The sequence below is a fragment of the Nocardia sp. NPDC052316 genome (assembly GCF_044547795.1).
Lineage (GTDB): Bacteria > Actinomycetota > Actinomycetes > Mycobacteriales > Mycobacteriaceae > Nocardia.
Window position 1 is genome coordinate 402,536 of sequence record NZ_JBIUBB010000007.1, and the last position, 57,671, is coordinate 460,206.

Sequence of the window (57,671 nt, forward strand, 5' to 3'; positions counted from 1 at the left end):
GCAGCGTCGTGCCGAGGACGAAGCCGCCGAAACCGAGGGTCCCCGCCGCCGTACCCAGTGCCGTCGCCGGCGACGTACCGAAGGCGAGTCCGGTGGCGACGCTGAGTCCGAGCACGGTCCACACTTTGTGCCGGAAGAAGGGCACGACGGCGAACATGGCGAGGACCACGGCGTAAACGCCGGTCAGCCGGGCTTGGTCGACGGTCGCCGCACTGGTGGCCCGCCTGGCGACCACGACATCGGCGAGCCACACCGCCGCCAGCGTCGCGACGGCGGCGGGCAGCGCCCACCGCCGGGACACCGCACCCGGTGAAATGGCGAACTCGGGTTGCACCTCGACCGCGACGATGGCGGCGATACCGCCGACCACGATCCCGACCGTCGACCACGACAAGCCCGCGGTGATCGCCATGACGACGATCACCGTGGCGAGTCCCAGTTGCAGCGCGACCCGGCTGTAGACCCGGAACTTGGCAGGCCCCGACAGCCGGTGCCACCAGGCGGTCAAGCCGCTCAACCGCGGTCGTCCCAGCGGAAGCTCTTGCGGGTCAGCGCGAACGCCAGGACGGTCCATAGCGCCAGTGTGGCAAACGGGCGGCCGAGTTCGGGGAAGGTGCCCGCGAAGTCGAGCGCCACGTCGGTGGTGGCGGCGGTAGCGTGCCGCCCGGACGCGCCGAGCGAGACGAGGTCGGAAATGGCCGCGAAGGGCGTCCAGTCGGCGAGTTCGCCCAACCGATCGGGTAGCACCTTCCGGATGGACGCGAGCCCGATCATCGCGACCGTCATCACGGGTAGTGAGGTGATCTGGGCGGCCTCGGCGTTCTTGGTCACCGCACTGGTCGCCAGCGCGAGCAGGGAGAACAGGACGACTCCGCCGAGGACGGCAATGGCAATCGCCAACGGGTTGACCGGAGCGGGCGCACCCGTGCCGTACACGACCGCCGCGACGATGAGCACGGTGGCAACCGTCACCAGCGCGCCGGGCACCGCGGGCGCCGTCTGGATCTGCCAGTCGGCCGCCTCACCTGTGCGCAGTCGTTTCAGCACGCCTTCGCTGCGGCGCGTGGTGACCATCGACAGCACCGAGTAGTACTGCACGAACAGCAGCGCGACCAACGCGATCAGCTCGAACGTCATCGCCGCGGTCGCCGTCGTGGGTGCGGTGTCTTTGGTGGCGATGAAGTACGAGGCAAGCGAGATGCCGATCGGAAAGAACAGCGCCATGTAGACCAGCGTCTTGTTCCGGCGGAACTGCAGGTACTCGGCCTTCGCGAGCGCGGCCAGCGGGCGGCGGCGAAAGGTGGTTGGGGGTTTCACGAGGGTGGTCATCGGGTGGCTCCGATCAGTTCGGGAGTGGTCGTCGGCGCGGCGGCCGGCTCGTTGGCGACATCGAGGAAGACCGACTCCAGCGAGGCGGCGCGGGCTTCGAGCCCGCCGAGTTGCAGGCCGTGCTCGCGCGCCCAGCCGAGCAGTTCGAACAAATGCCCTTGCAGGTCATAGGTGTCGACGGTGACGCGCGCCTGCGCGTCGATCCGCGCGTCGCGCAGGTGCGGCAGCGGCAGGCCGGGATGGTCGAACACGATCCGCGCCGGATGACCGTCGACAATCTCGCGCAGCGTGCCGGTGCGCGCGACCGCACCCTTGTGCATGATCGCGATTCGGTCGGCCAGTGCCTCCGCCTCGTCCAGGTAGTGCGTCGTGAGCACCATGGTCACGCCCGACGCCTTCAGGTCGGCGAGCAATCGCCAAGTGCCACGGCGACTTTCCGGGTCGAGACCGGTGGTCGGCTCGTCGAGGAACAGCAACCGAGGCTGACCGAGCAGGGCACACGCCATATCGACCCGGCGCTGCTCACCACCCGACAGCGAACCGACCCGAACATCGGACCGATTGGCCAGATCCACCTGCGCCAGCACGGCGTCGGCGGTCGTCGGGTCGGTGCACGTCCCGCGCCACATCTCCAGCGTCTCGCGAACGGTCAGTTCGGCGGGCAGCCCACCGGACTGCAGCATGATGCCGACCTGCGCGCGGACCTGCGCACGGTCCCGGCGCGGGTCGAGGCCGAACACCTCGACGACACCGGCCGACGGCGCGGCGAGGCCCTCCAGCATGTCGAGCGTCGACGTTTTACCGGCACCATTGGTGCCGAGCAATGCGAATACCTCCCCCTCGGCGACCCGCAGGTCTACCCCTTTGACCGCCTCGAAGGCGTCCTTGCCGTGCCCGTAGGTCCGGCGCAGGCCCTGTGCGGTGATGACATCGTGAATCGGTTGACCGCCGCGGTTCAGCGGGTTGCGATGTGCGCTGTTCATGCCTCTACGATCACGGACCGCAGTCCCGGTCAGTAGTAAGCGCAGTCATCGAATCCCGATGAGTTACCGCATGGATCGGTCATGACAAAAGTCATCCGCGGTGACAAGGCGCACCAGTTGCCATGAGGGCCTTTCCGCTCCGATGGCGGCATATCGATCTCGCTCACGATCGATCCTCGAGCGCAAACTCATTGCGTAAGAACACTATTCGTAAAGGTCTACGATAGATAAGGGCGGCCTCGCTGACCTGCCCCACGACCCGAACGAAAGACCGGTCTCATGTCGGACATGAACAAGCGCAACCTCGTCTACTTCGAAAATCCGTCCATGCGCGGGCTGTACGACGCCATGGAGGAGTGGCAGGCGGCCACCGACCGCCGTCTGTTGTCCATCAGCGTCCAGCAAGATCGCGACAACTACTGCGCCATCGCCCTCACCAACCCGACCGAGGTCGTGATCACCAGCGCCGACGGACACAACCACGCGAACGTCAGCCGGTTCGGGACGCTAGCCGTGGACGGGGTCTGACCGGCCGGCCCGCGACGCTTCGACAACTTCTTCGCCGCTGGTAGCGACCCCTGCGGGGTAGTGCCAGCACTACCAGGAAGACGGGGGACTGCCAGCTGCCGGTGACCTGCCTATCTCTCATAGCGTGACTGGAGTCCGCAACAGAGAGGAAGCACCTTGCGCACCAAGGTAAGTCATCGTTCGTTCGGCACCGTGGCGGTAGCCGGGGCACTGGTCGCCCTCGTGGTGACGTCGTGCGATGCCACGGAGACCGTGCGAGCCGAGCCCGCCGCCGAGGCCGGGCAGCGGGCACAGGTCACCGAGGCCTTGAACCAATTGGTCACCGGCGACCGCCTGCCCGGAGCGCAGATCGTGGTCACCGATCGGAGCGGGGTATGGACGGGGACGGCAGGAGCAGGCGATCTCGCGCACGGCACCCCGTTCCAGGACGACGCCCGAGTCCGGATCGCCAGCAACACCAAAACCTATGTGGCGACGGTCATGCTGCAGTTGGTGGCCGAGGGCAAGGTCGAGTTGGACGCACCGGTGGAGCGCTATCTACCGGGTGTCGTTCGGGGCCCGGGCATCGACGGAAATCGGATCACGGTCCGAAATCTGTTGCAGCACACCAGCGGACTGCCGGAGTACGCGGCCGAGTTCGGTGCTACCCCTAAGCCTGGGCAGATCGCCTCGCCTTCCGAGGATGTGCGTTGGGGGACAAAGAATACCGCCGAGATCGTCCGCAACGTGCTGACCGCGCCTGCCGACTTCGAACCCGGCGCGCAGTGGGCGTACTCCAACACCAACTACGCACTGGCGGGAATGATCATCGAGAAAATCACCGGAGAGTCGGTGGGCGCGGCGATCACTCATCGCATCATCGAGCCACTCGGCCTGCGCGACACCTACTTTCCGGAACCCGACGAGACCGAGATCCGCGGTCCCCATCCCGTCGGCTACCTCCGGTCGAACGGCGAGCTGATCGATTACACCCGCCAGAACGTGTCGTACGCCGGCGCGGCGGGCGCGATGGTTGCGACCGGCGCGGACCTCAACCGGTTCTTCGTCGCACTACTCGACGGCGAACTGCTGCCGCCTGCTCAGCTCGTCGAAATGAAGAAGACTGTGCCGCTGCCGGTTCCGGGCAAGCAGGGCTATGGACTCGGCCTCATGTATCGCCAACTCCCCTGCGGCGCGGACAGCTGGGGCCACGGCGGCGACATCGACGGCTTCGAGACCCGCGGCGGTGTCACCAGCGACGGGCGCGCGGTGACGGTGACCGTCAACCAGGTCCCCGAGACCGCGGAAGCCACTCGCAACGTCAACCGGGCTGTCGACGCCGCGCTGTGTCCGACACCGTGAAATCCGGCCTGAGCTGGGCGTGATCGCTACCGCGCGGCAGTGACCAACGATGGTGATCGCACCTCGGCACGGCCGAGAACAACCACGGCTCGATCACCGCCGCGCGGCAGCGGCACTCGTCATGAGGACAACCGCGCGGCAGCGGCCATCATCAGTTCACGCGACTCCTCCGGCGTCTCCGCCTGCACGGCCAGCCGATCCATGACTTCGCGATAGAAGTGCAGGTCTTCTCGGCGATCCAGGTAGAGCGCGGTCGTCAGTTGTTCCAAGTAGACGATGTCGGGCAGTTCGCGCTCGGCGAAGCGCAGCATCGTGAACGAGCTGCCCGCCGCCGCGTGCGCCCCGGACCGATAGGACAGCACCTGGATCGTCACGCTGCGCCTGGTCGACATCTCCACGAGATGCTCGATCTGCTCGCGCTGCACCTTGGCCCCGCCGACCGGTCGGTGCAGCACGGCCTCGTCCAGCACCGCCCACAGCATCGGCCCGTTCTTCGCATCCAGGATTCGCTGGCGCTTGGTGCGCAACTCCACCCGTCGCGCGGAGTTGACGTCGATGGTCGCGCGCTCACCGCGCTGCGCCGCCTCGGCGTTCTTGTGGCCCACCGCGACGAGGGCGGTGGCGTAATCCTCGGTCTGCAACAGCCCTGGAACGAGTTGGCCCTCAAACGTTCTGATCGTGCGCGCCGCACCTTCCAGCCCGATGTAGGTCTCGAACCATTGCGGCAGCAGATCGTTGTACCGGTGCCACCAGCCCGGCTCGTTGGCCTTGCGGGCCAGATCCACGAACCTCGCGCGCTTCTCGGGATCGGTGACCCCGTACAGCGTCAGCAGATCGACGATGTCGCGTTCCTTGAAGCCGGTCCGCCCGAGCTCGAGCCGACTGATCTTGGCGTACGAGCCACGGATGTGCTCGCCCGCGACTTGCGGCGTGATGCCGCAAGCCTCACGCAACTTGCGCAGCTGGCCGCCGACCGCGATCCGCAGCGCCGTCGGCCCACGTTCGGCGACACTCGGCTCGACACCGATCCAGCCGGGCTGTCCGACCATAAGCTTCTACTCCGATGCTGGGAGACCTTCCACGGGAACCACGCAATTTCACATGGTGAACTTCACCGCGTCTGCTTTGATGGTATCGCTCTGATACGACAGATCAATCTAACTTCCGATCGACCCGCCGAACATCGGGGTGGGTAGCTGGGCCCCATATCGGTGTTTCCGAGGTCGGGAACGCCCGGCTCCGTGCTCTCGTTCAGGCGGCCCGGCAACCAGATCTCCGAAATCGGCCCGCCCGGCATGTTTTCGACATCGCCGCACGACACACCGCTGGTCGTACGCGCCCACTACGGCGCGCCGTGGTGCTCGCCTATGCCACGCCTAGGTGAATTGCGAGGTCGTGATCACGCCTTCGACACCCGCGGGCTGCGTCACCCTGGTCGGCAGCGAGGGCACCGCATTGTTGCTGTAGCGGTGCTTGACGATGGCCGCCGCGGAATCCTCGCCCGGCTCGGGATGCCACGGCCGGGCGGACAGCTTTTCCAGCACACAGATCAGCAGCATCTGCCGGGTGCGGGTGACCGGATGGCAGTTCGTGGCCGGCTGGCCATACCCCTCGCCCCCGCGATCTTCCGGCGAAACGGTCTCGGTGAGCACCCAATACAGCTCCGGCCCGAGCAGGACCGACTCGCCCCTGCTGTCGTTGAACCAGCGGACCGAGTACTCGATCAGCAGATCCGCGATCGGCCCGCTCTGCTGCAACGCGTCTACGAAGCGGGGCAGTCCGCCGCTGCCTTCGGCGTTGCGCTGGATGAGCGTCGCGATCTTGTCGGCGACCTCGCGTAGCTGGGTGATGTCATGGTCCGGCCACTGCGGCAGGGTCATAATTCTCCTAAGACGTACGGCGGCGGTATTTCGAGTCCCGGTTCGACCCATGCCCCGTCAAGCGCCCAGAATTCAGCATTCCCGTGCCGGTTGTCAATGGCGCATCAATAGCTGACGGATATCACAAATATGCGCGTCGTCATCCGTGCCGAATTACAACGAAATACGTTGCAGAGCAGTTGTTTGTCGGCTACCTAGCGCTGTTCGCCCTGCTCACGACGCCGATCCTCGTCGCTCTGCCGAGCGGCTTCCTGGCGTCGAGCTTCGGCGCGCTGCTGCTCGGCGCGCTCGCGCAATTTCCGCAGAAACTCCTCGTCCGCCGCCGGATCCTGCGCGACATAGCGTCCTGGCCGGTCGTACTCGGTGTAGCCGGTGGTCGCGCGTGGACCGGACTCGTGCAATGGGCGACCCACGAACAACCAGAGCAGCGCGCCCACGGTGGGCAGCAGGATGATCACGATCAGCCAGCCCACTTTGGGCAGGTGCCGGATGCCCGCGTCGGGGCAGGTGATGATGTCGATCAGACAGTAGATCCACAGCGCGAGCGTCAGCAGACCGAGAATCGCGTAGGGCATCGGTACCTCCTCGTACGCCGGCCAACGACCTGTCCGTGTGGTGATTCGCGGCGAATCTCCCCCAAACCGGCCCGGGCACGCGCTACCCGAAGCTGGCGAATTCCAATCGGATCGGCGGCCCGATCGAACCCCCGTGGCCGCGACATCGACACCTTATCGGACGGCCGAACCGTTCTCCAGCCGAGTTTCCACCACACCGGCACCCGATGTCAGGTCCCCTTGCGAAGGTGCGCGGTGATCAACTGGCCTGCCTCCGGCTGGACGACTCCGTCCTTGGACGGGAGGCCGAGCGCGGCCGAGAGGTCTCGGCCGTAGAGATCGACGGTGGACTCGGCCAGCGCGCAGAATCTGTCGATGGCGGCGCGGCCGCGGCGGCCGCCGACCAGCGCGATGGTGGCCGCGAGCACGGCCGACGGCCACCACCACACGGCAAGCAGTAGGTACGGAATCGACCACGCCGCAAGGCGAGTGGCGGCGTCGTAGCGTGCCCGCGCGGACCGCAGTTCGCTGCGCGTCTCGCTGGGGACGATGAGCCAGAGCCGGGGCCAGGCGGAGTCGAGGTCAAGGCCGTAGTGGTGCAGCACGCGGTTGTCGGTAGAGCGGATACGGTCGCCGATCCAGGTCGGGTGGCGCGGTTCGGTCAGCGATATCCGGTTCCGCAGGGCGTTCAGGCGCGCGGTGTCCTCGGTGCCGAGGAAACCCGGCGGGCGTTGACCTGCTTGACCGCGGGCAGTGTTGCGCCACGCCAGATCGAGGGCGCGGCCCGCGGCGATCCAGCGCCGCGCCCGCCAGCGGGTGAGCAGTCGGCCGAGTCCGCGCAGCGGCGCCGGCCACAGCTGCGACCACAGCTGGTGGGTCACTCCGGCGAGCATCTGCACCACCAGACCGCAGCCCATGGCCGCCACCAGCACGGTGACGGTGGTCAACAGCACGATCCCGGACGTCTGCGCGCCGGGATGCCGGGCCAGCGCGTCCAGTTCGCGGACGAGTGCGGACACGTCGTACCAGCGGCGGTGACCGAGTGCGGTGCCCGCGACCGCCAGTGTCACGAAGAGCAGTCCGGCGGGTACCGTTGCGAGCAAAGCCTGAGGTTCCGGTCCGTCGCCGGTGCTCGACATGGCGCCTCCAAGAATCGCGTGTAGCCAATCGGCCTCGGCTACCTGCTGTCGCCAATTAGCCTCAACGACATCACGTTTGAAGGTACCGCCGAACCCGAGCCGCCGTCGCGGTTCGCACAGCACCTCTAGACAGTGGGTGAAAGACCTTGCGCGACAACGCGAACAGACCGGACATGGACAACCTACGCACCGCCATGGACCTTGCGCCGGGCGAGCTCGGCGACGAACTGCGCATCATCGCGAACGGACCGCCCGGTCCCGACCTCGATGCGCTGCTGGCGATCTGGGACGGGCAGCCGCTGAATATCACCGGAACCGAGCACGGTCGGGCGCTGAGCGAGTTCAACGCACTCATCTGTGGCGACCCGCAGGTCCACCTGCATATCTGTGCGCCCATGCGCGATACGAGTGGGCATTCGGCGATCACCGAAGCGGAAAAGCTGTTCGCGCAATACGAACAGACCGGTCGGCTGAGGTTGCTGGAGCGAGCGGCGGATGTGTTCGCCACACCGCTGTGTGCGACGGCGCAGCCCGAACTCCGTTGCGCGGCGGAGAACGGTTTAGGCCTCACCGAGTGGGCGCGATTCGAACGGTTCGGCGCGCGCGACGATATCGATCATGCGATCGAATTGTTCCGCCAGGCCCTGGATCACGCACCGGCCGGTCATTCGATGCTGCCCGCGCTTTCGGCGAATCTGGCGGGGGCGCTGTTGTCCCGGTGGCGCTGCGCCGGCGCACCGGCCGACCTCGACGCCGGCATCCAGGCCAGCCGGGCCGCGCTACGGGGCACGCCCGCCGACCACGAGCTCCGCGGAGCTCGGTGCAATGCGTTGGCCGGTGCGTTGCTGGGCAAAGCATTCACGACAGGTGATGTTTCGGTGCTGCACGAATCGGTCGAGTTGCTTCGAGAAGCCCTCGCGCACGGCGAGCGCAACGGGGCGCCGGTTCCGGGAACCAGCTCGTCGCTCGCCGATGCGCTACGGCTACAGCATATTTGGGGAGTCGCCGACGCCGAGGTATTGGACGAGGCGACCGTGTTGGCGAAGCAAGCGGTGGCGGAGCTGCCGCACGGTCTCCGAGCCAGGTCCCATCCCCTGTGGGCGCGGTACCACATCAACCTGGCGTTACTACTCCTGCAACGGTTTCGAGTGCATTCTGATCCGACCGATCTCACAGCGGCTGCCACCGCGGTGCACCGGGCCCGTACCACCTCGCGGGCGAACGCCCATCCGGCGGAGCGACGCCTCGTTCGTGCCGAGGTGGAGCGTGCCCGCTTCCTGCACCGGTGGGGTATTCCAGACAATCAACTGGAGCCGTATCACGCGGTCGATGATCTGCCCCGGCGCGGACACCGGGAGTTGAAGCGGCTCAAACGATTAGCCGAACAAGCCGCCGCAGCGGCCCCGGCGGACCATGTCTTGCATTCGCGTGCTCGAGCGTCGGTCGCGGCGGCCTACTCGCTGAGAGCCGCGCTGACCGGCGCGGCCGCCGACGATGCCGCGCGCCGATGGCAGCAGATCGCGGGCGACTCCACCGTCTCGGTACCCGAACGAGTCGCTGCCGCACGTCGATTGACCGTCACCGGAGCTACCATCTCGGCCGCCACCAGCAGGCTCGTGCACCAAACATTCGACATGGCGGTGGATCTGTTACCCCAGTTCGCCGCGCGCACTCTCCCGATGACCGACCGTGCGCGACTACTCGCCGACTTCACCGGGCTGACCCGTGACGCGGCGGCCTGCGCACTTCGTGTCGGGCCACCCGACCCGAAGCACGCGCTGCGCATACTCGAGCACGGCCGCGGAATTTCGCACCAACACACCACCGAACTCGCCGCGCGTGAACCGCGGCTGGCGCAACGCCTCGACGAACTCAGCACAGTGTTGAATCAACCTCGAACAGTCGGCTTTTCCGCGCCACAACTGTTCATCAGGGCTGCTCCCGGTGCCCCCACCGGCGAACAACGCAGGCACGCCGCACAGGAGTGGCACCGGTTGGTCGCCGAGATCCGCCGCGCGCCAGGATTCGAAGCCTTCTTGAAACCCCCTGATGTGTCCGAATTACTCTCCGCCGCACCACAAACGGGTCCCATCGTCGTCGTGAACATCAGCGGAGTCGGCTCGGACGCATTGATTATCGAGCACGCCGACCTACGCGCGATCGCACTCCCCGACCTATCGGAAGCAGACCTGACCGCCCGCACCGACCAATTTCGCACCGCCGTAACCAATTCCACCGACCCCCGGCTATCCCCCGCCGAACAGGCAGCAGCGCAGCAATCGATCACCGAGATCCTCAGCTGGTTATGGACCGTGCTCTCCCAACCCATCCTGTATGAACTAGGACTACTCTCCGCACCGCCACCCGACCCACAACACCGCCCCCAACTGTGGTGGATCCCCACCGGCCCGCTCACCCATCTCCCGCTCCACAAGGCAGGACACCCCACCACCCCCGGTGCCGACGTCCGCAGTCGAGCCGTCTGCTCCTACGCCACGACCGTCAGCGAGCTCATCCACGCCCACAACTGAAACCTCGCCCATATTTCGGGCCCAGGCCGGTCACCGAGCACCTGCGACCGCTCCGGCCACATGCGAGTTTCAGCTCTCGAGCGCCGCTGCGATCCGAAGGGCGACCTGGCTGGGTGTGCGGTTCGTGGTGTCGACCACCTCGGCCTCGGCGTGTAACCACGTGCGGGCTGCCTCGGCGTAAGGCTCGAGATACTGGAGGCGGAACCAGGAGGGGACGGGAGTCGCACCCTCGATACGCCTGCGCAACGTCTCCTGGTCAGCGTGGAGGACGAAGTGTCGCACCGGGATCGCATGGTGGGCGAGGCCCATACTGATTTCACGCCAGTACTCCTCGACCAGGACGGTCATGGGCATCACCAAAGTACCGCCGGTGTAGTCGAGCACATGACGAGCCGTCTCGACGACGAGTCGCCGCCACGGCGGCCAGTGTTGAAAATTGTCGGTCTCCGGCAGCCCCGGTGTGATGTCCATCAGCGTCTCCCCGACCTTCTCCGCATCCAACACCCGCGAGTTCGGGATAAGTTGCTGCACAAGCGTGCTCGTCGTCGTCTTCCCCGCGCCGTGCGTGCCGTTGAGCCATATGATCACAGGACTCAACCTAGCGCGGTGCATGCCAGAAAACGCCGCAGCGGCTACCTACACTGCCGAATGGGAGCTCCTCACGAATGCCTGGAAATCGCGCGATGGAAAACTAGCCAGTCACCGGACATTCTGCACCGCAGTCGATCTCGCCCGCGCGCAACACCCGGCCCAACGGCAGTACCGGACATTTGGCGTGCCGCGGGACTTGACTGGATTCGGCTAGCATTTCAAGGTGGCGAGGGTGTGGGACGAAGCGGATCTGATTGCCGACGGCTTCGAGCGTGTGCATATCGAATTGGACTGGTATGACGGACCCCGCGCCGGTATCGCCGACCTGAACGGCGAGCCGCACTATTTCGACAGCGACGACTGCACGTTGGGCGGGGCTCTAGAAGAATATCGGGTCTGGCCGGCAAGCACGGACGCGGTAGCTTTGGAGCTGGAGCAGTGGGCGATCTATGTCGGCTGGAACCAGCGCTACTTGGCGGGCGAGGTCGGAGTGGACACCCATCCAGGCCACGGTGGCGTGGATAAACGCTACGACGAGCTGACCGCTCTTCTGGCCCCCTACCGTCAGATCCCCGCGAATGCACGAAAACTTAGGGCTGAGGTCAGATTCGACCAGAGCGATCACTACCGCATCGGGGGCACAAACGTGTGGTTCCGATGGCATCCGGGTACGGACCTCGACTCCGGCGCGTGAGTATCGAAGGCGACCGCCGGGTGACGTTTCACTTCCCCTCACCTCTCTTGCACTATTGAAGATTCGCGAGATCAGCTTGCGGCCGACGACTACGGCCGGAACGCGGTAGGAGATGTGCGTTGGTGTCGGACGTAGGGTGAGGCTCGTGGAGACGGACAGCGAACTGGAGAACCTACGATCAGCGCTCTCGTGCGTTTTCGAGAAGCTCGGTGCCGAAAGCCTTACCGAGCCCGACCGCGTCGAGTTGGTGGCGCGCGCCGAGCTGGTTCAGGACCAGATCGACGCGATCCAGGAAGCCGCCCGCGACGAGGAGCGCGTCCACACGCAACCTACGCAGGTGCCGGAGACGTCAGAGGATCGGTTGTTCTGAGCCGCGTCAAAGGATGACGCTTGAACGTAATTCAACCGATCATGGGGGTATGAATGCGATCTGGGCAGCTTTGATCGGCGTCGGCGGTACTGTCCTCGGATCGACGATCACCTTCTTCGTGCAGCGCAGCGTCGCCGACGAGGCGGCCCGGAGAGGGGAAGTCGAACGCGCCCGTCAAGAACGTCTAGACGCGTATGTCGCCTTCCTCAGTATCGTGCTGCGGTTTCGCGGCACCGAGATCGATCGCTGGCATTGTGAACACGAGGACCCCGACGCAGATAGCACGCGGACCGCCCGCGCCGAAGCCCGCACCGCCCGCGCCGAAGCAATCGCAGCCTTATCTCGCGTCCTACTCCTCGCGGGGGGCGACGAATTACAGCGGAATGCTACCGACTGTGTCGACGCAGTCGGCAGGATCCACACCGCCGACACCGCCGAGGAACGAGACGAGCGAATAACACACGCCAACTTCAGGATTCGATGGCTCAGCGAGGCGGCAGGCCGAGACATCGGCGCGAGCCGTGTCGAGCTCCCGCAGCTCGGATTCTCCTGACGAGAGCTGGCGCAGTCCGGGGTCCGTCCTTATCGCGACACGTCGAGTCCCGGATTCAGGGCGAGCTCCTCGAGCTGCGCTAACGGCAGAAGCTCTGCGGGTGCGTCGCCGAAAGAGATTTGATCTGTGTCCCGGACAGGCGGGTGACGGTGACGGAACGGTCGGTTCGCGGCGTGGACGCCAGCGCCGCGCTTCGCTCCTCGTGAGTCTCGACCACAGTCCCGTCCGGCAACCGCCGCCTCGCGCCGTTGGCGGAGGAAGTTTCGGGTTCCTGCGGCAGGGGTTGCTCGGTGCTGATCACGATGGCCAACCGCGATTGTCGGCCGGGCGTGGTTACTTGAACCGTCTGGCACACGCCGCCGCCCCTCTCGCCTTGCAACAGCATCCCCAGTGGCCGGTCCAGGGTCACACCGTCGAGGGGGATCTGCGCAAGAACCTCGTTCCATCGACGAGCCTGGGCCTGATCGATCACCGCACCGGATTTCGTGTAGGGCAGGCAGACCTCGGGCGGACTCGACGTTCCGGGCGGTACCGGCGCGCTGATGCGTAGTTGAGGATCGGTCACGAGCGCGACGAGTTCATCGGTGGACAAGAGGATGGCTCGGGGACGGCCGCTGCCCTCCTGGGCTTGATCGGTGGCGTTCGCGTGGGTGACCGATCCGTCGGGCAGATAAGCGGTGGCGTCGCGGGTAAGGGTGCGAACCCCCTTGATCTCATACCAGGTGTCATCGGTATCGACGATCGTGCCATCGGGAAGGTGGCGTCGTTCGTCGAGTTCGCCGGCGACGCACGGTGGAATCGGCTTGGTGGCTTGGCGCACGGTCACCTCCAGCGCGCCCGCGCGGTCACCACGCAGCAGCGTGGCCGCCGCCCTGGTCCAACCGCCGAATCCCTTGTTCTGCACGGGATCGCCGAGGATCGGCTGGAACACCAGCGAGCGCGTTACCGGGGCGAAGGCGATCTCGACATCACCGGGCAGCCGATCGTGCAGCGCCTCCGTCATCGCGCCCGCCTTGGGACCGGAGAACCACGGATAAGCCGGATTATCGTATTCGTAGGTAACGGAGTGAACCAGCCCGAACGTTTGTGCCTCCCGCGGCGGTTCTACCACATCACAACCCGGGATCTGCACCGGAAACGCGACCGGCGCAGTGACATAGGAACTTTCGGCCCGATCCGTGGGCTCCGGTTCGTGCACCAGCCAGGCGATGAGGTAGCCGGCGACGACGATCGCGGCGCAGGTCAGACCCACCTTCCCTCTGTTCACAGCCGCGGTGGGCTGGGCCGCGTCCCTGTCATCACCGATCTCCATGTCCGCCATTGTGTCTGCCGGTACCGACAAGCTGCGCACTCGTCGGCGGACGCCATACACGCACGCTCTTCGGCGATATGGTGCGCGCGGCAGAAGAGGATGTGCCCGTCCGCGCCCAGACAGCCGTAGGTGTTTGCCGTCGAAGCCTGTTCAGGGCCGGTCTGCGGTGAGCACAGCGATCAATAGTGCGGCCGGTCCGGCGAGGAAGAGGCGCGCCCGAGATGCATGGTTGAAAGGCATTCGCACGCGGATGTCATTTCGTTCGGGCGTTGGGCTCAACGAAGTTCCATCCGGCGCCGCAAGCCGCATAAGAGGATTGGGGATTGCCCTGGACCCGCCAGGGACCGTAGAAGTCTTCGTAGTCGAAGCTGCCGGACGGAGTGAGATACCGACAGCGAGCTACTGCCCTGAACTGGGTGCCTGAAGCAGACGTGTAGCAGTAGGCCGTCGCCCCGTTGCCCGACTGCGAGGCACGGCAGCCAGCGGGGGCCGCGGACGCGGGCGCGGCCACAGTGACAGACAACCCGACGGTCGTCAGCGTCGCGGCAAGCAGAATTTTTGCGGTCCGATACTTCATCAGATTCCCCTCTGTATCGAGAGGTGTTCCAGTGCTCGAATGAGCCTTTCCGCAGCCCCTCTCAGCCATGATGGCACCGCCGCGCGACGAGAGTCCAGGATTCCGATCTCCCCACCGCGACACCACCACATGGTGGACCGATCACGAGGAGATGGACAAGCAGAATGACGGCCAACCGTCCATGGTTCGTCGCCTTTCCGGGCAACCGGATATCCTGAGCCGCAACGGCTCTGGCCACAGGCGACCTCTGTGTGACCTCTTCGCTCAGCGCGATATACGGCAGATGGGCGCGTTGGAACCCGCTGCAGGGCAACCATTTTGGATTCCCGGCCAACGCGCGCACCGCGGCAGTAACGTGACATGTTCGACCGCTGGGGAGTCCTACTGGCAAGGTGCGCCACGCGGCAGAAGCGGATGTTGCCGCCCCGGTGGCCGACACATTCAGCCGCCAGCTTGACCTTAACAATAGTTAAGGTTGCACGATGCTGTGCATGGACGTTGACATCGAGGTGATCCGGGAACTGTTCGATCGCTATACCGAGCTCTGGATTCGGCATGAGATGCGGGAATGGGGAGAGCTTTTTACCGAGGACTGCGACTTCATCACGCATCGGGGCGTGTGGTGGCGGTCGCGGGAGGAGAATGTGCGCGGGCACGAGGATGTGCCCGAATCCGTTGTGGCACAGAAGAAGAACTACAGCCAGACAGTCATCGATGTCCAGCCTCTTGGTCCTGGAGTGATGCTGGTGCATACCCACTGGGTATGGCCCGATCACGTGTTGCCGGGTGCCGCTGTGGGCGAGGACCGTCGTGGCCTCGTCACCGCGGTTCTCGTACAACGCTCTGGGCGTTGGTTGATCCGGGCGGCGCAGAACACACGACTCAACGGGCTCGATGACTTCGCGCCGTGGCACGCGACGCCGGTTGACGAAGCCTGAGCCGAGCTGACCACCACGACCTCGAGCATCGCGGCGGTACCAAGAGTTGCTCGCCGGGCGCGGTGACGCGGTGGTTCAATCACTCGATGTGTGGTGACGAGATCATCGGTCAGTGGAGTGTGGAGGCCGGGTATCACAGCTCGATGGAGGACGAGCAGTTCGTCTTCTGGGGTGACGGTGTGGGGCTGGTGGAGTACGCGCGGCCGGGGTCGAGCGAGTGCGTACTGTTCCGATGGGCGCGGACGGCGATTCGGACGGTGCGGCTCGAACCGCATCGGTGCGTCCGGCGCGATGGTGGTGCGGTTGTGGACGATGATGTGCCCGAGATGGTCGAGATCGGTTATCGGATCACGCGAGAGAATCGGCCGTTGATCGGTGAGGTGCTGCCGGTGCTGTACCTGCCCGCTGCGTTCGCGATGACACCGGACGGCGGGTACGGGCTGATCACGCGGGAACCGGCGGTGTATTTCACGAACATGCGTCGCGCGAGTTCGTGAATCGTCGAAGCCTGTGCGCATCAGGCTGATATCCGCGTGACTCACTGCTAGAGGCGCTCAGAAATGAGCGGCCGCTCCGGGAGTCGGGGGCGTGGGCAGGAGTTCGGGCGATCGCCGCGGACTCCGATGTCGCCGAGCACAACGCTGAGGGCGACACCGCAGTCCGCGGCGAGCACTCAGGGCAGTACCGCGCAGGCAGGGCCGAGATTGATGCCGGTGCCGACGTTCATCGCATTGCGGGGGGTGTAGATATCGAAGTCGTCACCGTCCGCGAGTTCGAGGACCACGATTTTGTGCGGGCCCCTCCGGTCGGGGGTCCACGTGGTGTGCGCCGCTCCGGACGCGTCCGCGACCACTTCATACGGCTGGAATTGCTTGTAGTCCGCGGTGTGCGGGTCGTCGCCGATCTGGTCGAGCACGACCACCGTCTTGCCTGGGTCGGTGTGCACGGTGACCGCGTAGGAGCAGCCGGTGCCGCGGGCGTCTGCCGAGCTGCCGAAGCTTTGCCGCTGCTCGACGCTGATGCTCGTGACGACCGCCCCCGCCTGAGGCGCGGCGAACGCGATCGCCGAGGCCAGCACTCCGAGCGTCGCCACGGTGGTTGCTGCCGCCCTATTGGATTTACGCACGTTGAATTACTCTCTCTAGCAATGGATTCCCCCGTTTGGAGTCGAGGCGAACTATACAGGCGCCCAGCAGTTCCAGCGGCCGCATTTTTCCGCCTGCGGGGCAGCTATGCTGCAGCGACTGCGCCCGCACGGCGGTGACCCGTGCGGAGACTGCACATGACCGTCCTGCTGATCGTCGAGTTACCGGTGCCGACCCGCTGGTGAGCGAGCACGGTAAGCCCGCACGCTTTACCGGCGGTCCCGCTCGACCCCCGCCGCCATCAGTGCCAGGGTTCGACGAAATAGTCGTCGTAGGGCCAGCAATCGGTGCCGAGGTCCCGCAGCACACCATGGCGAAAGCGGAGCAGGTCCAGCCGTTCTTGCGGGGTGAGGTCGTCGTCGGGAGGCGCGGGGTCGTCCTTCCATTGGGCATCGGCGTTGTAGTGCAGTTCGCCGCCGACGTAATAGTCGCGGCGGAAGCTTGTGCGCCACTGGGAATTCGAGCCCCAGCCGTGCGATAAGTCCTGCACGTTCCGGTAGCAGCGCCAGAAGGTGAAGTACATGCAGGATCGCGAAGCGGCGTGCTGGTCCAGCACTGCCGATCCGGCGCGGACGGTGACGCCGGAACGCACCAGCAGCAAGTTCCCGATGAACGCACCGGGCCAGTGTTGGTCGACGATCGTGGGTGGTTCGTGCGGGTCGTCGGCCACGACAACGTCGACGATTTCGTGGAAGAACGGATGGAACTCTGCCTCGGTGATCGAGGTTGCTCCGGCCAGTTCGGTGAACTCGGTCCAGGCGGACGGCGACGCTCCCGAGTACGCGGTCTCCAGGTAGTGCGGCTGAAGTGGCACAAGAAGCATGTCCACGAGCCGATTCGCCGCGTACAGGCCCCAACGCTGCTCTGCGGTCAGCTCGCGACGATGCGCGTCTCGCACACCGTATCGGTGCAGTTCGGCGATCAGCTGCGGACGCTCGGCGAACCACGGTCCGATCTGCGCGGCGCCCCAGCCCGCAGGCTCGTCCAGCAACGACTCGAACAGCGCTCTGATTTCCCACAATTCGCTGTCGGACACCAGCCGAGCGTACAAGATCGACCCCGGCTCCCGAGCTGGGCGCACATCGACTCTGTCGGATGTTCCGCAGGACAGGTGAATACGACCCTGGTCTTGGGGGATTGATTATCGGTATAGCCGGTCCGATCATTGGCGGTAGGCCGGATGACGGTCGCTGGAGGGGGAGGGTGGGGGGATGACCAGTCTTCAGGCTGTACAGAAGATGCTGGTGCTTGCGGCAGTCGTGCTGATGGGGTCGGCGTGCGATAGCGGCAGCGACGGACTACCGACGCGAACGCCGCTACCGAGCGGGACGACATCGGCGACGGCTACAACCGCGCCGACCACTTCGCGACCCGCGATCCCGCCACCCGCCGATCTACCGCCCGCCATTCCGTCGGCCAACCAACCGCCGCCCGCGGATCCGCCGTCGGATACCGGCACCGCAGTGGTCCGCACCATCACCCTCTCCGGCACCCGGGTGCCGAACGTGCCGGTCATCGTGCGCCTGCGGCGGCCGTGTAACCCTGCGACGCACGAGATTCCGCCCAATACGACCGAGGTGCTGCGTCGCGAGGCGGTCACCGACCAGAACGGATCAGCGACCCTCACCCTCCCGCTCGGCTGCTACTCCCTCGACACGAATACCCCGCCGCCCGGGATGACGCCGTTCCCGAAACGAAGCCAGAGCCTGTTCCTGAAGTACGCCGGCCTGAAGGTAGATGGCGAGCTGCGCTTCCAGGAATCCGGACCGCAACCACCGTGCTCGGCCCAAACGGTCGTGCTGGAACTCTACGACCGCGACAAGCTCGACGACTACCTGCTCGACGCGAACCCCACGGTCCGCGACTGCGACGGCCAGTGGGCGTTCATAGCCTGGGACTCACCCGGAGACAACGCGCGCCTCGTCCGCCGTGCCGCCACCGGCTGGACCACCTATGTCCGCTTCCCGCACGACCTCTGCTGGACCAAGGCCGCCGCCGACGGCGTCCCCGCCCGCATGAAAGAGCACTTCCCCTGCTGAGCCGAGTCTGCGGTATGAGTAACGCGCGAACACTCGGCCCGCGGCACGCTCGAATGCCTCGCCCTGGTCAGTCTCGCATCGCCTGGGTGCGCAGTACATCGACCTCACAGCCCGGCAAGGTCGGGTCGAAGCCGTGTTCGACCAGCCAACGCACCCCCCGCAGGCTGCGCAACGACCACCATGCCCGGATCACGTCGAGGTCTACGTCGGTGCCGTAGCCGGCCACGACGTCGCCGAGATGCTCGGGGTGCCCGAGTGTCAAGGTGGCGAGGTCGAACAAGGCGTCACCCTGGGCCGCCTCGGACCAGTCGAGCACGCCGGTGACTTCGGCACCGGCAACGAACACATGGGCGACTTGCAGGTCGCCGTGCGTGAACACCGGGGTCCACGGCCGCAGCGCGGCTTCGGCCACCCGGCGGTTGCGGGCCACCACGTCGGCGGGAAGAACCCCGTTCGCGACGAGCCACTGACATTCGCCGTCCAGCTCCGAAGCGATTTCCTCGAGACTCCGGCCGGGCCATGGCGGCAGCGGCGCGTCGTGCAGCATCCGTACCGCCGTACCCGCCGCGGCCCAAGCCGCCGACGACGCGAGCGACGGCTCGCCGAGGCGGCCCAGTGCCACGCCCGGGAGCGCGGCGAGCGCGAGGACGGGCGGCTTGCGCCACAGAATCTCCGCAGTCGGGATCGGCGCCGTAGCCATCGCCTCGACCTCGCGATCGGTGCGCGCCTGATCAGTGTCGACCTTCAAGAACACGTCACCGACACGCAATGTCGCGCACTCTTGATGGGCGACGACGACCTGGACCTCTTCCACGTCGGCCATTATCGCGAGGAGCACCACCGGTGTCGCGGAGTTTTTCGCCCCTGAGGACTCAGGCGCGTGCGCGGTGCAGCGGTCGAGCTCGGCACAAGATCATGGGACTGCCGAAACGCGCATTTGCTTGGCGTGCTCCGTTTCGGAATGATCTGGCCCGAGGGATGTCGCGATGTTCGTGGCGCAGCGGGGAATTGGGGGGATTGTGACGGATATACAGCAGCACACTCAGGGAGCACCGGAGTGGGTTGAGATGCGGGATGGGCGGCGGCTGTACGCGATGGTACTGGCCGACGAGAAGGCCGAGACCGCTACGGCGACTGTGGTTTTCGAGGCTGGCTCGGGTACCGCGCGGTTTTCCTGGGCGAAGGTGCAGCCGGGCGTCGGGCGGTTTGCGCGGGCTATTGTTTATGACCGATCGGGGCTCGGGCGTAGTGCTTTCGATCCGGCGGGACGGACATTGGCGCGCATGGCCGATGATTTGAACGAGGTGCTCGATCATTTCGGGCCGGGCCCGTTCATTCTGGTCGGGCACAGTGCGGGTGGTCCGATTGTGCGGCTCGCCGCTGCTCGGCGGCCCGATCGGGTGGCGGGCCTTGTGCTTGTCGATCCCACCGATGAGGCGGCCGAGGTGCTGTTCGGTCGCGCGTTTCGCTGGTTCGAGCGGATCGCGCTCGCCGTCGGCACCGTCCTTGCTCGGCTTCGGTTGCTGGAGAAGGTGTACGCCTGGCAACTGCGTATCGTGCCGGACGATGTGCGCCGCGACATGGAGCGGGAGGCGTTCACGCCCGGCGTGCTGCGCACCCAGCGGCAACAGGCCGCCACCTATCTCGATGAGCTCGCTACCTGGCGAGACAATCCGCCGGAGCTCGGGTTGATTCCGGTGACCGCCATCTCCGGCGGGCGCGCCGGTGACGGGATGAGTGCGGCGATGCGCGCGAAAGCCAATGCCTCGCATGCCTATCGCGCCGCGCAATCGCCGCGTGGGCGCCATGTCATTGCCGAGCATTCCAGTCATTACGTGGTGGCCACCGAGCCGGAGCTGATTGTCGCCGAGATCGAGCGGCTGATGCCGCCGACGTAGGACCGGGGCACCATTCGGCGGGATGTGCGGCAGCGAAGCGCCTTTCGAATCGGGGTGACCATAATGCTTGTCGCCCCGACCCGGGAATGGTTTCGTCGGAGCCAACCGTCAGGTTGAGCGAAAGGTCCCGGTATGTCTGTCGATTACCCCGCGAGCGAAACCTCCGTGGTCAAGCTCGGTGCCCACATCGGCGCACAGATCACCGGGATCAGGCTTGGCGGTGACCTCGACGCGGCGACCGTATCCACCATCCGCGCCGCGCTGCACGAGCACAAAGTGCTCTTCTTCCGTGACCAGCAGCACCTGACGGAGGACGGCCAGTACGAATTCGCGGAACTGCTCGGTAAACCCACTACCCCACACCCGACGGTCACCTCGGCGGGCGTGAAGAGCCTGGCCATTGATTCCCGCCACGGCCGTTCGAACGCCTGGCACACCGATGTCACCTTCGTCGACCGGGTCCCGAAGGCCTCGATCCTGCGCGCGGTCGCGCTGCCGAGCTACGGCGGCTCGACCACCTGGGCCTCCACCGTCGCCGCGTACAACTCGCTGCCGGACCCGCTCAAGCGGCTGGCCGAGGGCCTGCGCGCCCGGCACACCAACCAGTACGACTACGCCGCCGACAGCGAGGACCGGGCGGACGAGGGCACCAGGGCCTACCGGCGCGAGTTCGAGTCCACCTACTTCGAGACCGAGCACCCGGTGGTGCATGTGCACCCGGAGACCGGCGAACGTGCGCTGCTGCTCGGCTGCTTCGTGAAACAGCTGGTCGGGCTGCCGAGCTCCGAATCGCAGGCCCTGTTCCGGCTGTTCCAGGACCGGGTGACCCGGTTGGAGCACACCACCCGCTGGCACTGGTCGCTGGGCGACGTCGCCATCTGGGACAACCACGCGACCCAGCACTACGCCATCGACGATTACGACGGTAGCGAGCACCGTAGGCTGACCCGAATCACCTTGGCAGGCAGCATTCCGGTCGGCGTAGACGGCGCGCCGAGCACCGTGATCGCGGGCAACGCCGAGTACTACTCGACCGCCGATTCCCACACTCGAGCGGCGTAACGCGGTACCGAACACCGCGCGGACCGAAACCGAATTGCCACCCTCGCGGGAATAACCGGATCGACATTCCGCCGCGCGCCATCCGGAGCCGAACGCACGGCATCGATTAGCCTTTGACGGCCCACGCCGGTGACGACACGCATACAGGTACCGATTGATCTACGCCTGACGACGGGAATCGCGTGAATTTATGGAACTACCTCCGAGGACGCGGAGATTTCCTGGCGTTCCTCACCTATCAGCATGCCTCCCTGGCGTTTCAGACGGTGCTGGTCGGAACGGTCGTCGCCGTTCTCATCGCCGTCGCGGTGTATAGGCTTCCGCTGCTGTCCGCGCTTTCCCTGACATCGAGTCGGGTGGCGTTGACAATTCCCTCGTTGGCGCTGCTCGCGTTGCTGCTGGTCCCGTTCGGACTCGGGGTGGTCCCCTCGTTCATCATGCTGGCGTTCTTCGCGGCCTTGCCGGTGATCGGCAACGCGATCGTCGGATTGCGCGCGGTGCCCGCCTCGGTGGTCGAGTCCGCCCGCGGCATCGGCTTCTCGCGCTGGCGGATTCTGCTGACGGTCGAATTGCCGATGGCCTGGCCGGTGATCCTGACCGGTATCAGGGTGTCCACCCAGATGATCGTCGGTGTCGCGGCCATCGTCGCCTACGTCCTCGGCCCCGGCCTCGGCTCGCTGATCTTCAACGGCCTCTCCCGGCTCGGCGGCGCGAACGCCCTCGAAATGGCGCTGACCGGCACCGTTCTCATCGTTCTCATCGCGTTGGTGTTCGACGCGCTCCTCGTCCTGCTCGGCCGCCTCACGATCGCAAAGGGACTCTCATGACGGACGCCGTGACCAGCCAGGCTCCGGAGCGCAACGTGACCGGCGCGTCCATCCACCTGGAGTCGGTGGTCAAACGCTATCGCGGCCAGGACAAACCAGCGGTCGAGCGGCTCGACCTGGAGATCGACGCGGGCGACATCGTCGCCTTCGTCGGCCCGTCCGGCTGCGGCAAGACGACCACGCTGAAGATGATCAACCGGCTGATCGAGCCGACCGAGGGCCGGATCTTCATCGGCGACCGCGATGTCACCAAGGAGGATCCGGACAAGCTCCGGCAGTCGATCGGGTACGTGATCCAGTCCGGCGGGCTGTTCCCGCATTGGACGGTCGCCAAGAATGTCGGGGCCATCCCGCGGGTACTCGGGTGGGACAAGAAACGGATCGCCGAACGCACCGAATACCTGCTCGATCTGGTCGGCCTCGATCCCGCGACCTTCGCCGACCGGCTGCCCAAGGACATGTCCGGTGGCCAGCAGCAGCGGGTCGGTGTGGCCCGCGCGCTGGCGGCGGACCCGCCGGTGCTGCTGATGGACGAGCCGTTCGGCGCGGTCGACCCGATCACCCGGGTTCGCTTGCAGGACAGCCTGATCGCGATCCAGCACGAGCTCGGCAAGACCATCGTGATCGTCACCCACGATTTCGAGGAAGCCACCAAGCTCGGCGACAAGGTGCTCATCCTGTCCGAAGGCGGGCACGTCGAGCAGTACGCGCGCCCGGAGGAGATCCTCACCGACCCGGCCACGCCGTTCGTGGAGGAGTTCGTCGGGTCCGGCGCGAAGCTGGCGTATCTGACGGTGTCGCGGGTGCGCGACGTCGCCTACGACGAGGTGATGACCGTCCGGGTCGGCGAACCCGCGCAGAGCGTGATCAAACGCGCGAAAGCCGCGGGACACACCTGGGTTGTCGTGGTCGACGACGCCGGTCGGCCGCGGTCGTGGCCGTCGCTCACCGAGGTGGCCACCAAACCGGAGGTCTCCGACTTCCTCGACCGGCGACTGCCCGTGGTGGCCCGCTCCTCCACCCTCAACGACGCGCTCGACGCCATGCTCGCGGCGAGCCAGGGCGCCGCGCTGGTCACCGACGGCAGGGGCGCGGTCGTCGGCTCGCTCAGCATCAGCTCGGTGACCGAAACGATCCAGGCCAAGCTCGCCGACGTGCGCTCCGAAGACGAAGACCTCTCCTACGAGACCTACGTCGACGGCACCGATCCGGCGCCGACCCCGGTGGTCGCCGCCGACGACGAACCCGGATCGGCCGAGCGGTCATGAATCGGCTGCGGCGCATACCGATCGACGTGTGGTTCGAGCCGATCATCATCCTGGTCATCGGGGTCGGCTATGTGCTCTGGTACCGATCGACGACGTTCACCCCAACCGAGCAGGCGTCGCTGGCGTGGGCCAATCTGCGGACCACGATCCTCGAACACGTCAAGCTGACCGTGGTGGCCACGCTGATCGTGGTGGTCGTCGCGATTCCGCTCGGCATCGCGCTCACCCGGCCCGCGTTGCGCCGGCTCGAGCCGATCGCGGTCAATGTCGCCAATATCGGTCAGGCGGCGCCCGCGGTCGGGCTGCTCGTCTTGTTCACCTTCTGGCTGGGCACCGGATTCCGTACGGCGATAGTCGGTCTCGTGGTGTACGCGATCCTGCCGATCCTGCAGAACACCATCGTCGGACTGCGGCAGGTCGATCATCGCACGATCGAGGCCTCGCGCGGCATCGGCTATTCGGGCGCCAGGACGCTGTTCCAGGTCGAGTTGCCGCTCGCGGTGCCGGTGATCCTCAATGGGGTACGCACCGCGCTGGTCATCCTGGTGGGCACCGCGACGCTGAGCACGTTCATCGGCGCGACCAGTCTCGGCACGCTGATCACGACCGGTGTCACACTCTTCCTGCCCAAGCTGCTCATCTCCGGAGCGATCCTGGTCGGGCTGTTGGCGTTGATCATCGACTGGCTCGGCAGACTCGTCGAACTCGCCGCGACACCGCGGGGTGTCTCATGAAATCCATACGCACACAACTGGTTACGATCCTTTCCTCGCTGGTCGTCGCGGTACCCGCACTGGCAGGCTGCGGCCTGGTGAGCTCATCCGGAACGTTTCACGACGCCCGGCTGCCGGACGGCGAGCGGCCGCTGGACGGCGCGGAGCTCGTGGTCACCTCGAAGAGCTTCACCGAGGGGGTATTGCTCGGCAAGATCACCGCGACCTACCTGGCCGCGGCGGGCGCGGAAGTGAAAGACCTGACCGGGGCGCCGGGTTCGGCGTCGTCCCGCCAAGCCCAGCTGAACGGCGACGCCGACGTACTGTGGGAGTACACCGGGACCGGCTGGGTCAACTACCACAACCAGACCGAGACGATCGCGGACCCGCAACAACTCTGGCAACGAGTTCATGAGCTGGAGAAGCGCGACTACAACCTGGAGTGGTTGCCACCGGCCAACTTCAACGACACCTACGCCTTCGGCGCGTCGACGCCGACCGCCGAGCGCCTCGGGGTGAAGTCGCTCTCCGATGTCGCCGCCCTCCCGATCCCCGATCGCACCTTCTGCGTCGATGACGAATTCTTCAGCCGCTCCGATGGTTTCATCCCGATGCTGGCCAAATACGGTATCCCGTACAACGATCCGAACGGCGTGCCGTCCGGCAACGTCACCCGGATGGACGCGGGCATCGTCTACACCGCGACATCCAAAAGCGCCCCTTGCAATTTCGGCATGATCTACACCACCGACGGCCGGGTCAAGAACCTGAATCTCGCCGTCCTCTACGACGACAAGAAGTTCTTCCTGCCCTACAGCGGAACAGCCGTCGTCCGCGGCGCCGTCATCGACCGCTATCCCCCACTGCGGACCTTGATCGGAACAATCTCCGAGCACCTCACCGATGAACTCATGCAGGACCTCAACGGTCGCGTCGACATCGACGGAGAAGACCCCGCCGACGTCGCCTACGACTGGTTGAAGAGCGAGAAGCTAGTGGCATAGGCCACCGATGTCAGGCGTACCCACTGCGGCGTAACCCAATTCAGGTAAACGCGGGACGCCGAGCCGAGATCGAGGTGCTCAGCTGACGGCAGCGCCGAACCACACGGGCAGCCGGCGGAGCAGATCCTGCTGATCGGCGCCGACCCAGGCCACATGGCCGTCCGGCCGCAACAGCACGGCGGGCACATCCAGGTCCGCGCCGGCATCGACGACGTGGTCGACCCGATCCGCCCAGCCGGCCACCGAGAGCAGGCCGGTCTGATCGAGCAGGAGGCCGCGACCGTTGCGCATCAGCGAATAGAGGCGTCCGCTGCGCAATTCGATGTCGCGCAACCGTCGACCGAGCAGTTCGTGGCCTTCGCCGAAGTCGTAGCGGATGCCGATCGCGATGACCTGCTCGATCAGGTACCGGTTCACCTCCTCGAAGTCCATCAGTTCCGAGATCAGGCGGCGCACCGCCTGCGGGCCCGGCGCGAGGGACGTCAGCTCCATTTGCGCGCGAGTGTTGTTCAGCACGGCGGCGGCCACCGGGTGCCGTTCGGCCTGGTAACTGTCCAGCAGGCCCGGCGGTGCCCAGCCGTTCACCTCGGCGGCCAGCTTCCAGCCGAGGTTGAACGCGTCCTGGATACCGAGGTTGAGCCCCTGCCCGCCCATCGGCGGGTGGACGTGCGCCGCGTCGCCCGCCAGCAGGACCCGGTCGACCCGGTACCGCTCGGCCTGACGGGTCGCGTCGCCGAAACGGGACAGCCAGCGCGGCGAGTGCGCGCCGAAATCGGTGCCCGCGGTCGCCCGCAGCTGCCGCTTCAGCTCGTCCAGGGTCGGCGGGATCGTGCGATCCTCGGCCAGGCCGTCGGCGGGCGCGACGACGCGGTACACCCCGTCCCCGAGTGGCGCGGCGCCGAAGCGCAGCTGGGTCTTGCGGACTTCGGCGTTCGCAGCGGCGATCGTCGCCGGTGACGCGGTCAGCCGCACCTCGCCGAGCAACGTCTCGACCGTGGTCGGCTCGCCGGGAAAGTCGACGCCGAGCAGCTTGCGCACCGTGCTGCGACCACCGTCGCAGCCCACGAGGTAGCGCGAGCGCAGCTGCGTGCCGTCGCCCAGCTCGACGGTCACCCCGTGCTCGTCCTGGCTGAGCCCGCTCACCGCGCAACCCCGCCGGATCTCGACGCCGAGTTCGTCGGCGCGCTCGAGCAGCAGCCGCTCGGTGGTGGTCTGCGGAATGCCGAGGACGTACGGGTGCGCGGTGTCCAGCCGAGGCGACGGTTTGGCGATGCCCGCGAAGAAGCCGCCGACCGGGTGCTTGCGGCCCAGCGCGAGGAACGGCGCCAGCGCCCCACGCTGATCGAGTATCTCGATGCTGCGCGCGTGCAGGCCGAGCGCGCGGACCACCTTGGTCGGCTCGGTGTCCTGCTCCAGCACCACGGGTCGCACACCCTGCAACCGCAACTCACTTGCCAGCAACACGCCGGTCGGCCCGGCACCGGCGATGATCACGTCGATCATGCAACCCCTTCATTCGAATGAGTGACGATCTTGCAGCACGACCGGGGTCTTGCCGCAAGACCCCGGGTGCGCTATACATTGAAGTGGGCAAGGAGTGGGTAACCACCTTGCCCTTATCTATTTCCCGGGGTGCACAGTGAATTTTGGTCGGAATGTCCGGCCCGCGTAGCCGATGTCCCGGGGTGACGCATTCCGATGTAACAATCCGCCGGTCCGAATCGAATCAGAGACAAGGTCGAATACGTGCTTATCGCGGCTTAACATCCGTGAAGTAGAACTTACATCGGTAGCCGGAATTGGTTGCCCGCCTTAAACTTCCACACTCAAAAGGAATTCGATGGGAAGAAGGCGATGGGTAAACACCGCGCACCACGTAAGCCCGACGTTCCGATGCGATTGGCGATGGTGTCCACGGCCGCGCTCCTCACGGCCCTCATCTCCGCCGACCGGGACGGACCCGCCGACGGCGGACCGACGGCGAACCGGGACATCAGCACCCCGAGGCAATCCAGTAGCACGTTCGCGGCGCCACCGGCCGACCAACCGGACATCGCCCCGGATTCGGTTGTAGACGAACCACTTCCAGAGTCGACTCCCCGCCCCAGGCCCAGAATCGCCAGCAGACCAACGCCCCGGGCGGTGCCGCCGCTCGATGATTCGCCGCCCCACGATCTCGCCACCGTCACCGCAGCGTGGGTTTCGGGCACCCTCCAGGGCTACGAGTGGCTCGCACACATCGAGCAATGCATCCTGGCCCATATGAAGTCCACCATGGCGCAGCGCAGCGTGTAGTCAGCGCGGGCCGACCGCTCGGGTGCGCCATCGCACGGCGCGCCCGAGCGCAACACATGTTTCCTGAAACCTTGGGCACCACAACAAATCTCAGTCCTTCCGTGGTGGGCGGTCCCCACTCGAACCCCAGTCGAGATGGGCACTGCACTGTGCTTGTCTGGTCTCGGAGGTCCTGCCGACGAGGCGAACTACCGCAGCCGGGGTGCACGTGTCCGACTGCCGGAAAGCGACAGCCAGGACAACGGGGGGCAGACAGGTCTCTTCACTCGGCTGGCGCGACCTGCGCGCGGCATTCCCCCGACTCCGCAATCGCATGACAGCAGGAGAAGGAGAGAAGATGAAGTTGCGGATCGCCCTTGCGGTGGGCGCGGTATCCCTGTTCTCGATATTCGCTCCCGGTGCGCAGGCAGCTCCGGCGGAAGTCGAAATGGCCGACACCTCATGCCCGTCCGGAAATTTCTGTTTCTGGCCGTACAACAACTACCAAGGACCGCGCGGCAAGGTCGCCGGGGACAATGAGGACTTCCGGAAGTTCAAGCAGTCCGCATGCTCCTCCGGAACCTGGGACAACTGCATTCAATCCATCAAGAACCGCGGCACCCAGTGCACGGTGTACATGTTCTCCGGTTACAAGTACTCGGGTATCAGGCACAGCCTCGGCCGGGGCGACAATGTGCCCGACATCAGCAGGTGGGTGACCGACGGCTTCGCCAACAACATCAGCTCGAACAAGTGGTGTAACCCGTAGTCGGATTCGATCCTTGGCGGCCGGCGAGGGAGGCTTTCGCCGGCCGCTCCGGCGACGGAGGTGAACTGATGCCATCGAAACGCTCGATTTCCCTGCGGCTCTTGCTCTTCGGCCTTACGGCAGCGATGGCCTCGGCGTGCACTGCGGCCGCGCCGTCCACCGTGGAACCACTCCCCTCGCCGCCACCGTTCTCCGGCACGCTCAGCCCCACGGCGTTGGACTTGGTCACCTTCTCCGGTACCTGGCCCGCCACGCAACGGGTCCTCGATGACGCTCTGACACAACTCAATCGGCGCTGCCTTGCCGAGCAAGGATTCGACTACCCGGTCGAACCGTCCGCGCCACCACCGGCCGTCGACGACGAAGCCACCATCGACCTACCCGGACGCCGCTCGAATGGCTACGGCCTCACTGCATCTGGCGTCCCCCCGGCACAACAGACAACTGCGACCGACTCGTACATCGACAACCTGCCACCCGAGCGGCAGTACCGCTTCCGCACCGCACTGTTCGGCCCGCCCGACACCGAACGCGTGGTCGACTTACCGGACGGCAGCCGAATCACCGTGCCGGGGCGGGGTTGTGAGGCGCAGAGCCGCACCAGGCTCGCCGGTGACGTCACGCGCTGGGCTCAATTGACTTATGTCCCCGAGTACTTCTACAACCGGATGGCTGCACAGCTTTCCGCCGTGCCCGGTTTCCAGGACGCACTCACCGCCTGGCGCTCGTGCATGACAGCGAAGGGCTTCGAGTACCAGAGCCCAGACCACGCGTGGCAGACCTTCAAATCCGAGAAAGCCATCGGCACAGCAGATTTCCGACAACGCGAGATCGCGACAGCGGTCGCCGATGGCGAGTGCGCAGCCGAAACACGCCTTCCCGCAGCCACATTGGCCGCACGTCGAGAACTGGCGACAATCATGCCACCAGCCGATCGTCAAATGTTGCACGAACTCGCGCATTATCGGGATGCCATTGTCGAGCGGGCCGAATCCGCCTGACAGGCGGCGAGCAATCGACGGCCCGCCGAACCGGTTGTGCGCGACTGGAATCCGCGCTTAGTAGCTTGCGGCGGAATAGCTGAGGTCGGCGTTTCCAGAGCCCGCAAGGCAGCCACGCCACCTCGACCGCAGCCAACCACCAGGAACTATCCAGTCAAGGAAGGGTCGCCTGAGCGCGAGTTCGCCTGGCGTTAGATGCGATTCAAACAAGTACCGAACTGTGACAACGGTCACACCCACGCAGGCAAACGCCATCCGGGCAGAGAGGTTTGAAACACCTATGTGCAGTTAAATTCGGGCAACTGAAACTTGTTTGCTCGCCTATGTAGGGCTTGATACGATAATTTCATACAAAATGGGTTGAAAATGAACGACGACTCCATGTTCCGTCAGCGTGATGATTTGTCAATGATTTCGGTTCAGAACAACTTCGACGAGCCGGGGAGATCAAGCGCAGTTCGCCGGAGGGAAAGCAGTGCAGGGGCTAACTCAACACGACGTCAGAAGTACATTCGATGACGGACTTCCGACTCAGAATACCATCGATACCGCGATCATTGTCGGCGCCGGACTGGCGGGCCTTGCCGCCGCTTACGAATTAGCGAAGCAGGGCACCCGCGTCACCGTTCTCGAGGCCTGCGATCGCCCCGGCGGCCGAACCTGGACCTATCGTCACCCATTCGCCGACGGACTTCGCACCGAAGCGGGCGCGATGACGGTGACCGCGCAGTGCCATTACACGATGCATTATCTGCGGGAAATGCGGCTGGAGACCGAGCCGAGCGATCTCGTCGACACCGACTTCAGCTACCTGCGCAAGGGCATCCGGATCCGGCCGGACCAGCTCGACGAGCACGCCGAACACCTGGGGCTGGCGGCACACGAGCGTCACCTCACCGTCGCCGACCTGAACGCGCACTACGTCACGAAGTTCAACGAGAACATCGGCCCGGAGCTCACCGCACCGACCTGGACCCCGACACCGGACCTGCTGGCACTCGACCAGATCTCGGTCCGCCGCACCCTCGAAGACCGCGGCGCGTCCGCGGCCGCGATCAGTCTGATCGAACCGCTTTTCCTGGAGATGCGCGGCGGCGAACTGGAGTCCGCCTCGACCATGGCATGGGCGCGCTACGAGTCCGGCCACCGCGCCTTTTCCACCGCGGACTCCGGGTGGTACAAGGTCAAAGGCGGCACCGATCTACTCGCCCGGGCACTGGCGGACAAGGTGAAAGACCGTGTCCTGTACCGGAAACCGGTCGTCCGCATCGCGCAGACCGAGCACGACGCGCAGGTGACGTTCCTCGATCGCGACCGGCTGCACACGCTGACCGCCGACCGCGTCATCGTCACCGCACCGTTCAGCAGCCTGCGCCGGATCAACCTGTCGATGGCGGGCCTGTCCGCCGCGAAGCACGCGACCATCCGCCGCCTCAGGTACTCGTCGGTCCTGCGCATCTTTCTCCAGATGCGCAAGAAGTTCTGGCCCGAACAGCGGTTGATGCTGTCGACGGACACCCCGCTCGGCACGATCCGCGACGGCACGCCGCGACTACCCGGCCCCCGCAAGATTTTGGAGTGCTGGCTCACCGGCTGGCCCGCACAGGCGGCGGCCGACATGAACGAAGAAGAGCGGATCAATTTCGCCTTGGCCGAGCTGGAGCCGATCATGCCGGGGGCACGCGAGCATTTCGAGCTCGGCACGTCCATAGCCTGGGACAACGAGCCGTACATCGCGGGCGCGTACCTGCTGCCGGAGCTGGGCCACCACGAGCTCATGGCGCACACCAGAACACCGGAGGGAAGAATACATTTCGCAGGCGAGCACACCGCATTCGAACCCAATGGCGGCTCGATGAACTATGCGCTGGAGTCGTCGATTCGGGTGCTGCTCGAATTATCGTCCCTCTGATATCTCCGCCGCCTTCCGCCGACTCGACCTCGTCGAGGCAATCGGCAACTGCTGCCCCGCAAGGAACAATTGAATCGCACTAGTTGGAAGGGAGGATCGCTTTGCTTCATCCGCGCTTGTTGATCGTGGCGGATTGTGAGGGGATCGAGGATACGGTCAATGATCTCAAACGGCACGGTTTCGAACCCGAGCCGACCTCGACCGGGGCCGAAACCATGGCGGCTTACCCTGACTTCGACGTGGTACTCGTCGACCTCGACTTCACCGATTTCGACGGATTGACCTTGTGTCGAGAAATTCGCCGAGCCAGCGACATACCCATCATCGCTTTCGCCTCCGCATTCGAACTGGACAAGGTCCTCGCCCTGGAAGCGGGGTGCGACGACTGCATCGTCAAGCCGTACCACAGCCGTGAGCTCATGGCGCGACTCCGCGGCCTGCTGCGGCGGGTGCACATGATGTCCCAGCCCGCACTCATCGTCGGCCAACTGGAGATCGACTCGGCGCTGCGCGAGGTCCGGGTCGACAACCGACTGGTCGAACTGACCCGCAAGGAGTTCGAACTGCTCCGCTTGCTCGCCACCGAGCCGCAGCGGGTCTTCTCCAGAGCCGAACTGCTGCAACAGGTGTGGGGGTACGACGACGTGGACGCCGAAGTGACGTCGCTGGCCAGCCGGACCATCGACACCCACCTGAGCAGCGTCCGAAAGAAACTGGGCTCGGCGGACTGGATCGTCACAGTGCACGGCGTCGGGTTCCGCTTCAATGACGAAGCGGGGCGCGGCAAGTCGGCCCCGGCCGTCGCGGCGGCCCGCGCGAGCGGGACCGCCGGCTAGCCTGCCCCGCACTAACCCGTCCGCTGCTTCTGCGGCGTGAACTGCGGGGTGAACGCGCCACCGTACACCTCGGCGAATTCGCCGATGATGGCGTCCTGTTCGGTTCGGGGGTCTCGCCCGCGGCACAGCGAATCCAGCACCGCGCTCGACTCGTCGTGCACCCGCTGTGCGGCGTCGTAAGGCATGTGCGTGAACGCCACCAACTGGTACAGCGGCGTGTACAGCTCGGGACGCAACTCGTGCAGCCGCCGCTCCAGCGCGCGTCGCGCCAGGAACATCGGGTCGTTCACGTGGTCGGACAGCTCTGTCAGGTTCCGCAGTGACAACTCGGCCAGCGCGTGCCCCGCCTTCACCCGCACATCGCTGTATTCGTCGACGACCACCTCGGCGACGGTCGCGACCGTGCCGCCCTCGCAACGCACCGCGGCCTGGAACTTCTCCAGCAGCGCCGCCAGCGTGGCGGCATCCTCGAAACTGCAGTTGATGCCCTGCCCGAAGAACGGGACGACGGCGTGCGCGGCGTCACCGACCAGCACCGCGCGCCGATGGTGATACGGAGCGCAGTTGATGATCCTGAGGTGGCCGGGGCTCCGGCTCGCCAAGTCCGTGCCGACCGCCGCCATCCGCCCGAAGACGTCCGGAAACTCGGTCGCACAGTAGGAGCTGATCGCGTCGGCCGAGGGCAGACCCGCGAAGTGCCTGCGCCGTTCGTCGCCGGCCATCGGCTTGAACAGGCTGGTGGTGAAGGTCTGGTCCCGGTTCGGTTGGGCTTGCAGGAAGTGGTCGCCGCGCGGCCACAGATGCATACCCGTCGGGTCGGCATCCCCGTAGTCCATGGTGATCTCGGCGTAGCCGTGCTCGATGGTCTCGCGCGTCGCCCACATCTCCCGCGGGTGCGCGGCGACAATGGCCTCGCGCACCACACTATTGGCGCCGTCGCAGCCGACCAGCAGATCGCCGGTGACCCAGGCCGAGGAGCCGTCCCGATCCCGCAGCAGCGCCGCGGGCCGCGCGGTGTCCACGTCGACACATTCCTGGCCGTAATGGATCCTGGCCCCCTCGCGCAGCGCCTGATCACGCAGCAGGTCCTGCATCACCCGGCGCGGAATGGACAGCAGATGGTGATGGGTCATCGTCCCGTACGGCTGCGTGGAGATGGCACCGTCACGATGGTGGATGATCCGCTTGGCCAGCACCGAGCCCTGCAGGTAGAGGCGTCGCCGGACCGAACGGGGCAGGCAGTCGAGCCCACGCGAGGTGAGCGTCAGGTTGAACGAATGCCCGGACCCGGTGCCCGCCGACTCCGTTCCCCGTTCGAAGAGATCCACCTCCAGGCCTTGGCGGCGCAGCAGTGTCGCCAAGGCGCAACCGACCGGGCCGGCCCCGATGATCACCACCGAGCGCAGTTCCAGATCAGTCATTGTGTTCCTCCCTGTTCAGCCCGTCCGGCGGCGCGAGGGCGCCGACGGCGCGGAAGTACTCGAACATCCGGCGAATCCATCCCGTATACACCTGCGGATACGGGCACCCGACGTCGGCGAGCGCACGCCTGGATTTCTCGTTGTCGAAGGTGTGCGCGCCCAGGCGCATCACGCCCTCCCGCATGAGGGGCACCAGCGGGCCGAGTCCCCACCGTCGGTCGTCGGTCTCGGCGGCCTGCCGTTCCAGCGCGGCCATCCAGGTGGATCCCGAAGTCGGTTCCGTCGCATAGCCTTCCGCGCGAATGGTGTCGATGATGGTCGGCCAGTCGAGTCCGTCGGCGTGGTAGAGGTGCCAGTTCTCGTCGTCCGGCTTCTCCTCGGAGAGCCGGATGATGGCGCGGGCCACGTAGTCCACCGGCAACAGGTCGACCGGCGGCCCCTCGGCGATGTCCGCCGGATAGCAGCCGAGCAGCGCGAAACCCTTCATCTGCAACCAGAAGAAGTCGTCGTGGCGGCACGCGCCGGTGCGGCGGTGGCCGGCGATGCGGCCGACACGGTGCACGGTGACCGGCAGTCCGGCGTCGCGCGCCGCCAAGGCGAGCCGCTCGGCGACCCACTTGCTCTGCGAGTACCCGATGCCCAGCGACGCTGGATCGCCCGGCACCCTGTCCTCGCCGACCAGACCCGCGGTGGAGTCCGGCGGGAAGACGCCCATGGTGGAGATCAGGCGCAACGGGGTGCGGTTGATGCCGCAGAAGTCGAGCAGGTGCCGCAGTCCGTCCACATTCGTGCGTTTGACCGTGTGATACGGCACGACGAAGTTGATGTGCGCGGCCGCGTGGTAGACGTCGGTCACCTCGCGGGCGAGTGCTTCGTAGTCGTTGCCGAGCCCGAACCTCGGTTGGTCGAGATCGCCGAGGCAGATGCCGACCTCGTCGAGCCCGGACGGGTCGAGCGCGAACTTCCGGAAGGTGCGGCGCAGGCGTTCGCGCCCGTCCGCGACGCTGTCGGCCCGGACCAGGCAGTGCACGCGGTGCCCGGTCCGCTGGAGTTCGTCGAGCAGGTGGCTGCCGAGGAACCCGGTCGCGCCGGTGAGCAGCACCGCGCCGTCGGCGGGCTCTTGCCGCTCCCCGACCACGAGGTCGTGCAGGCGGGCCTCCGCGCCCAGATCCGGTGCGGCGGCGGTCGTTTCGTCGACGAGACTCTGCACCATGCCGCGCGGTGTCGGCGTGCTCAGCAGCACCGACAGTGCGACGTCGGTGCGGAAGCGCTGTTTGACCAGCCGGTGCAGCCGGGCGGCCAGCAGCGAGTGACCGCCGACGGCGAAGAAGTCGACCTCCGGGGTCGCCGGCTGGTCGCCGAGCACCTCGGACCACAGCGTGGCCATCGTGCGCTCCGCGTCGGTCCACGCGACATCGGATCGGTCGACCTCGTCGGCGGGCTCCGATAGCACCGATTGTGCCGCCAGAGCGCGGCGGTCGGTCTTCCCGTTCGAGGTCACCGGGATGGCGTCGACGCGGGTGAGCTGCCGCGGGATCATGTACCCGGGCAGCACGGCGCCGAGGCGGGCGCGCCAGTCCTTCGGCGGCGCCTCGGCGCTCTGCACGAAGGCGCGCAGCGCGCGGTCACCGCCTTCGGACACCACGATCACGGCGGCCGCGGCCACGCCCAATTCCCGTTCCAGCGCCGCTTCTACCTCGCCCGGTTCGACTCGATAGCCGCGGATCTTGACCTGATCGTCCTTGCGGCCTCGGTAGTGCAGCGACCCGTCGGGGGCCAGCACCACAACATCTCCGGTGCGGTACATCAGCTGCCCGGGGACGAAGGGATCGGGGACCATGGCCTCGCGCGTCTTGCCCGGCAGACCGAGGTAACCCGGCGATACGACCGGGCCGGCAACGCAGAGTTCACCTTCGACGCCGAACGGCGCCCGTCGCGCAGTGCCGTCGGCGTCACTGAGCACATAAGCGTCGACTCCCGCGACCACGCGGCCGATCGACGGAATGGTCGGCCAGGTGTCGGGATCGTCGGGAAGCGCGTCCCAGCTACACAGGTGCGCCTCGGACGGCCCGTAGGCATTGATCAACCGCGCGTTCGGGTTTCGCCGGAACATCGCGCGCATATCGCCGGTGATCACCAGCCGCTCGCCGGTGACGTACACCTCGCGCAGGTCCGGCAGGTCCACCGGCGACGACCCGAGCACGGCGGCGAGCTCGCGGAGCGTGACGTACGGCAGGTAGGCCCGCTCGATCCGCTCGTCGGCCAGCAAAGCGGCCAAGGCCTCGAAATCGGTGCGGGCGTCCGCCGGCGGGATCACCAGGGTGCCTCCGGCGCAGAGGGTTCCGAATACCTCGATGGCGAACACGTCGAAGGCGGGCGGCATGTACTGCAAGGTGCGTGTCCGGCGGTCCCCGGAGAAGATGACCTGGTTGTGGGCCAGGTTCGCCAGCGTGACTTCCGGCAGTCGAACACCTTTGGGGCGTCCGGTGGAGCCCGAGGTGTACACGATGTACGCCGTGTCCTCGGGCGTCTTCCGCGCACCATCGAAGGACGCTGCCCCACTGCCCGTTTCGGATACCTCGATGACGTCCAGCCCGGCGGGCAACGACACGCCCGCGATGTCGATCTCGGCACCGCGCAGCAGAATGGTTGCGCCGCAATCGTTCAGTACGAAGTTCAACCGCTCGCGCGGTTCGGCATCCAAGGTGACGTAGCTGCCACCCGCGCGGAGGATGCCGATGACCGTCGCGATCAGGTCCAGGCTCGGGCGCATCAACACCGCGACCGGCAGTCCGTCCCGGACTCCCCGATCTACCAGCGTGGCCGCCACCGCGTCTGCGCGCCTTGTCAATTCGGCATAGGTGGTCACCGTCCCGTCGGCGATCACCGCGGGCTCGGCACTGGCCGCCGCGGCGCTCGCCGCGAACAGATCGGCGGTCAACTCGGTGCCGAGCTCGGGCGCGTCCTTCCGGCGGGCACACAGCCGCGTGATCGCCTGCTCCTCCGCCGCACTCGTCCAACGCAGTTCGGTGATCTGCCCGTCCGGCTCGGTGAGCACGCTGTCGACCAGGGTGTGCAGTCGCTGCGCCAGATAGTCCGTGAAGGTTTCGCCGTCGGCCGCCGCCGTGACGTGCTCGACGACCAGGGTGAACCGGTCCGCCGTCTCGTCCACCAGGATCGCCAGGTCGTATTTGGCGCCGCCCGGCGCGTGCTCCCAGGTCTGCACGCCCCAGTCGGGCAGGTCCAGGCGGCGGGCCGCGGCGGGCATCACGGTGACCATCGCGTTGAACAAGGCCCCGTCCTGCGTGCCACCGGCCGCACGGACCTCGCCGAGCACCGCCTCCAGCGGCGCGTGCCGGTGCCGAAGCGCCTCCAGCACTTCCCGTTTCACTCTGCGCAACACGGCACGGGCGGTCGCGCCACGGTCGAGACGGTGTTGCAGCACAACGGTATTGGTGAGATGGCCGATGACCTCGGCGTCGCCCGCTCCGCGCACCGAGACCGGAATCCCGAGCAGCACATCGTCGCGTCCGGTCTGCCGGTGCAGCAGCACGAAACAGAGGGCGACGAAGAACATGCTGGTGGTGATGCCCTCCGCTGCGCAGAACTCGCGCACCCGCGCCGAGAGCTCGTCGTCGAGCACCTGCTGGCGGGTCACGTGCCGCGGCGTCCCGGTGCCCGGCAGGCCGAACGCCACTGCCGCAGGGGCTTTCGCCAGCTTCTCCCGCCAGTAGTGCAGCGTGTCGGCATTGTCGGCCAGCGTGGCCCAGCGCTCGTACGCCTCGACGGCCTGACGGTGTGATCGCCGCGGCGGTTCGTCACCGCGCACCAGCGCGGTGTAGGTCGCCTCCACCTCGGTGAGATACGGCTTGAACGACATGCCGTCGAAGACCGTGTGGTGAATGTTGAACACCAGCAGGCTGCGGCCCTCGGCGAACCGGAGGTGCCGCACCCGGGCCAACGGACCGCCGCGCAGATCGAAGACGGCGCCCGCGACCTCGGCCAGCTGCTCGGCGACCCAGTCCTCGGGATCGCCGCGGTGATGGTCACGCACGTCGACGTCCGGTGCCAGTTCCCCGTGCACCACCTGCCGCAACTCGCCGTCGGCGGTCATCTCGAAGGTGGTGCGCAGTGCCGAATGGTCCCGATGCACGATCCGCAGCGCCTCGACGAGGGCCTGATGGTCGAGCAGGGTGTGCAGCCGCAGCACCAGTGGCTGGTTGTACGCCGTGGGATCGGCGCCGTAGCTGCTGTCGAACCACATACCGGGCTGGGCCGGGGACGCGGGCAGGTGCTGCGCGCCGTTCGCTGTGTGTTGATCGGTAGCCGTCATGTCAGCCTCGCGCCCGTTTGGTGCGGATCAGGTCGGCGACACCGCGCACGGTGCCGACGCCCACGATGTCGTCGGGTGCCAGTGCGACCCCGGAAACCTCCTCCAGCCGAGCGCCGAGGTCGATCAATTGCAGTGAGGTGACGCCGCTTTCGATGAGGCCGGCATCCAGCTCGATGTCGGCCAGTCCGGTGGCGTTCAGCAGGGTCGTCCGTACGACATCGGCCAGCTGATCCCCGGATTCGGTCTCCTCGACCGTCGACTCGTCGTCCTCGGCGGGCGCCAGCCGCGAGGACAGCTCCTTGCGGTCGATCTTGCCGTTGGTGTTGCGCGGAAACGCGTCGAGCAGCAACACCGTCGACGGAACCATGTAGTCGGGCAACGACTCCCGCAGATGCTCGGTCAGGTCGTCGGTGGACAGTTCGTGGCCCGTCGTCGGCACGCACCAGAGCGCGAGCTGACCCGCCGCGCCACCGCTCGGCACCGCCTGCGCCACCGCCTGCGCGACGCCGGGGAACGCCTCTGCCGTCACCTCGACATGGCGCGGCTCGACCCGGAACCCGCGCACCTTCACCATCTGGTCGGTGCGACCGGCGAGGACTATCTCACCGTCCTCGGTCAGCTTGGCCAGGTCGCCGGTCCGCAGCAGGCGCTGACCGTCGTGCCGAACGAACTTGCGCGCGGTGAGTTCCGGGTCGTTGAGGTAGCCCGAGGCCACGCCGTCGCCCGCGATGCACAGCTCGCCGATCCGGCCAGGCGGGCATTCGTCGAGTGCCTCGTCCCGCACCGTGAGCTCGACGGTCGGCATCGGTCGGCCGACCGGGATCTCGGCCTCGGACAGATCAGCCGCGGTGATCTTGTGGACGGCGGTCAGCGCCGAATTCTCCGTGCAGCCGAAGGCATTGAAGACGTCGCCGTCGACCACGGCCAGCGCGCGCTCCAGATGCGACGCGGAGGGGAAGTCGCCGCTGACGATCACCGTCCGCACCTGCGCGAGGCTCGCCGAGTGATGCTCGACCAGCAGATTGAACAGGCCGACGGAGAGGTTGAGCACCGTAATGCCTTCGCGCTCGATGAGTCTCGCGAGGTCGCCGAGCGGCGGCATCTCCTGCGGTGCGACGGTGAGCCTGCCGCCCCGAAGCAGACAGGTCCAGATGTCGGTGGTCGACGCGGCGAACGCGGGCTGCGCGAGTTGCAGGAACCGGTCCGCCGGTCCAGGAGTGAACCCGGTGAGATGCCGGGATACCCGCGCGATCCCACGATGCGCGATCACCACACCCTTAGGCACGCCGGTGGAGCCCGAGGTGAACAGGATGAAGGCAGGCGCGGCCGCGGTCACCGCGGACGGCCCCGATTCCGGGGACAACGACGCCGCGGCCGACAACAGCTCGGTGACCGGCAGGCAAGCCCGCGCGGGAAATCCGTCCGGCGGCTCGCCCGCGTCGATCACCGTGACGGCGGGTTCGGCGGCACGGAACATCCGCGACTTGTGCGCGGCCGGATGCACCGGATTGAACGGAACGACCACGAGACCGGCCTTGAGAATGCCGAGGAACACCTGGTAGGTGGCCAGGCTGCGTTCGAGGTGCACCCCGACGCGCGCCCCTGGCGGTAGGTCACGGTCGCGCAGTGCTCGCGCGATTCGGCTACTGATGGCATCCAGTTCGGCGTAGGTCAGCGTCGTGCTGCCGTCGGATATCGCCTCGCGGTCGGCGTGCTCGCGCGCGGTGCGCACGAACGCGTCAGCGATCGTCTCGGTGGTGGCCGTCGCGGCCGGGCCCGTGCTGGCGGACTCGATCGGGGCGGCGGTCAGTGAGTTCTTCATCGCGCTGATGTCACCGTTCCTTCCGGTGTGGGTGAGCCTCGGCGGCGCGGCGCCAGGCCGAGGTGCCGCAGGCTGGTGCGGCCGAACGGGGTCGACGGGTCGACCAGGTCCAGCGGCAGGTCGAAGTGATCCCGACCGGACACGATCCGCGCGTCCACCGGGACCTCCTGTGCGGCAAGATGTTCGGCATACCGCTCGTGTTGACGCAGATAGGTTCGCGTCTCGTGCTGGCCTGCGGCGAGCAGGATCGAATCGCACCGAGGGGCGGGCATTCGCAGCGGGCTGCATGCGCGGGCGGTCTCGGGTGTCAGCCGGACGGCCTCGTTGACGTAGGTCTCCGGAATCTCGGTGAGGTCGTACAGGCCGCTCAGCAAGCAGGCGCTGCGCACTCTAGGTGCGTCGGCGCCCGCGAGCGCCGCGGCGAGCAGATGCGCGCCCGCGCTGCTGCCTGCCACATGCAGTCGCTCCGGGTCGATCCCGAGCAGCGGCCCGGTGCCCGCCAGCCACTCCAGCGCCCGCGCCACCGAGGCGATCATGCCGGGCACCGTGCGATCCGGGGCGAGCCCGTACCCCACGGCGACATACGCGCAGCCGTGCCGTACCGCCTGTCTGGCCGCGAAGCACGCGTCGTCGATGCCGGACTCCTGCCAGTGGCCGCCGTGCACGAAAACCAGGGCGGGCGTCTCCGGGCCTCGGATGCCTTGCGGCACAGCGGGAAACACATGACACCGTTCGCCGTGGCCCGCGCCGTAGGGCACTGCGATGTGCACGTCGAGCCGGGAACGGGCGGTGTCGCTGCGCCGCCGGTACCGCCGCAGCGTGCCTGCCGGGTCACGGGCGGCCGAGCTCGGCGAGTACTCGCGGTCCAACTCGGTGAGCTCACTCATCGGCCTTACGCCCCTCGATGACGCCGTGCGGCGTCCACCCGTCGCTGCGAATGCGCAGGATGTCGGTGAAACCCGCTGTGCGGAGCCACTCTTCGTGCTCACGCCAGGGATAGATCGTCGACTCCTCGGACGGCAACGTGGTGAAGTACACGTTGTCCAGCGCGGTATAGAGCGGGCCGCGCCCGTCGTCGTCGGCGAATGCGTTGAACACGATGACGCGCCCGCCGGGCGGCAGTGCCGCGTAGGCTCGTTCGAGCAACGCCACGTTCTGCTCCGGCGACCAGATCACGAACTGGTGGGCGAACAGCGCGGCGTCGTACCCGCCGGGCAGTGGATCGCCGAACATGTCCCCCGCGACCACATCGATGCGATCACCCAGCCCGGCGGCGGCGATGTTGTCACCGGCCACCTCCACCGCGCCCTCGAGATCGAAGACGGTGATCTTCAAGTGCGGATGGGCTTGGGCGAGCGCGATCGCGTTGACCGCGTCGCCGCCGCCGACATCCAGGATCCTGGTCACGCCGCTGTAGTCCACCTGGTGCAGCAGCACCGGATTGGACAGCTCCGACCAGGAGTGCATGCCGCGGAAGAACAGATTCTCCAGCTCCGGCGTCTGCTCGAGCCTGGTGTACAGGTCGTTTCCGGTGCCGGGCAGGTGTTTCAGGCCGAGGTTCTTGCCGGTGCGCAACGACTCGGCGTACTCCTTGGCGGGCAGGTAGGACAGCCGCTGCTGGAAGTCGATGATGTTGCGGATGAGCGGCCAGGTGCCGTCTTGCATTGCGGCACGCAGCATCTCGCTCAGCTCGTACCGGTCGTCCGCCCGTTCGGTGAGGCCGAGCGAGGTGGTGCCGAGCAGCAGTTTGCGGGCCGATTTGACGGGCAGGCCGAGCCCGGCGGCGGCCTGATCGCTGGTCGCCGGGCCGTTCAGGTCGAGGTATTCGAACAGTTGCAGTTCCGAGGCGGCGCGCAATTGCTGAAAGGCAGCAAATCCGAACAACACCGGGACGAGCGAGGTGAGGTCGACCGGTTTCGTCAGCTCGGTCTTCAGTTCCGTCATCGTGATCGTGTTCCTCCAGCAGTCGGTGATTTCTCTGGTGCCGCCTCTACAGCCGGGTGCGGAATGTCCACAGTTCCGGGAAGAAGCGGTGTTCGTTGATGGCGCGCAGCCACGGTGCACCGTCGGTGCCTGCCGTCCCGCCCTTACCGCCGAGCATCCGCTCCACCACCAGCAGATGCGTTGCCCGCCAATGGGAGAACTGATACGCGACCTCCAGCAGGCTCTCCGCGAGCCGGTGCGCGTCGGGATACCGTTCCGGCTGCCGATAGATGTCGAGCCAGGCGTCCTCCACGAGCGGATTCGACTCGTGCTGCTCGGCAGGCGGTTTCGCCAGGCACTCGGCCGGAACCGAAAACCCTTGCCGGGCAAGGTGTTGCAGTACCGTGTCGTACAGCGACGGCTTGCCGAGCTCGGCCCGCAACATCGGGTGTCCATCCCGGAGGGCCGCCGCCACTTGACCTTCCGGCCGGTTCCCCATCAGGAACTCCAGGGCACGGTAGGCGAAGGACTGGGTGCCGGACGCGTCGTTGAGCACATGCCGGAAGGCGACGAACTCGTCGACCGACATGCCGTTCATCGACTCCCAGCAAGCCACCAGGACCCGCTGCGTGCGGACCGACCGGGACAGCGCCAGACAGGTATCGGGCACGTCGTCGCGTTCCAGCGCGCGGCGGGCGGTGTCCAGATCGTCGATCACCGCGCGGAACAACAACTCTTTGACGTGGCTGATCAGGATGAAGTTCAGCTCGCCGCGGGCTTCGCTACGTGGACGCTGCAACTCATGCAGCTCGTCCATGTGCGCGTAGGTGACGTACTCGGGTGCGAGATACTCCGGGGCGCTGGTCATCGCGCTCCTTCCACGGCGCGGCCGAGCGCGTCGACCGCGCGCCACACCTGCTCGTGCGTCACATACAGCGGCGCGAAAGCGAAACGGATCAGGTCGGGCGGCCGGGCGTCGACGTGCACGCCGCTGACGGCGAGCGCACGCTCCACGGCGTCGGCGTCGGGCACCCGGAGCGCGAGATGGCCGCCGCGGCGGTCCGCCTCGCGCGGAGACGCGAGGCGGCGCACCAGATCTGGGGCACGCTCCGCCAGGCATTCCAGGAAGAACTCGCCGAGCTCCCGCGTGCGCCGGTGCAATGCGAGGATGCCCACCTCGACCAATGGGGCGAGGCCATGATTCAGGGCGGCGAGGCTCAGCAGCGGCGGTGTGCCGGTGCGTGCCTGCTCGATATCGGTGGCGGGTTCGAAGGCCGGACCCATCTCGAAGGGCCTGGCGTGCCCGTGCCACCCCGTCAGCGGGAAGTCCACGGTCGACTGGAATCGAACGGGCAGGTAGAGGAAAGCAGGGGCGCCAGGCCCGCCGCCGAGGTACTTGTAGCCGCAGCCGACGGCGAGATCGACCGCGTTCGCGTCGAGGTCCACCGGGAGTACGCCCGCCGCATGGCTGAGGTCCCACACCGACAACGCCCCCGCCGCGTGGCACAACTCGGTGGTCGGCCGGATCTCCCGCCGCTCCCCCGTGCGGAAGTCCACCGGCGCGGCCAGCGCGACCGCGATCTGCCTGCCGTGCTCGCGCAGGTAGACGTCGAAGCCGGTCCGCGACTCGACGACGAGCTCGCGATCCAGCAGCCGGGCCACCGAGCCCGCGATGTACAGGTCGGTGGGGAACGACTCGGCCTCGATCAGCAGCACCGGGCGGTCCGGCCGCAAGCGGCACGCGGCGACCAATGCGTTGAACAATGTTGTCGAGGTCGTCTCACCGGCCACCATGATCTGCCCTGGTCCCGAGCCGAGCAGCAGGGCCAGCTTGTCGCCGACGGTACGCGGCAGGTCGAGCCAGCCGTCCTGGAACCAGGCCTGCACCTGACGCGGCGCCCACTGCTCGGTCACCACGCGATCGAGTTCGCCCGCAAGGCTTTCCCGCGGCGGGCCGAGGGAGTTTCCGTTGAGGTGGATGGCGCCTTCGGTGGCGAACCCGCGCGCGTACTCGGTGAGTGGATCGAGCTCGTCGCGGCGTCGCGCCTCATCGAGCAGCCCGGTGCTCGGCGCGGTCAGCGCCTCCGGCCGAATCATCATGCCTCACTCGCTTTCTCGTCGCTCGCGGGGACCCACACCTGGCCGGTGATCCGCACGTTCGCGGTGGCGCCGTTGATAGAGCCGGTGCAGCCGAAAACCGACTCGCTACCGTCTCCGGTCACCTGACGAACCGTCACGGGCGCCGCGTCCGCGGCCAAGCCCAGGGCGGTAAGCCCGAGAGCCGCTGCGGCGGGCAGACATCCGGCATCCTCCGGGATGCCGAACCCCGGAGCGAAGACACGGGCGAGCACCTCGTGCCGCTCCGGATCCCAGCGGAAGGCGGTGAGATCGGTGAGCCCTACCTCGCGCATCCGCTCGAGATCCGGCACCGGTAACGCTCGTGGGTCCTCGGTGACGCGCACGAAGTTGAAGGCCCGGCCGACGCCACCGGCGTGCGGTGTACCGACCGACCAACCGAACAGTGACGGGTCGTGCGGAATCTCCTCGCGCACAACGGGTCCATCGAACGGCACGCGTACCTCGCTGCCGTCGGTCCACAACCACTGGCAGCCGACCTCGGCGGTCCGTCCCACCTCACCGGGTTCGAGATGACCGGCCCGGACCAGGCAGGCGGCCGCACCGGCGAGCGAATGAGTGCCGAACGGAGTCTCCCCCTCGGCGTTGAAGATTCGCGAGCCGAACGTCCGTTGCGCTCGGGAGCACTCGCCGATCAGGGCCGTCTCGGTCGAATTGCTCTGGCGCGCATGGGCGGCGGCCGCCGCGACTACGTCGTCCTCGGACGGGCCCGCCGGGATGAGCACGTCCAGCGTGCTGCCCCGGCCTGCCTCGGCGCCGAACATGTCCACTGTCGTCGCTCGCATCACTCGCCCCCTAGGTGCTTCTCGGCGAAATCGACGATGACCTGCTCGTCGCCCTGATACGGCTGGTCGGGGCGGGGCCAGTGCACGACGAGGTCGGTGATGCCGACCTCGGCGAGCTCACCCGCGGCGTCCTCGTAGGCGGCCAGCGAGCTGGTGATCCCGCCCACCGCCGCGTCGGCGACGAACAGCTTGCCCAGGCCGGCCGGGTCGCGGCCGGCCCGCTCGCACGCGGCGTCGATGCCGCGCACCTGGTCGCGCAACAGGGGAACGACCTCGCGCAACGGCCGCATGCGAAAGTCGTTGGGCGGTCCGGACGTGATCCAATACCGCGCGTATCCGGCGGCCAGCGCCATGCCCCTCGGCCCGGTCGCGGCCACGGCGAAGGGCAGGCGCGGCGCCTCGTCGGCGCGCGGATGGAAGTTCACGCCCGATGCGGTGTACCAGCGTGACACCTTTGTCACGGAGCCGCGGGCAAGCACTGCGTCCAGCAGTTCGACGAACGCCTCGAACCGATCGGCGCGTTCGCGGGGGCCGAGATCCGGCCCGCCGAGCACGCTCGCGTCGAATCCCGGTGCGCCGGAACCGAGTCCGCAGATCAACCGCCCGCTCGCGATGTCGTCGACGCTGACGAGTTCCTTGGCGAGCGCGACGGGGTGCCGGAAGTTCGGGGTGGCCACCAGCACACCGAGGCCGATGGAGTTCGTGACGGTCGCGGCGGCCGTGAGGGTCGGTATCGAGCCGTACCACGGCCGGTCGGCGAGCCAGCGCCACATCAGGTGGTCGTAGGTCCAGGCGTGCTGGTAGCCGAGCTGCTCGGCGGCGCGCCACCGGTCGGCGGCGATCTTCCATTCGTGTTCGGGTAACAGGACGATGCCGTGCTTCATCGGCGCGCCTCCTCGAGTCGCATGTCCGATACCAGCCGGGCCGCCCGGTCCATCACCTCGAGCACGCCGGTCACCAGCGGTTTCATCACGCCGCCCGACTGGTTGGCGACGACAGGGTGGTGGCGTCCGTCGACATTGGGGTACAGCCCGTTGTACTCCAGATCCGCAGCGAGTTCCGCGATGCGGGAGTCGAGCTGTGCGACGAATTCGGCGTGGCCGACGGGGCGCCGGACGGTCAGGAAGAAGTTGTCGTAGAGATCTTCCTTCTCCCGCGACACGCTCACTCCCGGCGCGCCCGCGGCCTGCTGCAGCAGCGAATGACCTTCCGGCACAAGATGATCGGCGATGTGACTGTGTGTCACCTCGTTACGCGCGACCGCTTCGCCGAGCGCCGCGCAGGCCGGGGCGTCCTGCCAGGGCATCTTGCCGCGGAAGAGGCGGCGGACCGGCCGGTAGTCCGGCGCCCATGTGCCGCTGAAAGCGGGGTGCTGCAACGCCATTCGCACTCTGGTGTAGGCGTGGTAGTGGTCACGGGGAACGGTGGACGAGTAGAGCAGCATGGCGCTGTACCCGTCGACACAGGTGGTCAGCAGGTCGAGTTCGCGTTCGTCGGGCCCGTCGTCTTCGGGGTGGTGCCACACCACGTCACACATCGCCCGCCACAGCAGGAACGAGAGCTGGTGCCCCGCGATCCAGCGGTACCAGAACAGCCGCTCCTCCTCGACCGGCCGGGTGCCGAAGAGGTCGTACTCCGGCAGCTTCCGGTCGGCTACCTCGGCATCGTCGGTGTCCGAGGATGTTTCGAAGGAGTGTCCGAGCGGCGGCATGAACAGCAGCCGCGGTGTCAGCGCGGGCGGGCGATGATTGCCCGAGGTGGCGGCATCGTATCTATGGCCAATGCTCACGATCCCGCTCCCGGAAAATAGACGAACTCGAGCTCGAGGCCGTTGGGGTCCAGGACGTAGAGGCTCTGCATGCCGTCCGGGTCGGTGACGATGTCGGAGGGCGGGTCGTCCCTGGTCCAGTGGATGTCGGTGGACTCTCGCGCCTTCAGCCACTGCTCTCGAAGCGCTACGAGGTCTTCCGCTCGGTCCACCGTGATCCCGACGTGCTGATACTGATAGCCGAGCGGGTCGGGTGTGTCCTTGCTGTGCCCGGCCCGGTCGAAGACGTGGAACCGGACGTCTCCCTTCTTCAGCTCGGCCAGCTTCTCGATTCCCGGCAGTCGCTCGAGGGTGAGCGGGGAGAAGGTGGCGAGCGACCACTCCACGGTGGCGCCGAGGAATTCCTGGTACCACCTGATCGTGGAGTCCACGTCATCGGTCTGGATGGCGAGGTGGTGAAATCTCGGCGCGATGTCAAGCCCGTGCATCGGATGCCTTTCCGTCGCGAATGTGCTCGTGGTGGGTCCCTCACCGCGGGAGGCGGGAGGAATTCGTCCCAGCACTTTCCATACTCGGCGGGCGGCGACGTCCGGGCAATCAAATGGGATTCAAGAAAACCTTAAATCGTTGTCAGACAACAATTGTCGATGCCTTCCGAAATAATGTGCTGACCATGGGTTTACCGGTCGCCTACGTGGACACTCCGGCGCACGACAGCCTGGGGAGGCATGCGTAGGACGCGGGCTGTAGTGAACAGCCCGCTAAGCGAAAAACCCTACGTGGCAACCGGATCGGCAGCCGCTACGCCCTCTTGCCGACTTCGTCCGCCGGTACCTTGTGCAGCACAACGCCTTCGGAGCCGCGCGCACGCTGCGTCAGGTCGGGTATCAGCGTGAGAAGTCCCAGCAACGCCATCCCCGCACCGATCCACAACGGCGCGGTGAGGCCGAGCCCGGCACTGATCCCGATGCCGCCCAGCCACGGACCGATCACCACGCCGATATTGATGGCGGAACCGTTGACCGTGTTGACCAGCGCACCTTCGTTCGACACCGACATCACCCTGGCCGCCATGGCGGGGTTCAGCGGCAGCCCGATCAGACCGAGCAGCACGGTGGCGACGAGCGTGGGCGCCTTGTACTCGACACACAGCGCGAACGCGGCCAGCACCAGCATCAATGCGATCAGACCGCCGACGAGGATCGGCCGGGTGTAGCGGTCGGCGAACCGCCCGACGACGGCGTTACCCACCACCGTGGCGATGCCGTACACGCCGAACAGCACCGGCACCGTCGCCGGTGCGAAGTGCGTGGCGTCGGTGAAAATCGGTGAGAGATAAGTGAATCCGGCCACTACCGACCCGATGACCAGGGCGTTGGTGGCATACGCGCCCCACAGCCGCAGGTTGCGGAAGGCCTGGATCTCGGCGCGGAAGTCCAGCGTCTGGGCGTTGCCGCCGGCGGGAACCAGCAGCACGACCGCCGCGATACACGCGACCGCGAGCAGGTCGACCAGCCAGAAGCTGGCCCGCCACCCGAAGTGCTGCTCGATGAAGGTGGCCAGCGGCAGGCCGACCACCTGGGCGACCATCATGCCGCCGTACAACACCGACATCGCGCGCCCGCGCCGCTCGGCGCCGACGAGTCGCACGCAGACCGCGGCGCCGACGCCGAAGAACGCCGAGGCGGCCAGCGCGGTGACCACCCTGGCCACCACCAACACCCAATAGTCCTGTGCCAGTGCGCCGATCGTCTGTCCGATCACGAACACCACGAGCAGCCAGATGAGCGACTTCTTCTGCGCCACCTTCGAGAGGCCGACGATCAGGATCGGACCGCCGACGACCATGCCGAAGGCGAAGATCGAGACGAGGTAACCCACGGCGGCGATGGACACGCCGAGGTCGCTCGAGATGCCGGGAATCAGTCCGGCGACCATGATTTCGGTGGTGTTGAGGCAGAAAACACCCAGGCCCAACACATAGACGGCGAAAGGCATGACTTCCCCTACGGCTGTGCGAAGGCGGTCCACCGGTTGCCGAACGGATCGGTGAACTGCCCGATGACCAGGCCCTTCGCGTCCGAGAACGGGTCCATTACCCGCTGGCCGCCTGCCTGTTCACAGCGCGCGAGCAGGTCGGGCACGTCGGTGACGAGTAGTCCGGGGATCGCGTAGTCGGTCGGGGTCGGCAGTGCCGACACATCCATCGTGCCGCCGATCGGTTCCTCGGCTCCGGGGGGCGTGAGGCTGTAGTAGATCGCGCCTTCCGCCGCCTCGTCCAGCTCGTAGGTCCAGCCGAAGGCCTGTTCGTAGAATTTGCGCGTCGCCGCGAGATCCGTTGTCCCGATCTCGAACCAGGCCGTGCCGTTCGGCACCGGCGTGGGGCGAGAGTCCTTGTGCGCCAAGGGTTCGAACAGGCCAACCCGGTTGCCTTGCACGTCGGCGATCACCGCGTGGATGTCGCCGGCGGGAGTGCGGGCAGGGGGCTCGATCACCTTGGCGCCCAGCGCTTCCAGCTGCGGGATGGTCGCCGCGACATCCTCGCGGACGACGCTGAACCACAGCGCGTCGCGACTGCCGTGGCGCAACGCGCCCATGCTCGCCGCCGCACCGGGCGCGGTGATCGTATGATAGTCGTGTTCGTCGCCGAAAGCTGTTAGCTGCCAGTCGAATACGTCCTGGTAGAACTGCTTGCTTCGGGCCGGCTCGGTGGCGGTGATCTCGAACCACCCGACGGTCGAAGGGCGCAAGCCAAGGGTGCCCATAACCACTCCTTCTGTGTGACAGAGTACGAGTTGGTGCCACTACCGTAAACTAGTTTCCAGCCGGAAATCAAGGCAACTAGTTTCCAATCAGAAATCAAATCCGTGCCCGGTGAGGAGAGACCAGTGCCCCCTGACGAAGACCAGCACAGCGAAGTACTCGACTGGCAGGCCGGGATCGAGAACGCGCTGGCCCATCTGACCTGCGTCCTCGTCGCGCGACGCACCAGAACGACGCCCGAGCGAGTGACCTGGCAGCAATACGACGTGCTGGAGATGCTGCGGCTGCGCGGCCCGATGACGCCCTCGGCACTGAGCGATTCGTTGAGCGTCTCGCGCCCGACAATGTCCAAAGCCCTTCGCGTACTGAAGGATCAGGATCTGGTGGCGCAGGCGGCGCTCGGCACCGACCGGCGGGAACAGACCACCTCGCTCACCGCGGCCGGGCTCGAATTCCTCGACCGCGCCGCCGAATGCCGGCGGGACAACGCCAGGATCGCCGAGTCCGTACTCACCCCGGACGAGCAGGCCGTGTTCGCCGAACTCTGCGGCAAGGTGGCCGAGGCGATCCACGCGGCCGGACAGCCCGCGCCGATCTCCTCGTGAACCTGCCCGGCCCGACGAGTTATGTACGGCTTCAAGAGGTTTTGACGGTAATTTGAAAGTTCCATGAATGTGCCGGACCCTACGGTCCGGTTATGTTCGACGTATTGGCATGGGCCGCAGTCGGCACGCCGGCGATCGCCCACAACCATTGCGTCGAAAGGAGTTTGCCGTGCCTGATATCAGCGCCGGCACAATACGCTCGCTGGCGGGCGTCGATATTCTCGATCGGCGAGCCGATCATGCCGGACGGGAGCCGAAGCGGTGAGCCGCGCGGATCTGTCGGAGAAATCGGCGGTCATCGGTTTCGATCCGATCGAGCGCAACTGGGTCACCGACGCCGCCGACGGTGCGTCGTTCAGCGACGCGCCCGCGCTGGCGGGCGAGCTGCTCGTCGACGAGGAGTCCCGCGCGGCGGTCGCCACCGACCTCGGAAACATCACCAACCACAAACCCGCTGCGGTACTGCGGCCGCGCTCGGCGGAGGACGTCGCCGCGATGGTCCGCTTCTGCCGCGCCCATGACATCAGCGTGTCGGTGCGCGGTCAGGCGCACACCACCCTCGGCCAAGGCCTGTCCGACGGACTGGTCATCGAGAACCGGTATCTCAACCGAATCCACACCATCGGCACGGATGTGGCCGAGGTCGACGCGGGAATCCTCTGGAAAGACCTCGTCGAGGCCGCCTACGAACGAACACCGCGACTCACCCCGCCCGCCGTCACCGGATACACCTCACTGACCGTCGGCGGCACCCTCTCGGTGGGTGGGCTCGGCGGCCTGGTCGGCGCGTTGAACACCGGTCTACAGGTCGATCACGTGCGCGAACTCGAGGTCGTCACCGGGACCGGCGCCATCGAACGATGCTCGGCCGAACACAATTCCGACCTGTTCGAAGCGGTACTCGGCGGTCTCGGCCAGTGCGGCATCATCACCAAGGCCGTGCTCGACCTCGTGCCCGCGACCGAACGTGCCCGCACCTACGTGCTGGAGTACACCGACAACGCCGCCTTCTTCCGCGACGTGCGCACCCTCATCGAGCGACCGGTCATCGACCACGTCTACGCCGAGCTGTACTCGCCGGAGTCCACGCCGACCCACCGGCTCTACGCGACAGTCCTCTACGACCCGGCCTCCCCGCCCGACGACCAGGCCGCCGCCGAGGGGCTGACCGTCGCGCCGATCATCGATGACACCAGCTACCTGGACTATGTGTACAAGATCGACACGCTGGTCGACGGCATGCGGGAGACGGTGAACTGGGACCGGCTCGTCAAACCCTGGTACGACGTGTGGCTGTCCGGCGCGGTGGTCGAGGACTATGTCGCCGAGGTCCAGTCACAGCTCACCGCCCGCGATATCGGCCCGTTCGGGATCAGTTTGCTGTACCCGCAACGGCGTGCGCACCTGACCAGGCCGTATCCGCCGGTGCCCGAGGCGAACGGATCCGACTGGGTGTTCGTGCTCGACATCAACACCGTGGCCGAGACCCCCGGCATCGATCCGGCGTTCATCGAGGAAATGCTCGACCGCAACGACCGAATGTTCGCGCACGCGCGGGCGGAATACGGCGCCGTGCTGTACCCGATCGGCTCGCTGCGCTTCACCGCGCAGGATTGGCGCGCCCATTACGGCGACAAATGGACGGCGTTCCGGTCCGCGAAAACCCGCTACGACCCGAGTGGCCTCCTCGCGCCCGGTCTGCACATATTCGACGGCGAATAGCCGTATTTCGCGCGACCAGACGTCGAATTCGTTCTATTCGACGAACTCCGATCACGCATTCGACATCGTAGGGAGTACCCCCATGCCTCCATCCAAGCCCGAGCTGACCGGGACCACCGGTGCCGTCGCCAGCACCCACTGGCTTGCCTCCGCGGCGGGCATGCGCATTCTGGCCAACGGCGGCAACGCTTTCGACGCCGCGGCCGCCGCCGGCTTCGTGCTCCAGGTGGTGGAACCGCACTTCAACGGCCTCGGCGGCGACCTGTCCGTGGTGGCCCACCAGGCCGGACGCGATGACGTGCAAGCGATTTGCGGCCAGGGGCCGATGCCCGGCGCGATCGGCATCGACACCTTCGCCGAGCTCGGGCTGAGCAGCATCCCAGGCTCCGGTCTGCTGCCCGCCTGCGTGCCCGGCGCGTTCGGCGGCTGGATGCGGCTGCTCGCCGAGTTCGGCACCATGCACCTGGCCGACGTGCTGCAACCCGCGATCGGCTACGCGGACAACGGCTTTCCGCTGTTGCCCGAGACCGCACGGGCCATCGACGTGCTCGCTCCGCTGTTCCGCGACGAGTGGACCGGATCGGGCCAAACGTACCTGCAAGGCGGCGTTGCCCCTGCCGCGGGCAGTCGCTTCCGTAATCCAGCTCTCGCCAACACCTATCAACGTCTGATCAAGGCCGCGGAGTCCGCGTCGGCCGACCGTGAAGCCCAGTACCAGGCCGCGCACGACGCCTTCTACAAAGGCTTTGTCGCAGAGGAGATCTCCGAGTTCCTGGCCGGCGGGCCGATGCTGGACGCCACCGGCAGACGACACCACGGCCTGCTGACGGCGGACGATCTCGCGCAGTGGCAGGCGACCGTGGAGACGGCGCCGAGCCACGGCTACGGTCCGTACCAGGTTTTCAAGCCGGGACCGTGGTCGCAGGGGCCGGTGTTCTTGCAGCAGATCGCGCTGCTCGACGGATTCGATCTGGCGAAGATGGGTCCGGGCAGCGCCGACTACATCCACACCGTCGTCGAGTGCACGAAGCTGGCGATGGCCGATCGCGAGGCCTGGTACGGCGATCCGGCCTTCAGCGGCGTGCCGCTGACGGGTCTGCTCGACGACGCCTACACCGAGCAGCGACGCGAACTGGTCGGCCCGCGGGCCGCACTGGATCTTCGACCCGGCAACCCCGGCGGCCGAACCTCGTTCATTCCCGAACGGGCCGCGCTGGAGTATCCGGAAGCCGACTCGGAGTGGATGTCGCAGCTGCGCAACGGATTACCGACGATCCTGCAGGAAACCACGACGAAGGGCGACACCGTCACCGTCACCGCCGTCGACCGGCACGGCAACATGGTCGCCGCCACCCCGAGCGGTGGCTGGCTGAAGAGTTCACCCGCGATCGCGAGCCTGGGCTTCCCGCTCGGCACCCGCGGCCAGTGCGGCTACCTCGCCGAGGGCCACCCGAACTCGCTGGCGCCCGGCAAACGACCACGCACCACCCTCAGCCCGAGCGTGGTGCTCCGCGACGGCCGCCCCTTCGTCGCCTTCGGCACCCCCGGTGGCGACCGGCAGGACCAGTGGACGTTGCAGTTCTTCCTCAACGTCGCCGACTTCGGACTCGACTTCCAGAGCGCGACCGAAACCACCGCCTTCCACACCGATCAGGTGCCCGCGTCGTTCACCCCGCACGCCCACCGGCCCGGTGTGCTGGTGGCCGAACAGACCTGCGATCCGGCCGTCGTCCAGCAGCTGGAACAGCGTGGCCACGAAGTGGAACTCGTCCCCGCGTACTCGCTGGGCCGGGTCTGCGCGGCCGGGTTCACCGCAGACCAGGAGTTCGTCCGAGCGGCCGCGAGCCCGCGCGCCCGGCACGCCTATGCGGTAGCCGAATAGCGCTCGGCCCCACCATCTTCGAAAGGAAAACGATGACGATCACCGACCACCGTCCGGAGATCATCGAACTCACCGACGAGCAACAGCGCCGAGAGTGGCAGGCCTTCACCCTGTCCGACCTGCCCGAGATGATCAGCGCGATGCACGTCTGTCACGCGGTACGGGCGATTGCCGACACCCCGCTGCTGGAACGGCTCCGCAGCGGCCCACGCAACCCCGCCGACGGCCTGCTCGCCGGGATCGACCCCGATATGGGGCCCGGTTTCCTGCACTATCTGGTCCTTCGCGGCATTCTCGAGACCCGGGGCGAGGAGTACTTTCTGACCCGCCTCGGCGAGTTCCTCACCACCGATGTCTCCCTGGCCCGCCTCGGGGTCTACGTCGACGCGTACGGCATGGTGACCAGCCGGACCGGTGACCTGCTCACCGGTGAAGCGGTCTACGGCAAGGACGTGGTCCGCGACGGCGGAAAGCTCGGCGCGCACTGCGACACGCTGTTCTCCGCCTTCCACACACCGACCCTGCTCACCGCCATGCGCGGCCGCAATGTCCAGCGGATTCTCGACATCGGTTGCGGCGGCGGCCAGTTGGTGGTGGACGCCTGCCTGCGTGACCCCTCGCTCACGGGTATCGGCCTGGACATCGACGCCGACGCCGTGGCGGTGGCCAACGAGCACGCCCGCACCAGCGGCGTCGCGGACCGGGTCCAGTTCGTCGTCGGCGACGCCTTCGCCCCCAAGACCTGGCCGAAGGAGTGCTTCGAGGCCGACGGGCTGTGCATGATGAGCGCGCTGCACGAGCACTTCCGGCACGGCGAGCAGGCCGTCATCGACCTGTTGAACGAGATCGGGGCCACGTTCCCCGACCTGAAGATCCTGCTGATCGGCGAGCCCGAAATCCGCTACGACAGTAGGGAAAACGACGACGACTTCTTCCTCATCCATGTGTTGACCGGGCAGGGTCTCCCTCGCGATCGGGCCGCCTGGTTCGACGTGTTCGCCAAGTCCGAGCTGACCTGTCGCCGGATGTACACGCGCCCGGAAGCCGGTCCCCGGCTGTGCTTCTACGATCTGGCCGGAAAGGACCAGCCGTGACCACGACCGAAACCGCCGCGGCCGAGACCGATCTGGATCTCTTCTCGACCGAAGCACTGCTCGATCCGGCCCCCTACTACCGGACATTGCGAGACCTCGGCCCCGTTGTCCGGATGACCGAACACGATCTGTACGGCCTGTTCCGCTACGACCAGGTGCGCGCGGCGCTCGTCGACTGGGAGGGCTTCAGCTCCGCCCAGGGCATCGCGATGAACCCCACCGCCAACGAACTCTCCGACGGCTCACTGCTTTCCATGGACCCACCGCGGCACCGTGCGGTGCGCAAGGTCCTCGACGACGCCCTGCGCCCCAAGTACGTGCGCAAGGTCGCGGGCAATATCGAGCACCTGGCCGACCAGCTGGTCGACGACCTGATGCAGCGCGAAACCTTCGACGGTGTCACCGACTTCGCGGCCAAGTTACCGGTGGACATCGTGATGGACCTGATCGGCTTCCCCCGCGACGAGAACCGGGACAAGATTCTGGTCTGGGCGCTCGGCGCCTTCAACTACTTCGGGCCGCCCGGTGAGCGTCAGCTGTCGACCTTCCCCGATGTGCAGGCGCTGATGCAGTACCTCGTCACCGACGCGACGCCGGACAAGTTGCTGCCCGACAGCTTCGGCCAGATCGTCTGGGAGGCAGCCAATCGCGGAGAGATCAGCGAGAACGAAGCCCTGATGACCATGAGCGCGTATGCCTGCGCCGGGTTGGACACCACCATCGCCGGGGTGGCCAGCACCCTCTGGCTGTTGGCTCAGCACCCGGACCAGTGGGCTGCCGTTCGTCAGGACCCGAAACTCGTGCCCGGCGCGTTCCTGGAGGGCGTCCGGCTCGAGACACCGATCCAGCACTTTTCCCGGGTCACCACCGCGGACCGGGAGGTCGAGGGCGTGACGATACCCGAAGGTGCCCGAGTCCTGGTCTCTTACGCCGCCGCGAATCGGGACGAACGCCACTACCCCGACCCGGACCGCTTCCAGGCGGACCGCAATCCGGCCGACACCGTCGGGTTCGGCTTCGGCGTGCACAACTGCCCAGGACGCACTCTCGCCTCGATGGAGGCGCATGCGCTGTTCGTCGCGCTCGCCAAACGCGCGACCACGGTCGAGCTCGCCGGCGAGCCAATCCGGACGCCGAACAACATCACCCGGGGGCTGGACACGCTCCCCGTCCGCATCTCCTGAAAGGAGGGCGACCATGAAAGCGGCACAGATCGTCGAGTACGGTGCCCCACTCGAACTACGCGAAATCCCCGACCCCGCACCGGAACCGGATGGCGTGGTGCTCGAAGTCCTGGCCACCGGCGTCTGTCGCAGCGACTGGCACGCCTGGATGGGTGACTGGGGCTGGATGGGCGGACAGGTCGCGTTGCCGCGCACGCTGGGTCACGAGATCGTCGGCACGGTGCGTGCCGTCGGCGCCGAGGTGCGCGGAGTGCGCGTCGGCGATCGGGTGACCACGCCGTTCCACTTGGCCTGCGGCACTTGCGCGTACTGCCGTTCGGGGCATGCCAATGTGTGCGACAACATGCAGGTGCTCGGCTTCTGGTGCGACGGCGGTTACGCGGAGTACGTGCGAATCCCCAACGCCGACTTCAACTGTGTGCATATTCCGGACGAGCTCCCGTCCGTCGCGGCCAGCGCCATCGGCTGCCGCTTCATGACGGCTTTCCACGCGGTCACCGAGCAGGGGCGCGTCCGCCCCGGCGAATGGGTCGCGGTGCACGGCGTCGGCGGTGTCGGCTTGGCGGCCGTGCAGATCGCCGGTGCCGCAGGAGCTTCCGTGGTCGCGGTGGACATCGACGCGGGCAAGCTGGCACTCGCCAAGGAGCAAGGCGCGGTACACACCATCGATGCGAGCGTCGAGCAGGACGTGCCCGCCGCGGTACAGGAACGCACCGGTGGCGGTGCACACGTCTCGATCGACGCACTCGGCACCCGGGCCACGGTGCTGAATTCCGTACGCTCGCTGCGCAAACGCGGCCGGCACGTCCAGGTCGGGCTGACCAGCGCTGCGGATGCCGGTGAGATCGCGCTGCCGGTGGACGTGATCACCATCGGTGAGCTGACCATCGCTGGCTCGCACGGCAATCCGCACTCCAGTTACCCGCAGCTGCTCTCGCTCGTCGCGTCCGGCAAGCTCGCGCCGCAGACCCTGGTGCAGCGCACCGTTTCACTGGGCCAGGCCGGGGAAGTCCTCTCCGCAATGAGCGATTTCACCACCAACGGCATCACCGTCATCGACCGCTTCTGACGCGGACCGGGAGGACTCGTGAATACCTCAGGTAACACCGTGGGCGACGCCGCTCGCGACTTCCTGTCCCGGGCACAGCTGCTGTACATCGACGGCGCCCTCGTCGCCGCGGCGACCGGGCGGACGTTCAGCACGATCGACCCGTCCACCGGCGAACACATCACCGAGGTCGCCCATGCGGGAGCCGCCGATGTCACGGCCGCCGTGGCTGCGGCGCGGGCCGCACTCGACGGACCGTGGCGTGGGCTGTCGGCGGCCGAGCGTGGCCTGCTGCTCTCTCGTCTCGCCGACCTCATCGACAGCAACGGCGACGAGCTCGCCGAGCTCGAATCTCTCGACGCGGGCAAGCCGATCACGATGACCCGTGCGCTGGACGTGCCTGCGGCGGCAGCCCAGTTTCGCTACTTCAGCGGCTGGCCCGCGCGCATCGAGGGCGAGACAATCCCGGTCGCGGTCCCGAATACGTTGTGCTACACCAGGAAAGAGCCGGTCGGGGTGTGCGCCCAGATCATTCCCTGGAACTTCTCGCTGTTGATGACCGCCTGGAAGCTCGGCGCGGCGCTGGCCGCGGGCTGCACGGTGGTGCTCAAGCCCGCGGAGCAGACGCCGTTGACCGCGCTGCGTCTCGCCGAGCTGATCGAGGCCGCCGGCTTCCCGGCGGGCACGGTCAATGTGCTGACCGGTGACGGCGAAACCGGCGCGGCACTGGTCGATCACCCGGACGTCGACAAGGTCGTGTTCACCGGGTCTACCGCGGTGGGGCGCGAAATCGGCGCGAAGGCCGGGGCGCAACTGAAGCGGGTGACGCTGGAGCTCGGCGGAAAGAGCCCGAACATCATCCTGCCCGATGCTGATCTCGACGCCGCTATTGCGGGGAGCTACAACGGGATCTACTTCAATACCGGCCAGGCTTGCAACGCCGCGTCGAGGCTGTACGTGCACCGGAGTGTGTTCGACGAGGTGATCGAGGGACTGTCGGCACGGGCGAAGACCGCTCAGGTCGGCCCGGCGCTGGATCCGGCCACCGAGTGCGGGCCCGTGGTGTCGGCCGAGCAGTACCATCGGGTGCGCGGCTACATCCGCGACGGGGTCGCTG

General features: G+C 66.9%; 53 protein-coding genes (2 of these 53 running past the window's edge). 27 read left to right on the top strand and 26 right to left on the bottom strand.

Features of this window, described 5'->3' with window-relative positions:
* The 3 genes in view from ACIHA7_RS33365 to ACIHA7_RS33375 are tightly spaced (at most 5 nt apart) and all read right to left on the bottom strand, a layout consistent with a single transcriptional unit that may run on beyond the window.
* A protein-coding gene (locus ACIHA7_RS33365) for a sensor histidine kinase (RefSeq protein ID WP_397295133.1) crosses the window boundary here: on the bottom strand, positions 1-508 show its 5' end (the start). Its footprint begins 626 nt before the window's first position; only the first 508 of its 1,134 coding nucleotides appear in the window; it begins with the start codon at positions 506-508; its stop codon lies beyond the left edge, outside the window.
* Positions 509-513: 5 nt separating this feature from the next.
* Positions 514-1,329 carry an ABC transporter permease gene (locus ACIHA7_RS33370; RefSeq protein WP_397295135.1) on the bottom strand — a complete coding sequence of 272 codons (816 nt, stop codon included), beginning with the start codon at positions 1,327-1,329 and terminating at the stop codon, positions 514-516.
* On the bottom strand, positions 1,326-2,312 hold the full coding sequence (locus ACIHA7_RS33375; protein WP_397295137.1) for an ABC transporter ATP-binding protein: 987 nt from the start codon (positions 2,310-2,312) through the stop codon (positions 1,326-1,328). Before ACIHA7_RS33375 ends, ACIHA7_RS33370 begins: the two co-directional genes overlap by 4 nt.
* A gap of 288 nt (positions 2,313-2,600) precedes the next feature.
* Between ACIHA7_RS33375 and ACIHA7_RS33380 the strand changes: the two genes are divergently transcribed.
* Both ACIHA7_RS33380 and ACIHA7_RS33385 read left to right on the top strand, forming a co-directional pair.
* Complete coding sequence (locus ACIHA7_RS33380) at positions 2,601-2,840, top strand: hypothetical protein (protein WP_397295138.1); 240 nt, start codon at positions 2,601-2,603, stop codon at positions 2,838-2,840.
* Between the two features lie 156 nt (positions 2,841-2,996).
* Positions 2,997-4,181, top strand: a complete 1,185-nt coding sequence (locus ACIHA7_RS33385) for a serine hydrolase domain-containing protein (RefSeq protein WP_397295140.1) — start codon at positions 2,997-2,999, stop codon at positions 4,179-4,181.
* Between the two features lie 119 nt (positions 4,182-4,300).
* On the opposite strand, the gene ACIHA7_RS33390 is transcribed toward ACIHA7_RS33385, so the two are convergent.
* The 4 genes from ACIHA7_RS33390 to ACIHA7_RS33405 form a co-directional block, all read right to left on the bottom strand.
* Entirely contained in the window at positions 4,301-5,230 is a 930-nt protein-coding gene (locus ACIHA7_RS33390; protein ID WP_397295142.1) for a helix-turn-helix domain-containing protein, read from the bottom strand.
* 327 nt (positions 5,231-5,557) lie between these two features.
* Complete coding sequence (locus ACIHA7_RS33395; protein ID WP_107655771.1) at positions 5,558-6,061, bottom strand: hypothetical protein; 504 nt, start codon at positions 6,059-6,061, stop codon at positions 5,558-5,560.
* A 194-nt stretch (positions 6,062-6,255) separates the two neighbouring features.
* The gene (locus tag ACIHA7_RS33400) at positions 6,256-6,636 is read right to left on the bottom strand and encodes a PLDc N-terminal domain-containing protein (protein ID WP_397295145.1); all 381 of its coding nucleotides are present in this window, start codon (positions 6,634-6,636) and stop codon (positions 6,256-6,258) included.
* A 209-nt stretch (positions 6,637-6,845) separates the two neighbouring features.
* Positions 6,846-7,754 (bottom strand): hypothetical protein, encoded by a 909-nt coding sequence (locus ACIHA7_RS33405; protein ID WP_397295146.1) that lies wholly within the window; start codon positions 7,752-7,754, stop codon positions 6,846-6,848.
* 173 nt (positions 7,755-7,927) lie between these two features.
* Here ACIHA7_RS33405 and ACIHA7_RS33410 point away from each other — a divergent pair, with 173 nt between their 5' ends.
* Complete coding sequence (locus ACIHA7_RS33410) at positions 7,928-10,285, top strand: hypothetical protein (RefSeq protein WP_397295148.1); 2,358 nt, start codon at positions 7,928-7,930, stop codon at positions 10,283-10,285.
* 69 nt (positions 10,286-10,354) lie between these two features.
* Here ACIHA7_RS33410 and ACIHA7_RS33415 read toward each other — a convergent pair whose 3' ends face one another.
* The gene (locus tag ACIHA7_RS33415) at positions 10,355-10,873 is read right to left on the bottom strand and encodes an AAA family ATPase (protein WP_397295150.1); all 519 of its coding nucleotides are present in this window, start codon (positions 10,871-10,873) and stop codon (positions 10,355-10,357) included.
* 235 nt (positions 10,874-11,108) lie between these two features.
* Here ACIHA7_RS33415 and ACIHA7_RS33420 point away from each other — a divergent pair, with 235 nt between their 5' ends.
* The 3 genes from ACIHA7_RS33420 (at position 11,109) to ACIHA7_RS33430 (ending at position 12,493) form a co-directional block, all read left to right on the top strand.
* Entirely contained in the window at positions 11,109-11,570 is a 462-nt protein-coding gene (locus tag ACIHA7_RS33420; RefSeq protein WP_397295152.1) for a hypothetical protein, read from the top strand.
* 145 nt (positions 11,571-11,715) lie between these two features.
* The gene (locus tag ACIHA7_RS33425) at positions 11,716-11,940 is read left to right on the top strand and encodes a hypothetical protein (RefSeq protein ID WP_397295153.1); all 225 of its coding nucleotides are present in this window, start codon (positions 11,716-11,718) and stop codon (positions 11,938-11,940) included.
* Between the two features lie 49 nt (positions 11,941-11,989).
* Positions 11,990-12,493, top strand: a complete 504-nt coding sequence (locus ACIHA7_RS33430) for a hypothetical protein (protein WP_397295154.1) — start codon at positions 11,990-11,992, stop codon at positions 12,491-12,493.
* A gap of 79 nt (positions 12,494-12,572) precedes the next feature.
* Here the strand turns inward: ACIHA7_RS33430 and ACIHA7_RS33435 are convergent, their stop codons facing one another.
* Positions 12,573-13,805, bottom strand: coding sequence for a hypothetical protein (locus ACIHA7_RS33435; RefSeq protein ID WP_397295156.1), 1,233 nt, complete (start codon positions 13,803-13,805; stop codon positions 12,573-12,575).
* Positions 13,806-14,873: 1,068 nt separating this feature from the next.
* Here ACIHA7_RS33435 and ACIHA7_RS33440 point away from each other — a divergent pair.
* Together ACIHA7_RS33440 and ACIHA7_RS33445 are read left to right on the top strand one after the other, a co-directional pair.
* Complete coding sequence (locus tag ACIHA7_RS33440; RefSeq protein ID WP_397295157.1) at positions 14,874-15,320, top strand: SgcJ/EcaC family oxidoreductase; 447 nt, start codon at positions 14,874-14,876, stop codon at positions 15,318-15,320.
* Positions 15,321-15,406: 86 nt separating this feature from the next.
* Positions 15,407-15,817, top strand: a complete 411-nt coding sequence (locus tag ACIHA7_RS33445; RefSeq protein WP_397295159.1) for a hypothetical protein — start codon at positions 15,407-15,409, stop codon at positions 15,815-15,817.
* A 176-nt stretch (positions 15,818-15,993) separates the two neighbouring features.
* On the opposite strand, the gene ACIHA7_RS33450 is transcribed toward ACIHA7_RS33445, so the two are convergent.
* On the bottom strand, positions 15,994-16,446 hold the full coding sequence (locus ACIHA7_RS33450) for a hypothetical protein (protein ID WP_397295160.1): 453 nt from the start codon (positions 16,444-16,446) through the stop codon (positions 15,994-15,996).
* Between the two features lie 260 nt (positions 16,447-16,706).
* Complete coding sequence (locus tag ACIHA7_RS33455) at positions 16,707-17,501, bottom strand: hypothetical protein (RefSeq protein WP_397295161.1); 795 nt, start codon at positions 17,499-17,501, stop codon at positions 16,707-16,709.
* A gap of 175 nt (positions 17,502-17,676) precedes the next feature.
* Between ACIHA7_RS33455 and ACIHA7_RS33460 the strand changes: the two genes are divergently transcribed.
* Positions 17,677-18,504 (top strand): hypothetical protein, encoded by an 828-nt coding sequence (locus ACIHA7_RS33460; protein WP_397295162.1) that lies wholly within the window; start codon positions 17,677-17,679, stop codon positions 18,502-18,504.
* A gap of 67 nt (positions 18,505-18,571) precedes the next feature.
* Here the strand turns inward: ACIHA7_RS33460 and ACIHA7_RS33465 are convergent, their stop codons facing one another.
* Positions 18,572-19,327: a phosphotransferase family protein gene (locus tag ACIHA7_RS33465; RefSeq protein WP_397295164.1), complete on the bottom strand. Its 756-nt coding sequence runs from the start codon at positions 19,325-19,327 to the stop codon at positions 18,572-18,574.
* 163 nt (positions 19,328-19,490) lie between these two features.
* Between ACIHA7_RS33465 and ACIHA7_RS33470 the strand changes: the two genes are divergently transcribed.
* From ACIHA7_RS33470 to ACIHA7_RS33495, 6 genes are all read left to right on the top strand, one after another.
* Positions 19,491-20,402 carry an alpha/beta fold hydrolase gene (locus tag ACIHA7_RS33470; RefSeq protein WP_397295165.1) on the top strand — a complete coding sequence of 304 codons (912 nt, stop codon included), beginning with the start codon at positions 19,491-19,493 and terminating at the stop codon, positions 20,400-20,402.
* 132 nt (positions 20,403-20,534) lie between these two features.
* On the top strand, positions 20,535-21,464 hold the full coding sequence (locus tag ACIHA7_RS33475; protein WP_397295167.1) for a TauD/TfdA dioxygenase family protein: 930 nt from the start codon (positions 20,535-20,537) through the stop codon (positions 21,462-21,464).
* Between the two features lie 182 nt (positions 21,465-21,646).
* Positions 21,647-22,291 (top strand): ABC transporter permease, encoded by a 645-nt coding sequence (locus ACIHA7_RS33480; protein ID WP_107655737.1) that lies wholly within the window; start codon positions 21,647-21,649, stop codon positions 22,289-22,291.
* Complete coding sequence (locus ACIHA7_RS33485; RefSeq protein WP_397295169.1) at positions 22,288-23,559, top strand: ATP-binding cassette domain-containing protein; 1,272 nt, start codon at positions 22,288-22,290, stop codon at positions 23,557-23,559. Before ACIHA7_RS33480 ends, ACIHA7_RS33485 begins: the two co-directional genes overlap by 4 nt.
* Complete coding sequence (locus tag ACIHA7_RS33490) at positions 23,556-24,293, top strand: ABC transporter permease (protein ID WP_397295172.1); 738 nt, start codon at positions 23,556-23,558, stop codon at positions 24,291-24,293. Before ACIHA7_RS33485 ends, ACIHA7_RS33490 begins: the two co-directional genes overlap by 4 nt.
* Positions 24,290-25,276: a glycine betaine ABC transporter substrate-binding protein gene (locus ACIHA7_RS33495; protein ID WP_397295174.1), complete on the top strand. Its 987-nt coding sequence runs from the start codon at positions 24,290-24,292 to the stop codon at positions 25,274-25,276. Before ACIHA7_RS33490 ends, ACIHA7_RS33495 begins: the two co-directional genes overlap by 4 nt.
* Before the next feature lie 78 nt (positions 25,277-25,354).
* Here ACIHA7_RS33495 and rox read toward each other — a convergent pair whose 3' ends face one another.
* On the bottom strand, positions 25,355-26,779 hold the full coding sequence (rox, locus tag ACIHA7_RS33500; protein WP_397295176.1) for a rifampin monooxygenase: 1,425 nt from the start codon (positions 26,777-26,779) through the stop codon (positions 25,355-25,357).
* 639 nt (positions 26,780-27,418) lie between these two features.
* Between rox and ACIHA7_RS33505 the strand changes: the two genes are divergently transcribed.
* The 5 genes from ACIHA7_RS33505 to ACIHA7_RS33525 all read left to right on the top strand — a co-directional run bounded on the left by ACIHA7_RS33505 (position 27,419) and on the right by ACIHA7_RS33525 (position 32,068).
* Entirely contained in the window at positions 27,419-27,571 is a 153-nt protein-coding gene (locus ACIHA7_RS33505; RefSeq protein ID WP_397295178.1) for a hypothetical protein, read from the top strand.
* 337 nt (positions 27,572-27,908) lie between these two features.
* Complete coding sequence (locus ACIHA7_RS33510) at positions 27,909-28,319, top strand: peptidase inhibitor family I36 protein (RefSeq protein WP_397295180.1); 411 nt, start codon at positions 27,909-27,911, stop codon at positions 28,317-28,319.
* Between the two features lie 68 nt (positions 28,320-28,387).
* Entirely contained in the window at positions 28,388-29,320 is a 933-nt protein-coding gene (locus ACIHA7_RS33515) for a hypothetical protein (RefSeq protein ID WP_397295182.1), read from the top strand.
* 475 nt (positions 29,321-29,795) lie between these two features.
* Positions 29,796-31,232, top strand: coding sequence for a flavin monoamine oxidase family protein (locus ACIHA7_RS33520; protein ID WP_397295184.1), 1,437 nt, complete (start codon positions 29,796-29,798; stop codon positions 31,230-31,232).
* A gap of 101 nt (positions 31,233-31,333) precedes the next feature.
* Complete coding sequence (locus ACIHA7_RS33525; protein ID WP_397295186.1) at positions 31,334-32,068, top strand: response regulator transcription factor; 735 nt, start codon at positions 31,334-31,336, stop codon at positions 32,066-32,068.
* Positions 32,069-32,079: 11 nt separating this feature from the next.
* On the opposite strand, the gene ACIHA7_RS33530 is transcribed toward ACIHA7_RS33525, so the two are convergent.
* From ACIHA7_RS33530 to ACIHA7_RS33590, 13 genes are all read right to left on the bottom strand, one after another.
* Positions 32,080-33,489 (bottom strand): FAD-dependent oxidoreductase, encoded by a 1,410-nt coding sequence (locus ACIHA7_RS33530; RefSeq protein ID WP_397295188.1) that lies wholly within the window; start codon positions 33,487-33,489, stop codon positions 32,080-32,082.
* Positions 33,482-37,822, bottom strand: coding sequence for an amino acid adenylation domain-containing protein (locus ACIHA7_RS33535; RefSeq protein ID WP_397295190.1), 4,341 nt, complete (start codon positions 37,820-37,822; stop codon positions 33,482-33,484). Before ACIHA7_RS33535 ends, ACIHA7_RS33530 begins: the two co-directional genes overlap by 8 nt.
* A gap of 1 nt (position 37,823) precedes the next feature.
* Positions 37,824-39,644 carry a non-ribosomal peptide synthetase gene (locus ACIHA7_RS33540; RefSeq protein ID WP_397295192.1) on the bottom strand — a complete coding sequence of 607 codons (1,821 nt, stop codon included), beginning with the start codon at positions 39,642-39,644 and terminating at the stop codon, positions 37,824-37,826.
* Entirely contained in the window at positions 39,641-40,531 is an 891-nt protein-coding gene (locus ACIHA7_RS33545; RefSeq protein ID WP_397295194.1) for an alpha/beta hydrolase, read from the bottom strand. Before ACIHA7_RS33545 ends, ACIHA7_RS33540 begins: the two co-directional genes overlap by 4 nt.
* Positions 40,524-41,588 (bottom strand): methyltransferase, encoded by a 1,065-nt coding sequence (locus tag ACIHA7_RS33550; protein WP_397295195.1) that lies wholly within the window; start codon positions 41,586-41,588, stop codon positions 40,524-40,526. The genes ACIHA7_RS33545 and ACIHA7_RS33550 overlap by 8 nt, the downstream gene beginning before the upstream one ends.
* 46 nt (positions 41,589-41,634) lie before the next feature.
* On the bottom strand, positions 41,635-42,435 hold the full coding sequence (locus ACIHA7_RS33555; protein ID WP_397295196.1) for a tryptophan 2,3-dioxygenase: 801 nt from the start codon (positions 42,433-42,435) through the stop codon (positions 41,635-41,637).
* Positions 42,432-43,667 (bottom strand): aminotransferase class V-fold PLP-dependent enzyme, encoded by a 1,236-nt coding sequence (locus ACIHA7_RS33560; RefSeq protein ID WP_397295198.1) that lies wholly within the window; start codon positions 43,665-43,667, stop codon positions 42,432-42,434. Before ACIHA7_RS33560 ends, ACIHA7_RS33555 begins: the two co-directional genes overlap by 4 nt.
* A complete protein-coding gene (locus tag ACIHA7_RS33565; protein ID WP_397295200.1) occupies positions 43,664-44,488 on the bottom strand; it encodes a phenazine biosynthesis protein PhzF in 825 nt (274 codons plus the stop codon). Before ACIHA7_RS33565 ends, ACIHA7_RS33560 begins: the two co-directional genes overlap by 4 nt.
* Complete coding sequence (locus ACIHA7_RS33570; RefSeq protein ID WP_397295202.1) at positions 44,488-45,372, bottom strand: LLM class flavin-dependent oxidoreductase; 885 nt, start codon at positions 45,370-45,372, stop codon at positions 44,488-44,490. Before ACIHA7_RS33570 ends, ACIHA7_RS33565 begins: the two co-directional genes overlap by 1 nt.
* On the bottom strand, positions 45,369-46,277 hold the full coding sequence (locus ACIHA7_RS33575) for an L-tyrosine 3-hydroxylase (RefSeq protein WP_397295203.1): 909 nt from the start codon (positions 46,275-46,277) through the stop codon (positions 45,369-45,371). The genes ACIHA7_RS33570 and ACIHA7_RS33575 overlap by 4 nt, the downstream gene beginning before the upstream one ends.
* Positions 46,274-46,744, bottom strand: a complete 471-nt coding sequence (locus tag ACIHA7_RS33580) for a VOC family protein (RefSeq protein WP_397295204.1) — start codon at positions 46,742-46,744, stop codon at positions 46,274-46,276. Before ACIHA7_RS33580 ends, ACIHA7_RS33575 begins: the two co-directional genes overlap by 4 nt.
* A gap of 313 nt (positions 46,745-47,057) precedes the next feature.
* Positions 47,058-48,254 (bottom strand): MFS transporter, encoded by a 1,197-nt coding sequence (locus ACIHA7_RS33585; RefSeq protein WP_397295206.1) that lies wholly within the window; start codon positions 48,252-48,254, stop codon positions 47,058-47,060.
* A gap of 8 nt (positions 48,255-48,262) precedes the next feature.
* Positions 48,263-49,021, bottom strand: coding sequence for a VOC family protein (locus ACIHA7_RS33590; RefSeq protein WP_397295208.1), 759 nt, complete (start codon positions 49,019-49,021; stop codon positions 48,263-48,265).
* Positions 49,022-49,144: 123 nt separating this feature from the next.
* On the opposite strand from ACIHA7_RS33590, the gene ACIHA7_RS33595 reads away from it, so the two are divergent.
* From ACIHA7_RS33595 to ACIHA7_RS33625, 7 genes are all read left to right on the top strand, one after another.
* On the top strand, positions 49,145-49,624 hold the full coding sequence (locus ACIHA7_RS33595; protein ID WP_135236472.1) for a MarR family winged helix-turn-helix transcriptional regulator: 480 nt from the start codon (positions 49,145-49,147) through the stop codon (positions 49,622-49,624).
* A gap of 261 nt (positions 49,625-49,885) precedes the next feature.
* Entirely contained in the window at positions 49,886-51,346 is a 1,461-nt protein-coding gene (locus ACIHA7_RS33600; RefSeq protein ID WP_397295210.1) for an FAD-binding protein, read from the top strand.
* A gap of 82 nt (positions 51,347-51,428) precedes the next feature.
* Entirely contained in the window at positions 51,429-53,228 is a 1,800-nt protein-coding gene (locus tag ACIHA7_RS33605) for a gamma-glutamyltransferase family protein (RefSeq protein ID WP_397295212.1), read from the top strand.
* A 32-nt stretch (positions 53,229-53,260) separates the two neighbouring features.
* A complete protein-coding gene (locus ACIHA7_RS33610; protein ID WP_397295213.1) occupies positions 53,261-54,322 on the top strand; it encodes a methyltransferase domain-containing protein in 1,062 nt (353 codons plus the stop codon).
* Complete coding sequence (locus tag ACIHA7_RS33615) at positions 54,319-55,506, top strand: cytochrome P450 (RefSeq protein WP_397295215.1); 1,188 nt, start codon at positions 54,319-54,321, stop codon at positions 55,504-55,506. The genes ACIHA7_RS33610 and ACIHA7_RS33615 overlap by 4 nt, the downstream gene beginning before the upstream one ends.
* 13 nt (positions 55,507-55,519) lie before the next feature.
* Positions 55,520-56,575: a zinc-dependent alcohol dehydrogenase family protein gene (locus ACIHA7_RS33620; protein ID WP_397295217.1), complete on the top strand. Its 1,056-nt coding sequence runs from the start codon at positions 55,520-55,522 to the stop codon at positions 56,573-56,575.
* Positions 56,576-56,593: 18 nt separating this feature from the next.
* A protein-coding gene (locus tag ACIHA7_RS33625) for an aldehyde dehydrogenase family protein (RefSeq protein WP_397295218.1) crosses the window boundary here: on the top strand, positions 56,594-57,671 show its 5' portion. It continues 410 nt past the right edge of the window; only the first 1,078 of its 1,488 coding nucleotides appear in the window; its start codon is at positions 56,594-56,596; its stop codon lies off the right edge, out of view.

Bases quoted from the DNA above. Each gene is read 5' to 3' on its own strand.
- ACIHA7_RS33540 (WP_397295192.1), bottom strand. From the start codon at position 39,644: ATGAAGAACTCACTGACCGCCGCCCCGATCGAGTCCGCCAGCACGGGC.
- ACIHA7_RS33535 (WP_397295190.1), bottom strand. From the start codon at position 37,822: ATGACGGCTACCGATCAACACACAGCGAACGGCGCGCAGCACCTGCCC.
- ACIHA7_RS33545 (WP_397295194.1), bottom strand. From the start codon at position 40,531: ATGAGTGAGCTCACCGAGTTGGACCGCGAGTACTCGCCGAGCTCGGCC.
- ACIHA7_RS33560 (WP_397295198.1), bottom strand. From the start codon at position 43,667: ATGATGATTCGGCCGGAGGCGCTGACCGCGCCGAGCACCGGGCTGCTC.
- ACIHA7_RS33390 (WP_397295142.1), bottom strand. From the start codon at position 5,230: ATGGTCGGACAGCCCGGCTGGATCGGTGTCGAGCCGAGTGTCGCCGAA.
- ACIHA7_RS33440 (WP_397295157.1), top strand. From the start codon at position 14,874: ATGGACGTTGACATCGAGGTGATCCGGGAACTGTTCGATCGCTATACC.
- ACIHA7_RS33620 (WP_397295217.1), top strand. From the start codon at position 55,520: ATGAAAGCGGCACAGATCGTCGAGTACGGTGCCCCACTCGAACTACGC.
- ACIHA7_RS33515 (WP_397295182.1), top strand. From the start codon at position 28,388: ATGCCATCGAAACGCTCGATTTCCCTGCGGCTCTTGCTCTTCGGCCTT.
- ACIHA7_RS33460 (WP_397295162.1), top strand. From the start codon at position 17,677: ATGACCAGTCTTCAGGCTGTACAGAAGATGCTGGTGCTTGCGGCAGTC.
- ACIHA7_RS33465 (WP_397295164.1), bottom strand. From the start codon at position 19,327: ATGGCCGACGTGGAAGAGGTCCAGGTCGTCGTCGCCCATCAAGAGTGC.
- ACIHA7_RS33400 (WP_397295145.1), bottom strand. From the start codon at position 6,636: ATGCCCTACGCGATTCTCGGTCTGCTGACGCTCGCGCTGTGGATCTAC.
- ACIHA7_RS33490 (WP_397295172.1), top strand. From the start codon at position 23,556: ATGAATCGGCTGCGGCGCATACCGATCGACGTGTGGTTCGAGCCGATC.
- ACIHA7_RS33405 (WP_397295146.1), bottom strand. From the start codon at position 7,754: ATGTCGAGCACCGGCGACGGACCGGAACCTCAGGCTTTGCTCGCAACG.
- ACIHA7_RS33510 (WP_397295180.1), top strand. From the start codon at position 27,909: ATGAAGTTGCGGATCGCCCTTGCGGTGGGCGCGGTATCCCTGTTCTCG.
- ACIHA7_RS33565 (WP_397295200.1), bottom strand. From the start codon at position 44,488: ATGCGAGCGACGACAGTGGACATGTTCGGCGCCGAGGCAGGCCGGGGC.
- ACIHA7_RS33395 (WP_107655771.1), bottom strand. From the start codon at position 6,061: ATGACCCTGCCGCAGTGGCCGGACCATGACATCACCCAGCTACGCGAG.
- ACIHA7_RS33530 (WP_397295188.1), bottom strand. From the start codon at position 33,489: ATGACTGATCTGGAACTGCGCTCGGTGGTGATCATCGGGGCCGGCCCG.
- ACIHA7_RS33445 (WP_397295159.1), top strand. From the start codon at position 15,407: ATGTGTGGTGACGAGATCATCGGTCAGTGGAGTGTGGAGGCCGGGTAT.
- ACIHA7_RS33430 (WP_397295154.1), top strand. From the start codon at position 11,990: ATGAATGCGATCTGGGCAGCTTTGATCGGCGTCGGCGGTACTGTCCTC.
- ACIHA7_RS33380 (WP_397295138.1), top strand. From the start codon at position 2,601: ATGAACAAGCGCAACCTCGTCTACTTCGAAAATCCGTCCATGCGCGGG.
- ACIHA7_RS33580 (WP_397295204.1), bottom strand. From the start codon at position 46,744: ATGCACGGGCTTGACATCGCGCCGAGATTTCACCACCTCGCCATCCAG.
- ACIHA7_RS33570 (WP_397295202.1), bottom strand. From the start codon at position 45,372: ATGAAGCACGGCATCGTCCTGTTACCCGAACACGAATGGAAGATCGCC.
- ACIHA7_RS33370 (WP_397295135.1), bottom strand. From the start codon at position 1,329: ATGACCACCCTCGTGAAACCCCCAACCACCTTTCGCCGCCGCCCGCTG.
- ACIHA7_RS33585 (WP_397295206.1), bottom strand. From the start codon at position 48,254: ATGCCTTTCGCCGTCTATGTGTTGGGCCTGGGTGTTTTCTGCCTCAAC.
- ACIHA7_RS33485 (WP_397295169.1), top strand. From the start codon at position 22,288: ATGACGGACGCCGTGACCAGCCAGGCTCCGGAGCGCAACGTGACCGGC.
- ACIHA7_RS33495 (WP_397295174.1), top strand. From the start codon at position 24,290: ATGAAATCCATACGCACACAACTGGTTACGATCCTTTCCTCGCTGGTC.
- ACIHA7_RS33610 (WP_397295213.1), top strand. From the start codon at position 53,261: ATGACGATCACCGACCACCGTCCGGAGATCATCGAACTCACCGACGAG.
- ACIHA7_RS33550 (WP_397295195.1), bottom strand. From the start codon at position 41,588: ATGACGGAACTGAAGACCGAGCTGACGAAACCGGTCGACCTCACCTCG.
- ACIHA7_RS33435 (WP_397295156.1), bottom strand. From the start codon at position 13,805: ATGGAGATCGGTGATGACAGGGACGCGGCCCAGCCCACCGCGGCTGTG.
- ACIHA7_RS33475 (WP_397295167.1), top strand. From the start codon at position 20,535: ATGTCTGTCGATTACCCCGCGAGCGAAACCTCCGTGGTCAAGCTCGGT.
- ACIHA7_RS33375 (WP_397295137.1), bottom strand. From the start codon at position 2,312: ATGAACAGCGCACATCGCAACCCGCTGAACCGCGGCGGTCAACCGATT.
- ACIHA7_RS33605 (WP_397295212.1), top strand. From the start codon at position 51,429: ATGCCTCCATCCAAGCCCGAGCTGACCGGGACCACCGGTGCCGTCGCC.
- rox (WP_397295176.1), bottom strand. From the start codon at position 26,779: ATGATCGACGTGATCATCGCCGGTGCCGGGCCGACCGGCGTGTTGCTG.
- ACIHA7_RS33410 (WP_397295148.1), top strand. From the start codon at position 7,928: ATGGACAACCTACGCACCGCCATGGACCTTGCGCCGGGCGAGCTCGGC.
- ACIHA7_RS33470 (WP_397295165.1), top strand. From the start codon at position 19,491: ATGTTCGTGGCGCAGCGGGGAATTGGGGGGATTGTGACGGATATACAG.
- ACIHA7_RS33590 (WP_397295208.1), bottom strand. From the start codon at position 49,021: ATGGGCACCCTTGGCTTGCGCCCTTCGACCGTCGGGTGGTTCGAGATC.
- ACIHA7_RS33555 (WP_397295196.1), bottom strand. From the start codon at position 42,435: ATGACCAGCGCCCCGGAGTATCTCGCACCCGAGTACGTCACCTACGCG.